This is a genomic window from Moorella naiadis (nom. illeg.) (genome assembly GCF_051020825.1).
Taxonomy (GTDB): domain Bacteria; phylum Bacillota; class DSM-521; order Neomoorellales; family Neomoorellaceae; genus Neomoorella; species Neomoorella naiadis.
The window spans coordinates 57,672-114,104 of sequence record NZ_JAXGFQ010000002.1; the positions used below are offsets into that span (position 1 = coordinate 57,672).

Consider the following 56,433-nt stretch of genomic DNA (forward strand, 5'->3'; position numbering starts at 1 on the left):
CCGGAGTGATTAATTCGGCGGAGCCATGTTCTCCCACCCACTGATTTAGTAGCAAACCTAAGAGCTCTCGGGCTTTAGAGTGGATTGAAGACCTGGAACGGAAAAGGCAAGCAGAAAAAGAAAAAGCATAAACAAAACCAAAAAATAACTGGCAGCAATGTTATTTTCCCTGCTGCCAGTTATATCTTGTCCGGTTTTTTCTCTGGATTTTACCTTCTGAAGGGCACACTACGCCTATATAGGGTTTTTCACATTTCCCGATGGGCACACGTCACCTTTATCTATCATTATACCAATCACTCATAGCATGTCAACAACTAATTTCGGGCGATATTTCCTGTATATGCTTTTTTATGATCCGGATCTTCAAAAACCTCGCGTCATTGACCCTATATGCGTTAAGCAGGCGTATAACTTTCAATTGCGCCAGTTCCCCACTGTCATTGTAAAGTACTCTGGCAGCATCAACCAAGGGTATGCTTCCAATTCTAGCAAGCATATCTAAGATCATAGCCTTTTTGGTTTGTTTTCGCATAATAATTATTCCTCCTCGCGGTTAACCTTCCTCAACGAACATTATTTCCACCAAGCCGGCTGATACCTCTGCACCATTACCTGAATTTCCGCCAGGACCTCTTCCGGCCAGTCTTTAAACGCCCGCTCCATAAGCCGGACATCATTGGGAAACTCATAGCTGGCATCTACGATTACCGGCTCCCGGCCTGGTATCATAGCAATGATCATGGTCGCCTCTTCCCCGCAGGTCATGACCACAGCCAGCCCGCCGCCGGCCAACTTCCGCGCCTCGCCACCAGCATTGGCAAACAAAGTCTCATCATACAAGCAGTAAAATTGCTCCATTCTTTTTACCTCCCATAAAAATATTCAACTGGCTTTAACCTGGTAAATGCAAAACTCTCCTTTCGCACCGTAACGCCTCAACGTTTTTTGCCTTCCTGCCGGGCATACCCAAATAGTTTTTTTATTCCCGAAGCTCCGTACCTTAGAGGCAATTTGCGTTGGGGTATAGTTTCCCGTATCCGTTTCCACAAACACCTCCGTCCCATCAGCAGCGATATAGGCCGCGTCCGGTGCTTCAACACCAGTACTGCCCCGGTAACTCCCCCCTTCTAGTTCAATAACGTCCCCTACCCGCCAGGTGGCCCTTTCCGCCTCTGAAAGGCGGAAATAGATCGCATTGGTCCTTACCTGGTGGATAACCTCATCCACCTTGCCAGGGTTGACAAAAACCACGGCAGGATCTAAAAAAGGCCCTTCCGGGCCGGTGGCCCATCTTTTCCCCATCCTCTCCAAAAAGTAAACCTCCAAAAACGTGTCCGGTTTTTCCCCGGGAACAGTATAGGCCTTTACATAACCCGCCCTTGCCAGCTGCTCCAGACGCTCCCGGCAGGTGCGCTCTTTAGCTTGAGGCCAGTAAGCCTGCTTAATTTGTTCCAAAGATAAAACCCGGCACCTGGCCAGGTCGGCAAGGATGACTTTATCCCGCTCGGTAAGCTGTTTGGCCACCGCCGCCTTTTTGCGTGGCATGATCATCACTCCCTTCGGCAATAAGGTTGCAGGCATACAAATTAACAGGAGCCAATTTGTCCAACTGTTGGAGAAATTGGCTCCTATTGAGGTTATCGTCCTGTTTGTCGCACCGTGTGACAAATAAGTTCGGCGTTACCATCCCCGGTTTCCAACTGCTGGACAAACAGGCGGGCAAGTTTCTCAAATGCCCTCCAGAGTCCAGATTCGCCGCACAAGGAGCAGTTAAGAACCCCCGCCGGGACAAGCCCGGCGGCTTCCAAGGCCGTTTACGGCCCTCTGAAGGGGGTCCGGGGGCCTGGCCCCCGGCGGGGAAGGGCATCAAAGGGGAGGGGGCGGCGCCCCCTCCCCTTTGGCGGCCCGGAGCGTAGCCCTAATTGGCAGGTTGCCGCCAGGCAAGCTGCCAATAGGGCGAAGCGCAGGGACGCGTGGAGCAGCCAGGGTGAGGCGCAGCCGAACCCCGGAGGCCCCGGCCGGCCGGGTGGAGCGCAGCGACACCCTTGCCCCCAAAGGGGGCGGCCGGCCAGGGGCCGGAGCCACGCTTACTGTTCCTTTACGAGCGCAAGCGAGTTTAGGAACAGTTAGCGGGGTGGCTGCTCCTACTCCCCATAACGTTACCGCGGGGCGGTAACGTTATGGGGAGAAAAGGGCGGTCCGGCGCGACTGGACGGCACGTAAACCCCGTGATAGGATGGCGGGAAACGGGGCCGGGCCGGGTAACGGACCCGTGTCACGGGGTAGTTGCCCGGGGCGGTTTGGCATATTATGCCGATAAGACGCGCGTAAACCGTCATAGTTTTATCTCTTCGACTTCAATAAGCCGGGCCGCATCAGGCCTGGCCGGCGCTGGTTTGCTTGCCTTGCTCTGGATGAGGTCAGCTTTCAATTCCTCCACAAAATCACTCACAGTCTTGGTTGACGGCGAGTGAAGATCGGGAGGCGTGGGCCAGGGTTCCTGCTCCAACATCTTCTTTTCAGCAAGAGTTAGCAGGTGGGCATGGTTGGTTAAAGTGGCCACCTGGCCGCGCCGGAAAATTACCGATTTGCCGAAGGGTAGTTTTAAAAAGACGTTGGGGTGGATATGGTAGGTTTCAACTTGCGAATGGCTCTCGCCCTGGGTCAAGTGCTTCCCGTTCCAGACGTTCAACCAGGCTGCCTGGCTTCGGCTGGTGCTTTCGCTGCTGACTTCCAGGAGGACATGGCCGCTGCGCCGGGCAAAATACTCAGCGTCAGCCGGGTCCTCAACATTGAAAACGATCTTGGTGGCAGTATTGGTGGTGATGACGTTAGCGAAATCCCGGGACACCGCCGCCAGGTCCCCCAGGGCCTGGTTGGCCAGGACCAGGCCATAACCGGCGCTACGTACCTTAGCCACAATATTGCGGAAGGCGTCACAGGCCATATTCTGGAACTCGTCAATAGCTATTACGGTTATAGGGTCGCCTTCATTACGGTAAACAGCTTGGGCTTGGAGGTCCATAGCGATCATCTTCCCCAGGGCGCTGCTAACAGTAGGGGTAATGGCGCTGCGAAGGTCAAAATAGCAAACCTCTCCCCGCTGCATCACCTCACCCAGGTCAATATCCGGGCTGGGGTTGTTAATCTGCTTCCATTCCCCATAGGGCGTTAAAGCAGCCGTTAACCCCTTCAATTGGTTCTCGTTAACCTCCTTTCCGGTTAAGGTTTCAAGCAGGCGCGGGCTTTCCAGCAGCTGCTGAATATCCTTGAGGGTATAAGCGACTTTTTCATCTTCCAGCCGCTGGAGCAGCGGGATGAAAAATGATTGCTGGACATAGGAGTAAAACTTAGCCTCGCCCTCAAAAATAAGCTCCAGGGCGATCATTACCCTTTCCACCTTGGAGATGACAGAGCCGCTGGCCAGGGGGTTGTAAGTGCTGGTGGCCAGCCGGGGGTGCAGGGTAAAAAAGTGAAATTTTTTACCTGCCGCCCGGGCCTCCCTGGCCAGGAGCTTAACCGCCTGCTCGTCCCCCTTAAAGTCAATGCAAATAACCGGCAAGCCCTGGCGGATAGCCTGGATGCAGATCGGCAGCACAGCCAGGCTGGTCTTGCCGGTCCCGCTGCCTCCAAGGATATGGATGTGTTCTTTCAACTTCACCATAGGAATGGTCACCGGCCGCCGGCGGTCGTCCAGGCCCAGGAAAATTTCTTTGCGCCGGCTGCGGTCAAGATGTTTTTTGAGGCTAAACTTTAAGGGGTTCATATGCAGGCTGATAATATCCCGGTTCTCGCTTCTTTTCTTCCCACTGTTGAATTTCAAGGCGCTCAATAGCCCCTCAAAATACTGGGCTAATGATAACTTCCGGACCAACCGCGAAAGGAGTACGGTTGCCGCTATTAACCCATTAAGTCCGATCCACCAAGAACGTACTTCGGGCTGGGAGAGGTGGCCGCCCAGCCAGGCTCTGGCGGCTGCCAGCGGGTGATGGAAGTACCACCAGGCCGAAGCGTAATTGGGGTGCCCGTGCAGCCCCCCGGCAAGCCATTTGTAGGCGGCGGCGAAGATGGCCGCCACGGGGCCGAGCAGCCATACATCGGCAAGAATAATGGCCACCCCTATAACAGTTATGATTAAAATTTGGGATGCTTTTTTCATGGCAATTTCCCTCTCAAAAAATTATTTGGCCTTTCTTACAAAATGTGGTATTATGGCTTAGAGGTGTTAATCATGATACCGGAAGTCCAGGAATGGCTGGCTCAGGCTGAATATGATTTTTCCGCTGCTGAAGCCATGTTTAATCACCTCAAATTTCTGGGAATATTGGATGCCATAGGGCCGCATGCCCGTTACCCCAAAGACCTGCAGGCAGCCCTCAAGGCATATTTAAGGAAAGTTGCTAAGGACTATCTTGCCAGGACCAGGGAGGTGCTAGAATGCCTCAAAAACGACCCGATATTGAAGCCATAATCCAGAACTTCGCCGATGCCCTTAAACAACAAGGCCTTAAGGTGGATAAGATAATTCTCTTCGGCTCCCAGGCCAGGGGTGATGCCCGGGAGGATAGCGATATAGACCTGCTGGTCGTCTCCCCCGACTTTGCGAAAATGCCTTTCCACCGGCGTTTTGAAGTCCTGGGTGCGGCTATTGCCAGGGTAAGGGAACCCATTGAACCTTTAGCCTGCATACCAGAGGAAATGCAGGTGGAAAAATTAAGCAAAGCCAGTTTCCTTTATGACATTCTCGCCCGGCAGAAAACCGTTGAATACCAGCTGTAAACAAAAGCAGCAGGCGCACTATAGCGTTCCTGCTGCGATTTTATACAAGCCGGTATAATTCCCGGTACTTGTCATATCCGCTGCTATGCAGTGGAGGCCCTGGAGATGGCCTTTTCTTTTTAGGCTTCACCGGCCCCGGCAGGTGCCGATAGTCTTCCCGGCAGGCCTCCAGCAGCCAGCCTACCGCATTCCGCTTTTCCTTTCCCTGATCGAGCAAGGCTATTTTAGCCGACACATAATCCAAGGGATACCTGGCCAACTCGCTTGCTGCCTCCGCCGGCAGAGGATGGCCTGTTGTTGCAGCAAAATCTGTCTGAATTTTGCCGCTGATTTCCCCTACAACAACATTAGTAGTCTCTGTATAGTAATCTCTGTAGAGACCGGAAACCCTTGGAGCGCAAGGTTTTGAGGGCTCTGCCGCGAACAAAATGACCTGATCGTTCGGGTCATTTTGACCCGAACGGGTGGTGGCATCATCGATCAGGTCGTTTTGGCCTAATCGGGATGCGCTGCCGATTGGGTCAGTTTGACCTGTTCGTAAAGCAGGGCTTAGTATGTCTGCGTTATTCCCTTGATTGCCCCCGTCACCATGGCCGCCTTTATCGCCGTTTATTTGGCATTTATCATCAGCCGGAACTTCATATAGTTTCCCGTAGTTAATCGTATACCACTTGGTGTGATCCATGCTGCTTTTGTTCATTTGCCTCGTCTCTATTACCCCCATATTCTCCAGCCTTTTGATGATGCGTTTCACTTTGGTTTCAGACATAAAGGGCATTTGTTCCCGCCACTTAGGAACCGAGTTGTAAACCCAGTACTTGCCGTCAACTAAATTATCCGACCTTTGCAGCCAGTAGTGCAGCTGCTGCAAGAAAACAGCTTCTTCTAAACCATATTTGACCGCCAGCGATGGCAGGACCACCAGCGGTGGTTCGTCAAGTAATAACTGGGTATACCTTGGTTGCTGGGCCACCTTTATCCCTCCCGCGTAAAAGAAAAACACCGGCGTTATCACGCCGATGCTCTGTTTCAATCCTCGCCCGGCATGGGAGCCGGGCGCAATTTGCTTCTGAGTTACCATGCTACTCTTTGTAATCGAGTTGTCATTCTCGATGCACCGAGCAGCATAGGTGGCCAGTTTGGTACCCTTCGCTTTATTATAAGTATTAATCGCTTTTATGAGACCAACAGTCCCAATGGATATCAAATCCTCAGTATCCTCACCGGTGTGTTCGAACTTCTTGGTTATGTGGGCCACCAGGCGCAGGTTATGCTCGATTAAAACATTACGGGCCTGCTGATCACCCCGCTGCCAGAGTTCCAGGTATTTTTGCTCTTCTTCCTCAGATAAGGGTTGGGGAAAGGCGTTATTGGTGATGTAGGACAGAAGGAGACTAAGGCCCTTCAAAACCGAAATGGCTACCAGGGCGAGAAAACCGGCTTCCACATTATTACCCCCCGGGAAGGATGGCTTTACCTTTTATATATATGGAAGCCCGGTGCGAATGGTGCTTGCCAAAAATAAATATTTCTCCTGGATCTGCTTCATTCCTAGCCAGGCCGATTTTGAAGGCCGGTCCCACAAAAAATTCCCCTTGCATAGGCAGAACCTTTCTGCTATACTGTTAATAAGGCCGGATGCAGGTGATTGCCGGTGTTACCACCATAATATTTGCGTACTCGGAAAATGAGGGACGCTTTTTATTTGCAACCCTACATCCGGCCATCTAGAAGCGCCATTGCGTTAAGGCGGAGCTTACCCGGCTCCGCCTTATTTTTGCTGCTGCAGCATTAGGTTTGGGCCAGCCAGGGGGATCGCTCCTCAGTAACGTTGGCCGGATATCCAGAATAAACTACAGTATAACTAACAAGATAGGGGGAAGCTAGATGGCCGAGGAGAAAAACTTTTTCGCCCCGAAAAAAGCCAGCCAGGAGAGCGGGATGGGGTTTACGTTCCCCGGTGGTAATTTCGCCTTTATCCTCTTCCTGATCTTGATCCTCCTTTTCATGGGCGATAATTAGCAGCAGCATTTGCACCAGTAACCTTTTAACGGGCGGAAGTATATATTAATTGCTGGAAGTAATTTCCAATAGAGAAACCAAGAGAAGGGTTATCATGGGCGGTTTTGGTTTTGGACCCGGTTTCTTTGGCAACTGGGGTTTCATCCTGTTCTTAATCCTCATCCTGTTGTTTTTGGGTAACTAGTAACAGGGAGCCCTGGAGGGCTGTCGTTGGTAGAACGGCAGCCCTTTTTCTATATATGATGTTGTAAAAATGCTAACAGCTGCCAATATTTACGCGGATAAAGGGCACGCTACCTACCTCCAGGGCATATACTAATTTGCAAGCCATTTGCGAGGAGGTTACTTTTATGCGTTTTGGCCTCGCCCTGGGAGGTGGGGGACTCAAAGGGGCTGCCCATCTGGGGGTCCTGCGCGTCCTGGAAGAGAACAGCCTGAAACCCGACCTCATCGTCGGCACCAGCGCTGGTTCCATCGCTGCCGCCATTTATGGCGCCGGCCTCCTGCCGGCTGTCAATTCCATGACCCACCTGCCCTTTTTTAACGCCTTCAGCCTAGAAAACTACCGGTTAACCGGCTTACCCCTGGGGTTACTTAACGGTGGTACCATCGAAGGAATGCTCAAACGGACCATTGGCAACCGTCATCTCTCCGAAATGCAGCCTTTAACAGCAGCCGTTACCTGCGACCTGGTAACTGGGGAAACAGTTATTTACACCAGCGCCCGGCCTGTCCAGCCCCTACCACCGGACTTCGCCATCGGCGGCGACGTGCCCGCCTGGCAGGCCGTCCGGGCGAGCATCTCCATCCCGGCCCTTTTTGCCCCTTACAAAATAGGTTCCCGTTTCCTGGTGGATGGTGGCCTGACGGATAATGTGCCGGCCGATATTGCCCGTTACCTGGGCGCCGATACTGTCATCGCCGTTGACCTGGGCTGTGGCATCCCTAACCGCAACTTCCATCACGCCGGTGAAGTCCTCCTCCAGAGTCTGGATATCATCAGCCAGCGTAACACCTCCCTGACCCTGCGCCTCTATGCCGATCTAGTCCTGAAACCCATTAAAAAACCTATCGGCTCCTGGGATGTCAGCCAGTTCAGCAACCTGGTGACCGCCGGGGATGAGGAAGCCAGGCAACGGCTACCAGAAATTCGCCGCTTGCTGGGACGTTAAAAAAGCCGGCTCCCGCTAAAGGAGCCGGCTTTTCGCCAGGGAACAGCTCATATCCTGAGTTGACAGCATGTCTTACTATTTAGTTCAGCCATAAGATCCCCCGCCTTGCCTTCCGGTACAATGATTGTCAGGTGGTCACCGTCCAGAAGACGCGTGTTACCCCGGGGAATTATTTCCCTGGAACCCCTGTTGACAGCCACCAGGAGGCAATCCTGGGGCAATGCCAGGTCCTTTACCTGGCAACCGCAGGCACGGGAACCGCTTTCCACCACCGTCTCTGCTACCAGCATTTTATCTTCATTGATAGGTATGATATTATCTTCCCGCTTGCCTTTAGTTAAATCACGCTCCAGAAGCACTTCATAAACCGGCAGGCTACCCAGGGCCTCGGCCATGAGATAGGCAACCAGGCAGGCTATGAGCAGGGGCAACATATGCTGGTAATTACCAGTCAACTCGATTATGAGGATAATCCCGGTAAGGGGCGAGCGGACAATGGCGACAAAATACGCCGCCATCCCGGCGACAGCAAAGGAAGGAACTGCCATCCGAAGGACGGGAAAAAACAAGCTTCCCACCTGCCCCACCAGGGAGCCCAGCAAGGCGCCCAGGACGAGGAGGGGTAAAAATATGCCGCCCGGGACGCCGGCACTATAACTTACCATAGTTAAGCCAAACTTGGTGGCAAAGATGAGGGGAATAAGGATCAGGACTACCCGCCCAGCCAGAACATCCTGAGCCAGCATGTGGCCGCCGCCTAAAACAGTGGGTAAAAAATACCCTACCAGGCCGGCCAAAAACGCAACCACCATCACGCGCATCCAGCGGGGGTAGCGGGCGAAGCGGTCAGCGAAATCCAGGCTTACCAGCAGGCCCTGATTAAATGCCGCCCCCAGGACACCGGCCAGGGCACCCAAAACAACGAACAGGGGTAAAGCTGCCAGGGGTAAAGCCGTTAATGAATCGGTAACCCTGAAAGTAGGCAGCGGCCCTAGTATCCTCTGGGTGATCAAGTCAGCGATAATACTGGCTACTAGGGTTCCGATCAAGACGTAAGGAGAAAAATTACGCCGCAACTCTTCCACAACAAAAACAACCCCCGCCAGGGGGGCATTGAAGGCCGCTGCCAGCCCTGCTCCGGCCCCGCAGGCGATTAACTGCAGCTCTTCAGTTTTGGACCTCAGCAGGCTCTTGCTCACCGCCTGGCCGGCGGCAGCTCCCATTTGCACCGTCGGGCCTTCCCGGCCCAGGGACAACCCAGCACCAATGGCCAGGGCGCCAGCGATAAACTTCACCGGGATCACCCGCCACCACATCAACCGGCGTTGCCTGCTCAGGACAGCCTCGACATGGGGAATACCGCTCCCGGCCGTTTCCGGGGCGAAGCCAGTCAGCCAGCCAGCAAAAGCTCCGGCCAAACCACCCAGTCCGGGTAGTACCAGCCATCCCCAGGCGGGTAGCGATCGGGCCCACATTAGAAGGTTATAGCGCCATGCTTCTCCTTCCGTCAGAGCCAGGCGAAAGGCAACCCCCATTACCCCGGCCACAATTCCTACCAGAGCGCTGCGAAGAAAAAAGCCGATTAAATAATCATGACGTTTAACTAGTAAACGATTAGATATCGATCCTTCGCTAGATAAAATTGCCGCATCTCTCACTGTTCTCTTTACGCCTACCTTAAAAATTGTAGTACGATGTAGGATGTTGACGGTGGGAAGCTGGTATAAACTAGCTCCAACAGTTCTGGAAGGGCAGCCAGCCGCGCTGCCATTCCCCTCTTCTAGCGGTGCTACTGGGTGGCAGGTAAGTCTACCTTGAATGTAACCGCCATCACCTATGATTATAGCATAACTTTTCCTTTTATTGAACAATCCGGTGTGATCCGACCCCAACCAGTTCATTCTTTCTTTTCCCCCGCCCGGATTTTATTAACACATTTCGCCAGGGCTTTTAAAAAGCCGCCCGGCCCCTCTCCTTATCCGCTAGTTCTAGTGTACAGCTTTTCAGGTGCACCCTGCGAACCTGCACCAAGTTTACAGTTAAATCAAAACCCTTATCATGCGGTCGCGTCTTCAGAGGCCACTAACCAGGTAGAGGCCAACCTCACCGGCTCCACAGGTTACCCGAATCCGCACGCATATCATCCATCTTTAGTTTGAAGCAGGGGTAGGACATACCCCTGCTTCAAAAATTCTTCTAACATTTATTACGCTGGTTAATTCACGCCCCGGTGGTAAAGCTACTATCACCAGTCGTAATTCCCGGCGGCACAGGTTTGGGCAGGCTCCGCAGCAAAAGGGCGCCTAGACCGGCCAGCAGGGACATTAGAGCACCAGTTAAAAATACCGGTGACCAGCCGCTCATCTGGGCCACCAAGGCGGCCACAAAACCGCCGACGATGCCGCTGACTCCCTTGGCGCTATAAATAAAACCGTAGTTGGTAGCAGCATAGGTAGTGCCGAAGATATCGGCATTGACGGCCGGGAAAAGAGCAAAAAGCTCCCCCCAGGTAAACATGATCAGGGCAAACAAGAAAACAAACATAAAAGCATTATGACCAATTAGCGGGACCAGGGCCATGGCCACAGCATTGATGGTAAAAGCGACGAACATGGTGTTATAACGTCCCAATTTGTCAGAGATCATGCCCCAGATGATCCGGCCGGCGCCATTGGCAATGGTATTGATGGTAGCCGCGACGACAATAATGTTGGCGGCAATACCGGCTTCTTTGCCAAAGGGCTTGGTCTGGGCGGTAACAATCATGCCGCCAGTACAGATAAACAGAAACATCAGGTAAATCAACCAGAAGTGGGCTGTCTTAAACATTTCTACCGTAGTAAAATCCCGGCGCCCGGCAGTTGCCTGCGCTCCAGCCTTGGGGGCATTATTTTGGGAAGCCTTCGGCGGGAACCGCATCATCTGGGCGGCAATCAAGGCAATAATACCCTGAATAATTCCCGTAGTTACGAAGGCGGAATTATAACCCTGCTTTTTTAATATTATCGCGATAAAGGGTATAAACAGCGCCGCGCCGGAACCAAAGGCAGCCGCCACCAGGCCGGAAGCCATCCCTCGTTTGGAGGCTTCAAACCACCGTACGCCGGCCGCGATGGAACCGCTGTAAATAAAAGCCGCCCCAATTCCGGCCAGGGCATAAAGGACGTATAGAGCCGTCAGGGATTGGGCCAGCCCCATTCCGCCCCAGCCAATACCAATCATCAAGGCCGCGATGGTCAAGAGCACTCGTGGGCTATACCGGTCGATAAAATAGCCGGCAACCGGCTGCCCCCAGCTTTCAAAGGCGATAAAGAGGGAGAAACCAAGCTGCACTGCCGCTTTTGTCGCGTTAAATCCCTTCATTACTTGTGGTACAAAGAGGGTCCAGGCGTATTGCAGGTTGGCAATCATAATCATGCCAATAATGGCCAGCACCAGTTGCGTCCATTTGTTACCAATAAAAGGGCCATATGTTTCCTTGGGGTCAAGGATATTTTTCGACGGCTCGAGAGCCATGATACCAAACCTCCCAAAAAATTTTGTTTTAATTCATGGGTTTGTCTTTCTCTACTATTGCGTCATATTTCGTTATAAATAATTAAGTATATTTGGGAGGTGGAATGATTATTAGATTTCCTCTGCTACAATTAAGTGAGCAACAATTTCGACACAATCTGCTATTCTTCTCAGTCACTACAACGAAAAACATCATGCCCTAACCTAAAATATGAACTAAAGAAATACTAGCAAATGATAAAGCACAAGCAACATCATGAAATATTCCTACCCCCAGAGCGCCAATAACCCCGGGGGTAGGCAGGTATTTAAGCGCTGGTAGCTACCACCGGCACGGTGATGCCGACCTCGGCACAGCGGGCGTCGACGAAGGCCTGCATCTTGGCGATATGCTCGGGTTTCAAGTGACTGAAGCGGCCCTGGAGTTTCAGGTACTCGCTCACAGGCTTGCGCTTGTCGACTTTAACCGACAGCTTGTATTCACCGTTTTCGTATTCGTAAAGCTGGTACATCCCCGTTTGGACGGCCAGTTTAGCCATTTCGATGGTCTTGTCGGCCGGGAACTGCCAACCCTTAGGACAGGGAGCATGGATGTGGAGATACGCCGGACCCTCCTGGTTGAGACCCTTACGGACCTTGTTCATCAGGTCCACCGGCCAGCCGATGGAGGCTGTAGCCACATACTTCAGGGCCGGATGACCGTGGGCGATAAGCTTGGGGTTATCCTTGGGAAAGAGTTTCTTGCCTTCGGGCACCACCGGACCTGAAGGGGTAAAGGTCGTCACCGCACCATAGGGGGTCGTCGGTGAGGTCTGGATACCCGTATTGGCGTAGGACTCGTTATCGTAACAGATAAAGAGGACGTCATGCCCCCGGTAGAGCATGGCTGACAGGGCCTGGAGGCCGATGTCCACAGCGCCGCCGTCACCGGCCATGACGATAATGTTCGGGAACTCGGCGTCGGTCTTCTTCTTGCGAATCAAGGCCTTGAAAGCGGCCTCGATACCCGAACCTACAGCACCGCCGTTGGTAATCTGAGCATGGATCCAGGGTACCCGCCAAGGACCGCAGCCGTAACTGGTGTTAGCCACGTACATACAACCTGTGGGACCGATGAAGATGGTGTTGGGGCCGGCGGCCTTGGCTACCAGGCGGTAGTTGAGGGCCGGGCCGCAACCGGCACAGGTGCGGTGTCCGGGGACATAGTATTCCTCGTCAGGGGCCTTTTTAATCGATGCAATCCGATCCAGCATTATTACTTTCCCTCCTTCCAGGCAGACTATTATAATTCAAAGGGGATCCAGTAAGCGGTCTGTTCCACTTTACCGGTCTTGGCAATCTCCTGCAACTTCTGGAACATGCGGTAGAACTCGTCGTGGGTGACGACCTCGCCGCCCAGCCCGGCGACAAAGCCCACGGTTTTTACCTTATCACCATAGTCATAGAGGGCCGTCCGCAGTTCGGAGAGGAGGACACCACTATTGCCGGCGATGCCGAAGTTGGCGGAGACATCCAGGACGCCGATGGCCTTAAATTTCGCCAGGCGCTCTTTTAGCTGTTCCGTCGGGAAGGGCCGGAAGGTCCGCAACCTGGCGACGCCGACCTTTTCGCCCAAGTTGCGCAGGCGATTGGCTACGGCTTTGGCTGTCTCCAGGTGGGCACCCTGGCCGAAGATTACCACCTCAGCGTCGTCAGTTAAATATTCGTCCAGATAAGGATCATACTTGCGGCCGAAGATGCGGCCGAATTCATCGCAGACCTCCTCCAGCACCTTATGCACACCCCTGATGGCCTGGTAGCGCTGGTACTGCAGGGGCGGTCCCATGGCCGGCTCAATTTGGGCGCCGATAATCTGCGGTTTCCTGGGATCCAGAACATGATGGTTCTTATAGGGGGGCAGGAACTCCTTCACCTGGGCCTCGTCGGGAATTTCCACCCGGCCCAGGATATGGCTGACAAAGTAGCCGTCCAGGCAGGCATACTGGGGTAACAGAACCCGCGGGTCTTCCCCTACTCGGTAGTAGATGAGGGTGTTATCCAGGGCTTCCTGGGGGGTAGAGGCCCAGCCCTGGATCCAGCCCTGGTCCCGGCAGCACTCGGCGTCAGTATGTTCTTCCCCGAAGTCACCCGGGGGATCCAGGGTGCGGTCGGCGATGGCCATTTGCACCGGCAACCGTTCACCGGAGATGGGTGAATAAACTTCCATAGCATACATGACGCCGACGCCAGAACTACCGGTGAAGACCCGCGCTCCAGAAGCCGAAGCGCCATAGACAACACTCAGTTGGGCGTGCTCACCTTCACCATGAACAAACTCGGCATCCAGTTCGCCATCGGCCACCATCCGCGAGAGTTCCGACATAATGCCCGTATAAGGGCGGATGGGATAGGAACAAATCACGTCAACATCAGCCAGGCGTACACCCTGGGCTACAGCCACACAACCGGAGATATTCTTTACTTTACCCATGCTATTCACCTCCTGGCTAAGTTAATCTTTAAAGTCTAATTCCGGCACGTTGGTCAGGGCATTGCTGGGGCAGACCGCCGTGCAGAGGCCACAGCCCTTGCAATACTTCAGGTTAAAGACCGGCCCGTCATCAGTCCTGGTGATGCAGGAATCCGGGCACGAAATCCAGCAGGTATAACACTCGGTGCAGACCTCCCGGTCAATAACCGGCCGCTGGAGGCGCCAATTGCCGGTTATCATGCCCTCATTTTCGGAGACCGGTGATGGGACCGTCCCGGCAAAGGGCATCTGGCGCAGTAACTCCGTGGCCGATACAGCCACTTCTTCTACTGCCGCGTGGGGTGGTAGCTGGCGCACCTGGGCTTCGGCAAAACCGCGCCGCATAGCGGCCGGGTTTTTGACCACACTGGCCAGGTTCTCAATATCCACAATCCCGGTGGCCTTCACTACCGCGCCGGCTATGGGGGCCGCGATACCGGCGCCAATGCCGGTGGCATCGGTGGCACCCTCAGCCCCGGAAAGGGTCATAACAGCACTGGCCATGCTGTTGGCATCGACCGTTACAATCTGGGCCAGGTTCCCGGTATCCCCCAGGAAATCCAGGATGGTATCGCTGGAGCGTTTGGTATTGACCACCAGGGTGCTGCCGGGACGGATACCCTTCAGGACGGGTACCCCCTTAATCAATGCTTCTTCTACGACCACAACGATATCCGGGGTCTCGTTTTCATAGACGTACTTGCTCTCAATGGGATCGCTGCTGATACGGGCATAGGCCCGAACCGGGACATAGATCCTGTCGGGAAGGTCAACATAGTTCTCCCAGGCCTGGACATACTTGCCTTCTTTGGCGGCCGCTTCGGTCAGAGCGACAACGATATCACGGGCGTCCTTATTCATGACCACGCCCCGGGCCCAAACAGTAATCTGTTTGAGATTGGGTTCGGCAAAGAGATCTTTCGTGGACAACTTAACCTTCCTCCTTTCTGGCCAATCAGTGTTTTCCTCCGTCCGGCTCCCGGATATTCCGGCAGCCCCCAGGTAAGAGTAATTGCCCTCCCCGGGCCTATTCCAGGGACCACATCAGCTCCTGTTGGGAAGTTCCCTTTGGTTTCTTGTTTTCCTCACCTCCCGACCCGGACCATTACCCCGGCATTAGGATTATTCCAGACGGGGCGCAGGGTTGGATTATCCGCCCCGGTCCGTGCTTGATGCTTTTCGGCCTGGATCTCGGCCAGAGCCTGCTCCAGGTGCCTAGTTTTGATCCAGCCTTTTTGACCACTACCGGTCGTCAGGATCTCAGTAATAGCCAGTAATGCTGCTCGCTTACACAGGGCTTCTATCTCCGACCCTACCAGACCCTCGGCCGCCAGGGCAAGGGCGTCCAGATTAAGGTCCGGCTCCACCGGGCGGTTGCGGAGATAGACATGGAAAATCTCCTTCCGGGCCTCCTGATCTGGATAGGGGAAGACCAGGATTTGATCGAACCGGCCCGGCCGAAGCACCGCCGGATCAATCATATCGCTTCGGTTGGTGGCACCCAGGACTATGACCTCCCGCAGGTCTTCCAACCCATCTAACTCTATTAAGAACTGGGAGACCAGGCGACTGCCGACACTGCTACCCTCGCCGCCCTTCCGGGCCGGAACCAGGGCGTCGAGTTCATCGAAAAAGAGAAGGCAGGGAGAGGCCTGGCGGGCTTTGCGAAAAACTTCATGGAGGGTCTTTTCCGCCTCCCCCCACCAATGGGAAAAGAGGAGGGAACTATTGACCGGTATAAAATTGATCCCACTTTCCCTGGCCAGGGCGCGGGCAACCAGGGTCTTACCCGTTCCCGGGGGTCCGGAAAGGAGAATGCCGCGGGGGCATTGCAGTGCAAACTGCCGGAAAATCTCGGGGTATTGCAAGGGCCACTCAACCAAGGCCCGCAGGCGCTCCTTAATCTCGTCCAGGCCACCGATGTCCTGCCAGGTAGCGTCAGGGATCTCTATGGCGAATTCCCTGGTAGCCGAGGGCTCGACTTCCGCCAGGGCGTCGAGGAAATCCCGCATACTCACCTGGAGTTCCAGGTCATCCAGATGGTCATTACCCAGCTGAAAGTTGGCCAGACCCCGGCGCAGGGCGTACATGCCGGCTTCACGGCAGAGGGCGGCCAGGTCGGCGCCGATAAACCCGTGGGTGATGGCTGCCAGCCGGTCCAGGGAGACATCATCCGCCAGGGACATGCCCCGGGTGTGGATCTGCAGGATCTCCCGGCGGCCCCTTTGATCAGGTACGTTAATGGCTATTTCCCGGTCAAAACGCCCTGGTCGCCGTAGGGCCGGGTCGACCAGGTCGGGTATATTTGTGGCGGCAATCACAATTACATGACCGCGGGACTCCAACCCGTCCATTAAGGCCAGCAGCTGGGCAACCACCCGTTTTTCCACATCGCCGTGGACATCGGCTCGGCGGGGAGCCAGGGCATCGATTTCATCCAGGAAGATAATACTGGGCGCCTTCTTCCGGGCTTCATCAAAGACCTGGCGCAGGCGGGCTTCGCTCTCGCCGTAGTATTTATGCATGATCTCCGGCCCATTGACGTGAATAAAGTGGGCCTCTGTCTCTGAAGCTACGGCCCGGGCAATCAGGGTTTTACCTGTACCGGGAGCGCCGTGCATCAGGATGCCCTTGGGGGCCTCGAACCCCAGGCGCTGGAAGAGTTGCGGGTATTTTAATGGTAGTTCGATAATTTCCCGTACCCGGCGGACTTCCTTGGCCAGGCCGCCAATATCCTCGTAGGTTACCTTGGGGCCTTGACCTTCGGTTGTTTCTCCGCCCTTAAAGCGTACCGCCGTATCCCGGGTAATAATTACCGCCCCCCGGGGTGCCGCTCCCTCAACGGTAAAGGCTTCATCGTTACCGCTGAACTGGGGAATGGTCACCTGATCCCCCGGGACTACGGCCCGGCCTATCAGGTGCTTTTTCAAGTAAACAATCTCGTGGTCGCCGCCCAGAGTCCAGCCGGGCAGGACCGGAGCCAGGACCACAGTCCGGGCCGCCTGCCAATCCGTGGGGGTAAGGGTCACGCCTTCACCGATGCTGACCCCGGCGTTTTGTCGCTGGAGGCCGTCCATCTGGATGTTCCCCGGCGGGCAACCATCCTGAAAGGCGGGCATCACCCGAGCGACGGTCTGGCGCTTACCGGTAATGGCGACGACATCATGGGGCTGCAAACCCAATTCTTCCATTACCTGACTCAACACCCGCACTATCCCTTTGCGGGCGTCTTCTATCATGCCCTCACAGACACGAAGTTTAACGGCCTGCTCTTCCGGCATAAAGCACAGCTCCTTCATCAAGGCCTTGCGGTATACGGTATACCTTATCTTGACATAAAAATTATATTTTACTCACCGTAGATCTATCTGCTCTATCGCCAAGCCCTTTCAGGCAAACATAAGATTTATTGTTTTGGAGTTATCTTTCGTTCCCCTGGTTATCCTTCGATTTTTGGTATACCTTGTTTGCTTGTTAAAAATTATTCGACGTCTCTTCTAGGATTCCTGCTGGTTCCCAGCAACTTTTTCGTTAAATAATGGTATTTTTTTGATCCCTTAAAGCCACCTGGACAAAATAGGCATGGCGGGAGTTTTCAATATGCTGCCGGGCCAGGCGCTCGGCTTTCTCGCCATCACCTCTACTGAGGGCCTCCAGGAGTTCCCGGTGCTCCCTGGTGGCGGCCCGCACCCGGCCGGGGACACAGTATCCCAATTTAGTAAAGCCGACAATATAATCGACCAGGTTATTAATCATCTGGTGCAGGCGCGGGCTCTCGGCGGCGTTCCAGATAATCTCATTGAATTCCAGATGCAATTCCTGAAGACCTTCCTGGTCGTCGTTTTCGCAGGCCCTTTCCATGGCGCCGACAATATCGTTTAATTTCCTCAATTGGACCGGGTTGATATGTTCCGCCGCCAGCCGGGCCGCCAACCCCTCCAGGACGGCGCGGATGCTGTAGACCTCAAAGGCTTCCCGGGATGACATGCGCGCCACCACTACTCCCCGGCGGGGCTGATGCTCAACCAAGCCCTCCAACTCAAGTTTACGGATGGCTTCCCGAACCGGGGTCCGGCTGACCCCCAATTGCCGGGCTATTTTACGTTCCACCAAGCGCGTCCCCGGTTCCAGGCGCCCGGTAAGGATTGCTTCCCGTAAAGCCTGGTAGGCTTCCTGGCGCACTTGCTGGTAATTGTCCAGGTTGATGGGTTCAAGCAAGCTTTCCATAGGTGTGACCTCCCTGAGTTTATTGCTGTAGAGAATGCCGCCAGCCCTTTAACGAAGGTAAGTAAAGAGACTGTTGTTGGGATACCTTAACATAAAATTAGCACATTTATATCTTGATTGCAAGGGTGAAATAAACCGCAACACCACTTTACTATAGGCATACAAACTACTCCACTGTATTTCCTGTTTCGATATTGGTTCGATATTGGAATGAAGGTAAATGGCTAATCACAAATGGCCAGGACCGTAATAAGTTTTACGGGCCCCAACGGCACTCCTAACTCTGTTTGACAGGGATCCTGCCAGTTGTTAAAATAAAGCCGTGCAGTAAGGTTAAAGACAGGAATTAAGGAAAGGAATAGATAGCAATGCCAGTTTATGAGTTTCGCTGCTTGGAATGCGGCCAGCTCCTGGAAAAAAGGTTCACCAGCTTTAACGAGAAGATTGAACTTTGCTGTCCCCACTGTCAATCCTCTTCCCTGGAACGGGTTATCAGTAAGGTTAACTTTATCACGCGTTCCGGTAGCAGCCGCTCTCAACCGGCGCTAACGACCAAATCCTGCCAACCGGGGAGCAACTGTATGACCCTGGATATCCCCGGTGCTGATGAATAATGGCGCCGCTGGCAGGACAAGAGCCTGTCCGGGAGCCCACCTGTCCCTTCTGCGGCCTGCCCGTTGAACGCCCGCGGCAACTGGCGACCCATCGCCCCGGCGAGATGCCCGTCGGGGCCTGCACCTGCGGCGCCGTGTACGCCTGCGACGTTACCGGGCATAACCAGGGAGCCGCTTTTAGCGAAGCCTTGGTCTTCGGCTGCAACCAGGACTGGGACCTGGCCTGGGAACTGTTGCCGGACGAGGATTACCTGGTAAAAACAGTAGAAAATTATGATTACGCGACCCATCTCATTATCCCGGGCCGTTCCCAGGCCGGCCGCCGGATTACCGGCATCCTTTATTTCATTCGCTTACAACCGGATATCCGGGAGGTAACAGCGCCCGGGGTGCAGGAGAAATTAAAGCAAGCTGCCACCCTTCCCCATCAGGAAGAGAAGAATCAGGGGCATTCCCCTGGTGACAGGAAGTATACCAAAAGGGAAATTGCCGGTTTGGTCAGGGACTACCGCGTAGCCACCTTGCTTAATATTGCCCGGCAGGACCGGCGGGTTATTAACGATCTCCAGCGGCTTCTCTATGCAACTGAAGAACTACTGCGCCTGCGGGCGGCCGATATTTTGGGCCAGGTCGCGGCCATTATAGCGGTCAGGGACCCGCAGATTATTGCCAACCTCCTCCAGCGGCTCCTGGCCTCAGTCAGCGATCCCGGGGCCGCCGGCTGGGGAGCCGTTGACGCCCTGGGGGAGATTATTGCCAATACGCCAACCGTCTATGCCGGTTATATCCCCCAGTTATATGCCTTCCTGGAGGATCCTCTCCTTCGTTCCCGGGCATTGCGGGCCCTGAGCCTGATTGCCCGGGTTAAACCGGAACTCCTGCAGGGAGCTGCCCTGCATTTTTTAGCCTACCTGCAGGATAAGGACCCGGAGGCCAGGGGCTATGCTGCCGTGCTCCTGGGCTGTCTGGGCACGGAAGCAGCCCGGGAGGATCTAAAATGCCTGGTCAATGATGACCAGGCAATAGACGTCTATCAAGAGGGTATTATCAGGAAAAAAACTGTCGGCGAACTGGCCGCTGCAGCCCTGGCCGGGATGGGGGGTTAATTTTGGCGGTAGAGTTGGAGTTGGCGCAAAAACTCGGGGTGGACTTTAAAACCCAGTTCTTGCGCCCGGTCGACATGCTGGATGGCCCGGTCGTAGTCGCCGTTGAGATAATAGGCATAGGCCAGGTTATTATGGCCCAGGGCGAAATCCGGGGCAATTTCCAGGAGCTTCCGGCCGTTAGCGATGGCTTTTTCCAGTTCGCCTTTCTGGAGGTAGGCGTTGACCAGGTTGTTCCAGGCCTGCACGACCCGCGGGTTTAAGGCCAGGGCCTTCTCCAGGGCGGCGATGGCTGCATCTGTCTTCCCCATCTGGGCGTAGGCGAAACCCAGGTTGGCGTAACCCCGGGCATAGCGGGGTTCAATGGCAATGGCCTGCTGGTTAGCCTCGACTACCTTCGCCAGTTCTCCCAGCTGAAAGTAAATATAACCCAGGTTCACATAAGCTTCAAACATTCGGCCGCTATTGGCAATGGCCTCCTCAAAGGCGGCAATAGCCTCCGAATATCTCCCTTGCTCCATGTAGGAAACTCCCAGGTTATACTGGGCACTGGCGCAACCAGGGTTCTCCGTCAGCCGCGCCTTTTGCTCCCCGATAAAATCCTCAAAATCCTGGGGACCCTGCATAACAACCACCCTTCTTTTGGCGGGTTAAAGCTAAAGAGAGGCCGCCCGGTACTAAGAGGCTGCCTCTCTTTCTCATATTCGTTAGCGGCGAACCGCCACCACGGGCGGCTCCCCTTTACTCGTCCTCGGTAATACCCCGGCCCTTTAAGCCGTACATGGTGGTACTTCCGGTGGAGAAGTAGATTAGTTTCTCTTCGTTGACCAGTTCGGTAGCGGCCTTCTTAATCTCCCGGGCTTTAGCTTCCGGGAATTTCTCCTGAACGGCGCGCTCCAGGTCTTTAAAGTAGAACTTGCTCTTCTTGCTAGCGGCGGCAAACTCCAGAATCGCTGCCTTGAGCTCTTCCATCATGGTTATTACCCCTTTCCCTCAGGGAGGTCTAGTCGTCAATACCCCCCGCTGCCCGGGATACTTCCCAGGCTTTACCGGTAAACTTGAACTGGGTGCTGGTCCGGTAGGTGTCGTAGGCCAGGCGGTAGTCATCGATAAGGTGTTCAGTAAAGGGCAGATCGCATTTCTCGAAGAACTTCTCCCAGCCGATCCGCTCAGCCCAATCACCAATACGTTCGTACTTGCGGGCGTCGCTGGCGTAGGCCACAATTATCTTCTTGACGGCATCCACCACTTCGGGGAACCGCGGGAAGTTGTTGGGCAACCAGGGTACGACGACCTTGGAGAACTTGGGTTCGCTGATGCGGTTGGAGATCTTGCCGCCGGCCAGGATAGTTACGCCGTCGCCTTCTTTATCAGCCAAGGGCAAGGCCGGGCACATGGTGTAACAGTTGCCGCAGAACATGCACCGTTCTTCTTTAATTTTAACTGATTTGCGGCCGTCCTCCGTCTTGGCCGGCGAGATGGCACCCACCGGGCAGGCAGCAATGGCCAAGGGGATTTCGCAGATAGAATCAATATTATCATCAACAATAGGCGGTTTGCGGTGAATGCCCAGGAGGGCTATATCCGAGCAGTGGACGGCACCGCACATATTCAGGCAGCAGGCCATGGAAATACGCACATGGGCCGGCAGGGTCATGCCGGTGAAATAGTCCATCAGCTCATCCATAACCGCCTTGACCATAGAGGAAGCATCGGTGGCCGGGGTATGGCAGTGGATATACCCCTGGGTGTGGACGATGTTGGTCACCCCGGCCCCTGTGCCGCCGATGGGGAATTTGTAACTCCCGGAGATATACTTCCGGCTTAAAAGGTCCTGTTTCAGCTCCTGGACCTTCTCATAACTTGTTACCATAAATTCGATATTATTCCGGGTGGTAAAGCGGACATAGCCGTCGCAATACTTGTCGGCGATATCGCAGATTTCCCGGATATGCTCGGCCGACATCAACCGGGAACCGCCACAGCGGACGGTAAAAACCTTATCTCCGGTCGCGGAGACGTGCACCAGGATCCCCGGTTCTAGGATGTCGTGATAGGCCCACTTACCATAGTTCTGCTGGATAACCGGAGGAAAATTACTCCAGAAGTGCCGGGGTCCGATATCGGTAATCCTGTTTTCCGTTGGTTTCTCCGGGTTGTACTTGCCCAAGCGTCCTTGTGATAGTGCCATGAATATAACCCCCTATCTCTTATGCCGCTGCCGGTAATCTTTGATATCGCGTTTCCAGCCGCCGGGTACGTCTTCTTCCTTCCAGAAGATGTAGGGGTTGGTACGCGGGTGGCGCACCATCTGCGGGGCGGCCGGTACACCGATTACTTCCAGGAATTGCGGCAGGCCCTTACGCTGGATGAGTTCGCCCAGGCGCTCGCGGTTCTTGCCTTCTTCCATCCACCAATCCCAGACCTTCTCAATTAGTTCCTTCAGATTATCATAGGGCGGCTCGACCTTCATGAAGGGTATCGTTAATGTTGCCAACTGGGCACCCTCCAGAATCGGTGCCTTGGCCCCAAAAAGAACGCTGACGCCGGTGTCGGCACCCGGCCGCAGGGCCCGGGGCATAACATTGATACAGTGCATGCAACGGTTGCATTCGCTGTTATTGATCTTCAATTGGCCGTCTTCCAGGGCCATACAGCCGGTCGGGCAGAGGTCGATGACCTCTTTTAGAATATCAAATTTACCCCAGTCGCGGCCGCTATGGGCACCGCCATTGGGTTGAATATCCCCGGCCATATAGGCCCGGACGGCATCCTGATCGATGCGGATGTCGTCCCGCCAGGTACCGATCAGAGACATATCGGCGCGGGCGATGGAGGCCACGCAGCCGTTGGGGCAACCGTCAATCTTAAACTTAAACTTATAAGGGAAGGCCGGGCGATGTAATTCGTCCTGGTAATGGGTCGTTAATTCATAGCATAGATCCTGGGTATCAATACAGGCAAACTCGCACCTGGCCTTACCGAGGCAGCAGGAAGGCGTCCGCAAGTTAGAACCGGAACCGCCCAGGTCCTGATCCAATTCGTGGGTCAGGTCGTAGAAAAGCGGCTCTAATTGTTCAGTGGAAGTCCCCAGGAGGATGATGTCGCCGGTAGAACCATGCATATTGAACATGCCGCTGCCCCGATATTCCCACAAGTCAGCCATAGCCCGCAGAAAGTCGGTTTTATAAAACTTGCTGGCCGGCTGGTTGACCCGCAGGGTGTGGAACTGGGCTACGGCAGGGAATTTTTCCGGTACGTCGGAATAACGACCGATGACGCCGCCGCCGTAACCGAAAACGCCGACGATACCGCCATGTTTCCAGTGGGTTTCCCCGTCTTCAAAGGATAACTCCAGCTGGCCGAGCAAATCATCTACTACGTCCTTAGGAATCATTACCCGGTCGTCAGGCAATTTTTTGCGGTGCAGAGCCTCCTGTTTAGCATCGGCGACGAAACTGGGCCAGGGTCCCTTCTCTAACTCGTCCAATTTGGGAGTATCATGTTTGAGCTTCAGGTTTTTTAGTTCCTCGTCGGTGTAGTTATGGATTTCGGCATCAGAGTAGATACGGAGCTCGTCATACTTTAAATCTTTCTGGGGCCGCTTGGGCTTGAACTCCATTGACAATACCTCCTTGATTAGTGAATCGCCTGATCAGTGGCAAAGACAACCCATTACCTTTAGTTTTAAGCGCTTATCGCCTCCCTCCGAAAATAGCCTTCTGGTAAAAATAGCATCTTTGACAAAGGATACTCCGTACCGATCCCCATCCCGGTCACCGCCGCCGCGCCGCTGCTTCGCGTAAAGTCCTGCGCTTCGAATCAAGTCGCCTTCCGCCTGCATTCGCCAGCCCTTGCTTCAACCTACATTTTCGGCAGAAATAAACTTGTGAAAGCTCTTTTTAGAACGCTTACGCTAAACTTAGCACACACTGTATCAGGTGTCAAGTTGTTTTAAACAAAACGAAAATGAATCCATAAATTACGAATGATAGATCCCACCTGACAATCAGTATTAACCCCTCCGTTTACCCGCCGGGTAACTTACTCAACCAACCTGGACGCTAAAACTAATCGCGTACAGGACTATTCCTTCTCTAACGGTAAACCAGCAAGTTTCATTTTGTCCCTGAATTCTTCCTCGTACTCGGCATAGGTATGGACCGGTACCGGGTAATTCCACGGGTTGATATGCCGGTATGCCCGGCTGTTATTGGCCAGGTTGCGGGTCGGGCTGAGGAAGACCCCGCCCATGTGCATCAATTTGCTGAAGGGGAAGTAAGCCCCCAGGACGCCGACGCAAAACAGGTGGATATAAAAGAGCAGGCCGACCTCGCCCGGGGCCCTGGGGTGCAGGGTGACCAGCCCCATGGCCAATTCCTTTACCGCGGTAATATCCACCCGGTAAAAGTAACGCATCAACACCCCGGAAAAGGCCACGGTAAAGATGAGCATCAGGGGGAAATAGTCGGCCGGCAGAGAGATGTAGCGCACCTGGGGGAACATGACCCGCCGCAGGAAGAGATAAGTTACTGCCACCAGGATGCCGATATCCGTCAGGTAGAGGGCGCGTACCCCCACCCGTAAAAAGCCGTCCAGACCTTCCAGGAAGGGTATAAACCCGGGTACCGGTTCGGTGAAAAAGCGCAGGTGGCGTAGAAAAATAAGGAAAAAGGACCAGTGAAAGACCAGAGCCGCCAGCCAGAGCCACTTCTCCCAGTGATAAGTCAGCTTGGGACCCTCATGGAGCTCGAATTTCGTATTCCGGAACAGAGAACGGAAAAATAGAACCTCCAGGGCCATCCGTACGACCACCCCGGCCGGCATCGAGGGATTATCAAATTTACTGTCTTTAATCCATGGTAGAGACTTCTGCTGCCCGGCTGTCGTCGGGATATGAAAAGGTACGGGCGCCCGGGCCCACTTGATGATGCGATAAATGATACCCAGTAAGAAAGTAGCAAGCGCCAGATAAGGTATAACTACCCCAAAGAAGTAGTACAGGTGCAGGACTCCTGTACCCAGAATTACAATTAAAAGCAGCGCGGCCATTACCAGTAACGATAGGGTGATGCCCATCTACCGCTCCCCCATTTCGTGAAATGCTCCCCTAGTTACATCGCGTCTTCTTTGACTGCAATGGCGATTTTATAGAGAATGGTAAGAATTAAAGCGCCAATGGCCCAGATACCCAGGGTAATCAATATCTCCAGGGGGGTGGGCCAGTATTCCGTCACCTGGTCGAAGGCGTTAGGGATAAAACCGCCGATGACCAGGCCGATGCCCTTTTCCAGCCACATGGAGATAAAGACCGCCCCACAGGCCACCATCAAGGTCGTCTCCCGGGTCCGGGTGCGGGGATTAATTAGTAAGATCAGGGCGATAACGGCCAGGATGGCAAACAGCCACATCAAGGGCACCAGTTTGCTGTGACCGTCCAGACCAGCAAAGAGATAGATAAGGGTATTCATCCCATGAGCCGGCACCTGGCTATAAAAGGCAGTGAAGAACTCCAGGCCGATAAAGAAAACGCTGATAATCATAGCATAGGTGACGATGGCCGCCAGTTTGTTAATGGCCTCCCGGCCGGGATCAAACTGGCTGAAGCGCCGGATGACGAAACATAGGAGGATGAGTAGAGCCGGCCCGGAGGCAAAGGCCGAGGCCAGGAATCGAGCGGCCATAATGGCTGTCAGCCAGTAATGACGACCCGGCAGGCCGGCGTAAAGGAAGGCCGTCACCGTATGAATACTCACGGCCCAGGGAATAGAGATGTAGATTAAAACCTTAACCCATGATGGCGGCGCTACCGTTTTGTACTCCGCCTCCAGCATGGTCCAGCCGATGACGATGTTGAGCAGGAGGTAACCACTCAGGACCACCATGTCCCAGAAGAGAATGGAGTTAGGTGTCGGGTAAAGGATCATATTCAGCAGGCGCATCGGTTTCCCCAGGTCAACGAAGACGAATAATAAGCACATGATGATTGCGGCTACGGCCAGGAACTCGCCCAAGATGGTAATGCGGCCGAAGGCTTTGACATTATGCAGGTAGTACGGCAGCACCAGCATGACCGCTGAGGCGGCCACGCCCACCAGGAAGGTCAGCTGGCCGATATAGAGCCCCCAGGAGACGTCCCGGCTCATCCCCGTGATAGTCAGACCCAAGTTGAATTGGACCAGGTAGCAGGCGAAACCGGTGGCGGCGAGGACCAGCAGGAGGGTGATCCAGCTCCAGTACCTGCGGCCGCCGCTAAAGGCCTTGGCGATCATCTAGCTCTCGCTCCTCCGTACTTGGATGTGAGAAGTGGGAGGTGAGAGGTGGGATGCTTGTAGAAACTGGCTATGCCAGTTTCAGATTAAAGCTGTCCTGCTTCTCATTTCTCCCGCTCGTGATGGCGGTTTGTCCTATGATTGACGCCTCTAAACAATATAGTAAATACTGGGATGGGTGCCTAGTTCGGGTTTGCGCTGAATGGTATACCGGTCTTTCAGGAGCTGCCGGACCGGCGAGGCAGGGTCAGCCAGGTCGCCAAAGGTTATAGCTCCGGCCGGGCAGGCTGCAACACATGCCGGCGGCAGGCCGGTATCAATCCGCTCGACGCAAAGGGTGCACTTCTCGACGACGCCCTTTTCGCGGGTCGGATAGGCGGGATTAATTTCTTTAATATAAGGCCGCGGATCGCGGAAATTGAAACTCCGGGCTCCAAAGGGGCAGGCGGCCATGCAGTAACGGCAGCCAATACAGCGGTGGTAGTCGATCATGACGATGCCGTCTCGACGTTTGAAGGTAGCCTTGGTAGGACAGACCCGGACGCAGGGCGGGTTGTCACAATGGTTGCAGAGGACGATAAAGGGATTATCTTTAACGTCGGCAGCCATGAATTCGTGACCCTGTTCAGGGAAGGCATTGGCAAAGGGCTCCGGCCAGATCCATTTTATCTCCTCCTTGGGATTGTCGATGATGGGTATGTTATGTTCCCGCCGGCAGGCGTCAAAACAGCGACGGCAGCCCTCCCCGTAGCGGGGCCAGCACTTTTGCATGTCGATGACCAGTCCCCACCGTTTACCCTGCAGGGCCTTGGGGCTGGCCAGGTATTCCGGACTACCACTGCCGGTCGCGAACCCCTTAACGGCTGGCAGCAGGGCCAGCCCCAGGGCACAGGCACCGCCCAGTTTTAAAAAGTCCCTCCTGCTCGTTTCCATTACTGATTCTCCTTTGGCTCAACATGGCAGGACCAGCAGTCCGGCTCCACTCCAGCGTAGTTATGACATTGATCGCAAAACTCGGCCTTGTTGGTATGACACTGGAAGCAGGTGTTTTCCAGGCTCATGGCGTACTGTTTACCATCACTGGCGACGTAGATCTCCTGGCCGTCCCTGACTACCCGGGTCCGCCAATCGTTCAGCAGCTGCATGTGGTTATCACGCATATACTGGGTGGCCTCAATGCATTGCTTGCTGGGTAGCTGGCGGATGGCCGGTGTATCCAGGCTGGGATTCGCCACCGGAGCAGCCCGGCCAGCGTTGGACCAGAAAGGGAAAGTCAGCAGGCCGACGAAGATTGCCAGGCCGGTCAGGATATAACGGGCATCACGATACATGATCATCTATCGCCCCTTCTTTGCCGGGTAAGGGTTCTCCCCGCAGGTTGGTGGTTCTCTCGCCCTCGCCCTGCATTAACAGGGCATTGCCCACCAGTTCGTGGACGCCGGTCACCCCGACCCCCGGCACCCAGTAGTCCATCAAAGCCGGGAAGACGGCGCGATCGACGGCGCAGATGCAGGCCAGCATATTGACGCCGTACTTATCGTGGACGTATTTCACCGCATTGGCCCGGGGCAGGCCGCCCCGCATGCGCATCTCCATGTACTCGTCAGCGTTCAAACCGGCACCGCTGCCACAGCAGAAGGTCTGCTCCCGGATGGTGTTCTCCGGCATCTCAAAGAAATTATTGCAGACATGCTTGATGATATAACGCGGCTCCTCAAAAAGTCCCATGGCGCGCGCCGGGTTGCAGGAGTCATGGAAGGTGACCCGCAGGTTATCGTTACGGCTGGGATCCAGCTTTAATTTGTTGTGCCGGATTAGGTCGGCAGTAAACTCGACGATATGAACCATCTTCGTGGACCGGGCGTTCTCAAACCTGGTGCCGGTGATGGGCGAAACGGGTACTTCCAGGAAATCTGCCGGGCCGTTCATTGTATCCATATACTGGTTAATAACGCGCCACATGTGGCCGCACTCGCCACCCAGGATCCACTTTACTCCCAGGCGCCGGGCCTCGGCATACATCTTGGCATTGAGGCGCTTCATCATTTCATGGGAAGTGAACAGGCCGAAATTGCCGCCCTCGGAGGCGTAGGTGCTCCAGGTGTAGTCCAGGCCGAGCTCGTGGAAGAGCATCAAATAGCCCATGAGGGTGTAGGTACCGGGGTCGGCGAAGACGTCCCCCGACGGGGCGATAAAAAGGATCTCCGCTCCCTTGCGATTAAAGGTGGGTTCCACCCGGATACCGGTTATGTTCTCGATCTCATCGACACAGAACTCCACCATATCCTTAAAGGCGTGGGGTTCAATGCCGACATGGTTCCCGGTGCGGTAGCAGTTAGCCACCGGGGAAGCGATCCAGTCGATATTGCAACCCACCAGGTTGAGTAGTTCCCGGCCAATCATGGTAATTTCCGCCGTATCAATGCCGTAGGGACAGAAGAGGGAGCAGCGGCGGCACTCGGTACACTGGAAAAAATAATAGAACCATTCCTTCAAAACATCCACCGTCAGATCCCGGGCACCGACGAGTTTGCCCATCAGCTTGCCGGCGGTGGTAAAGTCGCGGCGGTAGACTGAACGCAGGAGTTCCGCCCGCAGGACGGGCATGTTCTTGGGATCACCGCTGCCAATAAAGAAATGGCACTTATCGGCGCAGGCGCCGCAGCGGACGCAGATATCCATGAAGATCTGCAGGGAACGGAAGCGGCCCAGGCGTTCCCGCAAACCCTCCAGAATAATCTCCTGCCAGTTCTCCGGTAGTTTCCAATCCTCGTCTTCCGGCGACCATTCCCGGGGGTTGGGCAGGCCTACTACTTCCAGGCTTTTGGGCTTGGCCGCGTATAAGTAGTTACCGCGCCGGAAGTGGACCGGCGTATCCATCCACCCCGTCCGGGGCGGCCGGTGATCGATCTTTAAAAGTTCTTCTGGTTTGGGTACAGCTGCCATTTTCACACCTTCTCCAGGAGATTGGCTTTTTGCAGTAATCTGGCGGTCCTGTTTTTTACTTCATTCACCCGGATCTCATAAAGCTTCTCCCGGCAGGCCAGATAGATATCGAAAGCCTGCAGGGCCAGCCTGTCGACCCGCCCGGCAAAGACGCGTATCTCCTCCGGCGAGATGTGGGCGGCCTGGATCTCCCCCGCCAGTTCGTCCTCCACAATTTTCTTGAGGTACAAGATACCGCCGACAGCCTGGGAGGGAAGGAAATCCTGGATGGCTTTAATACGTAAAAAGTCGTCCAGGCAGGTGGCAGTTTTAGCGGTCTCTTCTTTATCGCTAAGGAGCGCTTCGAATAGCCCGGTTATGGCCTGGAAAATGGTATGCCCCACCGGATTGACAAAACGGTCTTTTTCCCGCTGCAAAAATCTGGCCGTCTCAGGTGGGTACTCCGCCGTCAGTAACTGGAACCATCTATTAATGACCGCAATCTTTCTCTCTGCTAGAAAAACATCTAATTTCATGTCAATCACGCCTTTAGCGAGTAACCGTCTGCTGACAGGTTAACAACCGCCAGTAAAGTCGAATTAAATCCCCGGATGAGCCAAACCCCCTTTTTCACAAAGGGGCTACCTCCTTTTTTGTCACCGAAGGAACTACTTTTGGTATTTATAAATTTAATTCGCTATTTCTCCTCAAAATCCTGCTGCCAGCAGAATTTTTTCTTAAACTAAAGCCTCAAATTGGCCGGCTGTCGCCAGGACGCGTTGAATATAGGACCGGGTTTCCTTATAGGGAGGCACGCCATGATAACGCTCCACAGCCCCGGGCCCGGCGTTATAGGCCGCCAGGGCCAGGCGGGTATCGCCCTGGAAACGATCCAGGAGTTGCCGCAGGTACCGGGCACCACCATCCAGGTTGGCTGCGGGATCAAAGGGGTCATTTACCCCCAGGGCCCTGGCCGTAGCCGGCATGAGCTGCATCAATCCTATGGCTCCCGCGGGGGACACGGCCCGGGGATCAAAGCCGGACTCAGCCGTCACTATCCCCCGGAGGAGTTCCGGGGAGAGGTTATACCGGGCTGCTATGGGGCCAATGAGGTCCTGCATGTTAGCGCCGGAAGGCAGGGAGGTGGCCGTCCGATTCATGGTGTTTTCCCAGGCGACTCCCCGGGCTCCTCCGTGCCGGTTAAAGGCCGGGGAGGCCACCGGTGTCCCGTCCCCGCCCTTATCGTTATCCATTAAAAGGGCCAGGAGCAGCAGGGTGTTAAAGTTTTCTTTATCCCCTGCAGCAGTTCCGTCAGCTGTGGCCTGCATCTTCGCCCAGGCTGCTATTACCGGTGCCAGGGTATCGATGTTCACAATGGCATCCTTCCTTTATTTGCCTTGTCAACTATTACCTTAACCTGAACTTTCCTGTTGTCCATTATATCATAATCGTCACCTTTATAGTTGTTTGAACTAGTTGTCCCTCAATAAAAAAAACAGGCTCTATGCCTGTTAAAAACCATGTCACCTGGGAACAATTTAGCGAACTTTTCGCTGGCGAAATTTGCTCCGCCGGAGGGGGCTCCCTCCTACCCGGTTGCAGCACTGGTAAGGATATTGGTCAGCTCAGCCTTGTTGGGTACCCGGCTGGCTAGCAGCACCTTGCCGTTAACTACCAGGGCCGGGGTGCTCATGACGCCGTAACCCATAATCTGCTTGATAGCAGTAACCAGTTCAATACCGGCCGCCAACCCCAGTTCGTTTACTACCTGCCGGCTTAACTGCTCCAGTTTGTGACAGTTAACACAGCCACCCCCAGGACCTTGATCTCCATCTGCCCGTGCATCTCCATAGCTTTTTGCTAATATTATTATATATCCGGACGGCCCTGAGTCAAGACAATTACCTTTCCGGAGCCGGCCTCTACCCGGCCGATAACCCTGGCCGCCTTCACCCCGCGGGCGAGCAGGTCGTCCAGTAGAGCCTTTACCCTGTCCTTACCGACAGCAATGAGCAATCCCCCTGAAGTCTGGGGATCATAAAGGACGTCTCGCAGGGCCTCCGGCACACCGGCGTCGATGCTGACACTGTTTTCCACGTAGTGGCGGTTGTTATAAGCGCCCCCGGGTACCAGGCCCATGGCCGCCAGTTCTCGAGCCTGGGGGAGGACCGGAATGTCCCCGGCGTTCAAGACCAGATCGACACCACTACCCCGGGCCATCTCCAGCCCGTGGCCCAGGAGGCCGAAGCCGGTGATATCGGTACAGGCATGGACACCGGCGGCTACCATGGCCAGGGCTGCTTCCCGGTTCAGGGTGGCCATCCAGCGGCTAACCTCCGCCTCCAGGCCCGGCGGGGCCATCTCGGCTTTGATCGCCGTGGTGATAATCCCCGTGCCTAGGGGTTTAGTCAGGACCAGCTGATCACCGGGACGAGCAGCGCAGTTGGTAATTATCTGGTCGGGATGGACGACGCCGGTAACGGCCAGGCCATACTTGGGTTCATCGTCGTCAATGCTGTGGCCGCCGACCAGGACCGCCCCGGCTTCCAGGATCTTATCGGCGCCCCCCCGCAGGATCTCGCCCAGGACGGTAATATCAACTTTCTTGCTGGGGAAGGCCACCAGATTCAAAGCCGTTATTGGCCGCCCGCCCATGGCATAGACGTCACTCAAAGCGTTGGCGGCGGCAATCTGGCCATAAAGGTAAGGATCATCGACGATGGGGGTAAAAAAGTCGACGGTTTGGATAATAGCCAGGTCGTCGGTCAAGCGGTAGACACCGGCATCATCAACACTATTCATGCCTACCAGCAGGTTAGGGTCAGCCATGGCCGGCAGGTATTGTAGTACCTGGTTAAGGGTCCCCGGACCCATCTTCCCCGCTCACCCGGAGCTGCAGGAAAGCGAGGTCAGCCGAGGCTTTCCCGGTAAGGGGTTGAAGCCGCAGGTATCTTTTGCTGCCATTTGTCGACCTCCCTTCTTATCTGGCCTCTTGTTTTACCGTGCCCCCCATATTTATTTGTCGCAGGGGGGTATAAGCCCCCTGGAGGCCTCTTTTTATTCTACCAGTTTTTCTCCCACCCATGTATGACAAATTGGCATAAGAAAAAGGCCCGCCGGGAAGCCCTTGAATGTTAAAAATGCCGTAGCTGCGGGTAAGGGGTTTTCCCTGCTTCCCGCAGGGGGAAGTATTACTCCTTTTTTTTGATTAAAAAGGAGTAATAATCCTCCCGCGGTTCCACGGCTACCAGGGTATGCCCGGCCTCCTGGCACCAGGCCGGGAGGTCGAACTCGGCCGCCAGGTCATCGGTCCATACCTCCAGGAGCTGTCCGGGTCGCAACCGCTTCATCCTTTTTACTGTAGCCATTAAGGGTCCCGAACAGGTCATCCCCCGGCAATCAAGAATCTTGGCGGCCACTAAACCCCTGCCTCCCGGTAGTGCTTGTTCAACAACCCGAGCAGGTTGCGGACCAGATTCTTTTCCTCTTCTCTGCTGCGTTGGACAAACTCCTTTAGCTCCCGGTACTCCTCCTCGGCCTCAGCCTCCAGGGGGCGACGGTTTTCATTCATTATCCCCAGGAAATCAAGGAGACCCTTGATCTCCCGGTCACTCCATCCCGCCAAGTCGCGGACGACCTGCTGCAGGGTAGGCCGGCGCAGGGCTTCCCGGATATCGGCAGCCAGGCGATAATCCAGGTAGAGCTCTTCTTCCTCATCCTCCATCAGGAAATAGCAGGTAGAAACCCCCAGGGCTTCCGCCAGGCTGCTCAGGGTAGCCAGGGAGGGCTGGATGCGGTCGGTTTCAATCTGGCCGATAAGGCTGTGGGAAATTCCCATCTGCCGGGCCAGTTCCTTCTGGGTCAGGCCGATCTTCTCCCGCAGGCGTTTCAGCCTGTTACCCAGGGTATCCTCCTGGCTGGAACGCAGGAGGGAACTGGTGCTGACTTCCAGGACGCCAGCCAGCTTCTCCAGGGTCTTCAGGGAAGCGGTAGAACGGGAACGCTCAATCTCGCTGATGTGGGCCAGGGACACCCCGGAGCGGCGGCTCAACTCACTCAAGGTAATCCCCTTTTGCTCCCGTAGACGCCGCAGCCGGGCGCCAACGTTGTTCTCGTTCTTATTACCATTTTCTTCTTGAAAGTAACTGGCATCTACCCCCAGAATGGTAGCGACTTCTGCCAAGGTGGCCACTGACAGCCTCCTGGTCCCCTCCTCGACCTCGATCATGCAGTCAGGGGCTATATCCAGGCGATCAGCCAGTTCCTCCAATGGCATACCCTTCTCTTCCCTGAGCTTTTTTAATTTCTCGCCGATGGTCATTCCCGGCCCTCCTTCCTTCCAGGCACTATTTCGTCCTGTAAATTTTCCTTACCTGCCGCCAGGGCCACCAGCCGGGGCGCCCATCCAGGGCTGGCCGGGGCATATAAATGGTTGTAGCCGGCCAGGGTTCTCCGGTAGAGAATACCGTCCACCTGACCGTCAAGGCCAAAACCGCGGCGTACCCGGTAAAGGAAAGCCAGCTCATGACGGTCCAGGTTAATTACCCGCGAGTGATGAAATTCGTGGCCCCGGATCAGGCTACCCCGGGGTAGGAAGGGGCTATCGCCGGCGACCTCCAGGGCCGTATAACCGTGCCCCTGGGGACAGGAGGACATGGTTATGTCATAGGGCAGGGCGCCGCTCATTTCGTACCAGCGCCCCTGGTAATTGAGCCTGCGGGCCAGGTACATTAAACCGCCACACTCGGCATAGACCGGCAGGCCGGCAGCCACTGCCTCTTTCACCCCGCGGCGCAGGGACCGGTTGGCTTCCAACCGGGCGGCGAAAACCTCGGGAAACCCCCCCCCCAGATAGAGCCCTTGAATATCCGGCAACTCCTCATCCTCCAGGCTATTGATCTTTACCAGTTCGGCGCCGGCGGCTACCAGGGCCTCCAGGTTCTCCGGGTAATAGAAGCTAAAGGCGCGATCTTGAAAGACACCCAGGCGTACCCGCGGTGGGATGCTTCCGGTTTCTACTACCGGGACCGGTATTGGCGAAACCCGGCTGGCAATGGCCAGGAGGGCCTCCAGGTCGACGGCCGTTGCTATGGCCTTGCCGGTGGCTTCCAGGATTACGTGGAGGCGTTCGTTTTCCACTGCCGGGATCAGGCCCAGGTGGCGGTCCGGTATACCGAAGTCTTTATTCTTGGGCAGGGCCCCCAGGACCGGCAGGCCGGTATAATGCTCAATGGAGCGCCGCAGGATGTCCTCATGGCGGGCGCGGGCCACCCGGTTCAGAATTACCCCGGCAATCCGGACCCCGGGGTCAAAGTTGCAGAAACCCTGCACCAGCGCGGCGGCGCTCCGGGTCATGCGGGTGGCATCGATCACCAGGATTACCGGGGCCGCCAGGGTGCGCGCCACGGCAGCCGTGCTATCACTGCCCTCCAGGTCCAGGCCGTCAAAGAGGCCCATGGCCCCTTCCACCAGTCCCAGGTCGGCGCCCTGGCAGGTAACAGCAAAGTGTTCCCGGAGTTTCTCCGGCGGTAAAAAATAAAGATCCAGGTTGCGGCAGGGGCGGCCTGCCACCAGGGTTAACCAGCTGGGATCGATAAAGTCCGGGCCTTTTTTGAAGGGCTGCACAATAAGACCCTTTTGCCGCAGGGCGGCTATTAAGCCCAGGGTGATAGTTGTTTTGCCGGAACGGCCGTGGGGTGCTGCAATTACTAAACGCACCGGTCCGTTTCCCCCTTCAATACCTCAGGTGCAGGTCCTGACGCAGGCTGGTTACCGGAAAGTGGTTATCAACTATATCAGCTGCCGGGCTGGCCTCGATGGTTTGCAAAAAGACCGGCCAGCCTAACCGTTCCACAAAGGTATGCAGCCTTTCGCCTGGTTTTCCCCGGGACCGCCAGGCGGCAATAATGCGCTGCACCCTGGCAATGATTGCCCCATAGCCGACTGCTGCCGCCGGTACCCGGGTGAAAACTACCGCCCCCATCTCCGGTCCCCGCCGGCTATTACCGCCGTGCCCCCCGACGGCAATAGATACATAGCGTTCCGGTCCAGGTTTAATCCCTTCTGGAGCCACCTGGATGCACGAGGTACAACGAATACAGCGGTTGGCATTTATCACCACCGTTGTACCCCCTGCTACCTGGCGGGGCCGGATGGCCCCTACCGGGCAACCGGATAGCAAGTGCCCGAAATCAATATTGGCCGCCATGAGGGCAGTATCGTCAACCTGAGGAACGGTGGCCAAGTACCCGGAGATGCCGATGTCGGCCTCGACGCCGCCGCCGCACTGGTTAGGGCAACCGGTTACGGATATCTTTAAAGGTGCCGGCAATTCCTGGCAGGAAAACTCCCGGTATAAACTGTCGGCCAGGGCCTTGGCAATACTGGGCGCGTCGACAGCGGCATTCTGGCAGTGGACAAAGGAGGTACAGCATTTTATCTGGTGCAGGCTGTTGCCGGTCCCCCCAGCCGAAAAACCGGCGGCGGCCAGTTCGGCTAGGAAGGTATCCAGGAGCTCCGGCCGGACGCCTACAAACTCGAAGCCCTGGCGGCTGGTACGCCGGCCTGTCCGGGCATAAGTGCGAATCCAGCGGGCTAGCTGCCGCAGGGTAGCCGCGCTTAACAGGCCGTTAGGTGGCAGGATGATCCTGACCGTCAGGATGGCGGTACCGGCGGCGGCCAGGTGCCGGATGACCCCCGGGCGGACCTGTTCGTGGCTGACCAGATCGCCCCGACAGGCCATTAGTTCCGGTGGTATCTGGCGGCGGTAATCGGGCATCAGCCCTGCCGGCAGGTCGTCGTTGGCCACCCTTGACTTCTCCTTCACAAATAGGCTTCTACGTTGTTAATATACGTTGCGCTTAGGGCTCAAGAGGATTTGGGGTTCGACCTCCAGGCCCAGTTCCTGCAGGATCTTTACGGGACCCACCCGGGCGATAAAGTCTCCCACCCGCTCCTTTTTCCGGGCATTATCAGCCCAGAATTCCAGGAAGGCGCCGTAGATATCACCGATGGCGGTAAAATCGTCGTCTTTTACCGGGATAAAGGGTACCAGGACATAACCTACCATGGGACCCTGGGGACCCCGGTGGCCGTACTTGCCCCCGGCCACCCAGGCCACCCCCCGCTCGCGGCCAGGGCGGATAGCCGGGCAGTAATTGATGCAGGCCATACAACGCCAGCATCGTCCCCGGTCCAGCTGCAGGGTATCCCCGGCCCAGGCCAGGGCACCAGCCGGGCAGGCGGCCAAGAGCATGGCCGGGTCGCCCCCCTTCCGAAGCCAGCCGGCCAGTAGGTCGGCGTCGATTTGCGGCCAGTCCCGGTAGACGCCGACAAAGGAGTGATCCTTTTGCATCATGGCCCGGACGCAGTCGTTGGGACAGCCGGCAACGGCGCTTTTTACCTTCTGGGGATAACCGGGATACTGCTGGTCGTCGATAAACCGCTGGCCCAGGTAGGTGGCCAGAGCCGGGGCATCCACCAGGGCCATTTCACAACGTACCGGGCCGCAGCAGGCCGTAAGACAGCGCAGGTCATCCCCCGTGGAGCCTACATCAAGGCCACCAGCATTTAACTCTTTTACCAGAGGAAGCATCTGCCGGCGGTCGGTGTAGATCTCTATCGTGCCGCCGCTGGTAAAGTGAACTAGCCCCCGGCCGTACTTTTCGGCGCACTCGGCCAGTCTTTCCAGGGTGGCAGCTGCCAGCCAGCCCCCGGGCGGTGAGAGGATGCGGATATAAGAGGATTCCTGGATAATATCCGGCCGGCGGCTGTTACGGACAGCCACCCCGGCCGGGAGCTCCGGGATACTGATATAGCCGCCGTGACCGTAGGCCGATTCCCCTGCTGCCAGCCCGCTTTCATACATGGCCAGGGGATAACTGCTGTTAACCATCTCCCGGATATGGCTCGGGGATAACCCGGCCATTAGCTGCCGGCATAGGGGGAAATCCCGGGTAATTTCCGGCAAATTTCAACACTCCTTGGGCATGGGCAGGCCGGTAATCTGGCTGATCTCGCCAATCGGGTTACCGGGGAAGAGTTTGTAGATCCTTTTTTTCTCCAGGCCGCTCAGCTTAATCAAGTTGCGTAGAGTGCAGATGGTCTGGTGCTGCCGGTAATAATCAAAACTTATCTCGATCAGGTGCCAGTGCTCTCCAGTCAGGATCAGCCCCCGCTCTGCAGCCTTGACTCTAATGACCTCACGCTTTTCTTCCGGCGGCAACACTTTTAAGACCTCCCTATGGATCTAGAGGCCAGCAAGCGCTGGCCTCCCTGCCCGATCCCTTCTTTACACGCAGCCGGTGGGTTTTGGTAGACCGGCAACCTTACAGGCCCCTTTAGCCGGGCCACTGGGGAAGAGGTCGTAGATCTGCTTCAGGCTGAAGCCGGTTTCTTTACAGACCTTACGAATCATCGGAGCAATACCGAACTGGAGGTAGTACTGGCGCAGGTAATTGACCAGCTTCCAGTGGTCCTCCGTCATTTCCGTTACCCCCTCGGCTGTGGCCAGGGCCTGAGCTACGGCCTCGTTCCACTTGCTGGGGTCGGCCATGAACCCATCTTCATCAACTTCCAGTTCGATACCGGCAAGATTAACTGTCGGCATGTACAACACCTCCTGCTAGATTTTATTATACCTGTTCCTTGGTATTTAGGCTACAGGTAAAAACCTCTTATCCCCACTTTCTCGGCCCTTACTTGTTCAGTAAGCAGGGATAATTCAGGTCCATCTCCTTTCATTAACTGCGGACCAGGGCATTGGCGACCAGCTCGCTAACACCCATAAATTGCACCGGCAGCTTATAATAATTGATAATCTCCCGGAACTGGCCCTTGCAGTTAGAGCAGGCCAGGGCTACAATACTAGCGCCGGTGGCCTTAAGTTGCTCGGCCTTTAGTTTGCCGTAGGTTTCCATACGGAACTTAAGGAAATTACCCTTCTCCATTATAGCAAAGCCGCTGCCACCACCGCAGCAAATACTCATTTCCCGGTTGGGGGTCATCTCCCGGAAATCAGTACAGCAGGCCTGGATGATGCGCCGCGGTTCATCATAAAGCCCCCCCAGGCGGCCCAGCTTACAGGAATCGTGGTAGGTCACCGGTTCGGTGTTCTGCTGGGGGTCAACCTTGATCCGCCCCTCCCGGATCCACTGATCCTCCAGTTCGAGGATGCTCTTGATCTCAAAGGGCCTGTCTTCCGCCGGAATGAGGCGCTGGATCAAATACTTCAGGGCCTCAAAGGCATGACCGCACTCGCCGACGACAAAGGTCTTAATCCCTAACTTCTTCGCCGTTTCGATGTGGGCCCGGGCGACATTGGCAAACTCGCTGTCACTATAAAACACCCCGTAGTTGACAGCGTCGTTGAGGCCCGTTTCCGGCGAGTTGAGGGTCCAGTCGACCCCGGCGGCGTTCATAACCTCGGCCGCGCCCATCACCGTTTCGGCGAAGGCCAGGTAATCGCCGGCATTATGCATCAGGAGATACTCGGCCCCCTGTTTATCAACAGGTATTTTCAGCTTGTACCCCCGGCTGTCCTCAATCTCTTCCTCCAGGAATTCGATCATATCGAAAAAGGCCGGCGCCGGCATGCCGGTGGCGTTACCCATCTGGACCTGCTTCTGGGTGCCGTTTTTCTTTAACTCGTCGGGGGCAATATCAATGGCGTCAAAGATTTTGCGCGTTTCCCGGGCGATCAGGCCGTTATCAATGGCCACCGGGCAGGCATAGGCGCAGCGGCGGCAGATGGTGCAGCGGTAAATATTTTCGGCCATGGCGTTGAGTTTGTCTTCCGTCAAAACCTCGGCTCCGACCAGGCCCGGGAAAAGACGGCCGGCCAGGGTAAAGTACCGCTTATAGACCTTCCGCAGCATATCGGAACGATAAACCGGGTGGTAGATATCCTTACGACCGCTGGCCAGGTAAACCGGGCAGACTTCAGCACAGGTGCCGCACTTCATGCAGGTATCCAGGGAGAGGGTGTAGGGTAACCAGAAGGTCCAGTTATCACGCTGCTGCAGGGATTTACGCATGGCCTGCAGGAATTTTTCCACTCGCGGTTCGTCTGGTTTCAGAGTTTCATCCGCAAGGACCCGGTACTCATCGAAGACTTTACGCATTATTCCATTTCACCCCATTTGACCTTGTGGTAGGTAAAATATTTGACGGCAAAATGGGCCATCCGGGTAAAGGGTAGGTAAACCAGAAAAAATTGGAATACCAGGAGAAAGATCAGGTAGCTGCCCGGCAACGGCAAGCGGGGTTGCAGGGTGAATAAACTGATTAAGTAAGTCCTGAAGGCCCAGTCGCTTACCACCCCGCCGGTCAAAGCAGTAAAGGCCACCAGGAAAACAAGCAACAGGTTGAAATACTCCACCGGCGTGGATATCTGGCGCAGTTCCGGGGTCCAGGCCCGCAGTAAAAAGATGGCTCCGGAACCGATTACAGCCAGGCATCCTCCAGCCAGGCCCAGATAAAGGGCGAAGGGCGCGCCCAGCAGCAAGAAAACGAACCAGAAGAACACCAGGTAGATGCCATAGTGCATGGTCAGAGAAGGCAACCATAATTTACGGTTATAGTTATAAAGGCTTCGCAGGGTAAAAACCTCGGTCAAGAGTTCACCCAGTTGTCTCCCCAGGGTGCGCGGGTAGGGAAAGAGTTCCCAGTGGAGGTTGACGGGAGCCTGGAACAAAAGAATAATTTTCGTTGCCAGCCCCACCACCAAAACCGCCAGGGATACATACGGCAGGATGCCGCCGATAAATGACTGCCAGATAGCCATAAGCCGGCCTCCTCTATCGTTCGCACAAGTGCGACTATGATATTTATAAAATTAATCTCGTGAACAAGATAAGTATTTCGCTGTTCAGGCCTATTTTCCTGCTGCCCGGCGAAATTTTTTTGGTATAACTAAAACACAGCGGCCCCGGTAAAAACCGGGGCCGCTGTTAGTAGCGGTACTTCCGTTGTGGTAAACTTTAATGCCTCTACTCTAGTGCAAAGGTGCGGCAATGATCCCGCCGAAGAAGAGGTTGGCCACGATAAACCCAACAATGACATTAACCAGGACCACTGTCGTGAAGGCGATGATGGGTTTCCGGCCCATGGCCCGGATATCCTGGATCTTGGTGTTCAGACCGATGCACAGGAAGGCCAGGACGAAAAGCCAGGTCCGCATGGTATTAAGGTTGGCCGAGATATGAGCATCAACAGCGGGTTTGCCCAGGGAAACGACCCAGGAAGTTGTTATAAACGAAGCTACCAAAAAGGCCAGAACGAACTTGGGAAAACGTTCCCAGATAACCATGGCGCTAGGGCGTTCGCCGCTGGCTGCTGCCTCCCAGCGGGTTACAGCCATGGTGGCGAAAATAAAGGAGAGGACGCCGATCATCACGTCACGATTGAGCTTCACCAGGGTGAAGGCTTTGACGGCATTATCCGATACCATGGCTGCCGACGCCAACCCGGCGGCGTCGGCCAGTTCGGATCCACCAATCCAGGCCCCGGTGACATACTCATTGAGGCCAAAGAGCCGCCCCAGAACCGGCAGGAGGAAAATGAGAACTAGCGCATAGAGGACCACCAGAGAAATTACGTAGCCGACATGTTTTTCCTCGGCTTTAACGGAGCTACCGACGGCAATGGCGGCCGAAACACCACAGACGGAACCGCCGGCACCCAGGACGGCGGCGAAACGAGGGTCATAACCCAGCCGGCGGGCGATGGTGAAGGCTACGATAAAGCCAACGGCAACAATACAGATGGCTTCCAGAAAACCCCAGACACCACCGGAAACGATAACTGTAAAGGGGAGGCCGGCACCCAAGAGGACAATACCGGTTTTAATAAAGAATTCCGTCCGTTTGGCGCCTTCCTGAAACCATTCGGGTAGTGTAGTGAAGTTACCGATAATCAGGCCAATGACCAGGGACCAGAAGGGGTACTCAAGACCATAGTGTTTGATGGTGTGCTGGCTACCAATAATCAGGATTATAAGGGAAGCGATGAATAAAACCGTAAAGGAGGCAATATAATGGCCCACCTTGCCACCCATTACGGAGACGGCAATGGTGGTTAGAACCAGCAGAACCAGGTACATGGCTATATAGGAACCGAGATTAGCGGCGAAGTGGGCTCCCAGGCTCTTAGTCGGCCACTCCACCGGCATGGCGGCCTTCAAAAAGTCCAAGGATGAACCTGCTTTGAAGGCGAAGTAGGTCAATAGCACTAAGAAGAGGCCTAGATAAACTGACCACCAGTCTTCACTGGCTAGAAAGGGACTACGCTTGTTACCGTTCGGCATTTTGTCTCCCCCCAGATTATGTTTTTTTCGAGCGGTCATTTGGTTTGAGTTATCTTATTTTTCTTTCCGCTCCTATCCCCCTTTCCTGTTAACTCCCACATCACCCCCCCTCCGGCATGCAGCCACTTTCACAAAGAGAACTACGATATTTATAATATGTCGTTTGATATTATAAATCTTTTCTCCTTTTTATTTCTTTATTTCGCTATCAGCCGTAAAATTCCTGCTTTGACAAGATATTTTTTTGCTATAATTAAAGCTCGAGCCCCCGCGTCCTGGGCTTTGAATTTAAAGTATTAATCTAATAATGGTATAAATGTTTTTTATTTTAATCCCCGACGCACAACACGCTGCAATGCATTCTTTCTAGTCATTTTGTGGTTGCTTTCCCATTGCTATTATTAATTTTATTTCGCCGTCAATAACAATTTTCCTGCCGGGGGTTATAAATTTTTTTCCAAAAAAGGAAAAGCAGCCATTCTGGGAAGGCTGCCGATAAATACCGAAACATATGAGTTTATCAATCTTCGTCCCCGGTTAAACTGCCATCATTACTGATATAATAAGCCAGTCTTTGAAGGTCCAGGTTATAATCGGCGTTATAAACCATCACCCCTGGCGGTACACTCAGGGTTATGGGAGCATAACTCAAAATCCCCCTGATGCCGTACTTGACCATCTCCAGGACCACCCGCTGGGCTTCTTCCGCCGGTACAGCCAGCAAAGCCAGCTTGACGTCGTGTTCCTTGATAAACTCCGGCATGGCCTCCATGGGACTGACCTCCTGCCCCCCCACCAGGCGGCCGACTTTATCGGGATCCCGGTCGAAAATGCCGGCTATATGAAAATGCTGGCCGTACTTGCGGTTGTGTTCAGCCAGGGCGGAGCCCAGTTTGCCAGCGCCCACCAGGATCAGGGGCCAGTCTTTATCCAGGCCCAGGATGCGCGCAATGGCGTCTTTCAAATAACTGACATTATAGCCGACTCCCCTTTTACCAAGTTCACCGAACCAGGCCAGGTCCTTGCGGATTACTGAGGGATCGACACCCACCCGCACCCCCAGGACCTGGGAGTTGATCTCCTCGATGCCGTGGTCTTCGATTAAATTCAGGCAGCGATAATAAAGGGGTAGGCGCTCAATGGTCGAGCGGGGTATTTTAATCCGGAAAGGCATTTTGGTCCTCCTCACTTATACCAGTATGGGTTTAATTATAGCAAAAATCCGGTAAAAAAGTCTACGTTAAAGATCGTTACAGCCGAAGTACCAGGGCTGGCGGTATAGGCTCCAGGCTCCGCCGAACCCCTAGCTGCCCCTACCCGTTTCGTAACGGGCAGTAGCCTGGTTATGCTCGGCCAGGGTGCGACTGAAGTAGTGGGAGCCATCCGGTTTGGCTACAAAGTAAAGGTAATCCGTCTTTGCCGGTTTTAAAACCGCCAGTAGAGAGGCCCGGCCGGGTGCAGCAATGGGTGTTGGTGGCAGGCCTGCCACCCGGTAGGTATTATAAGGGGAATCTATCTGCAAGTCCTGGTAGGTAAGGATCGCCTTGGGCGCCGGCAGTAGGTATTCTACTGTCGCGCAGGATTCCAGCCGCATCCCCCGCCGCAGGCGGTTGATAAAAACCCCGGCAATTAGGGGCCGCTCACTATCTAGTTTTGCCTCCCGCTCGACAATAGATGCCAAGGTAACAACCTGGCGAGTGTTGAATTCCAGGCTTGGATCTTTTTGCGAAGCGATCTCCTGGTAGACCTGGGTAAACCGGTTTAGCATCATCAAGACGATCTCCCGGGCCGGGGTCCCCGGTGCTACCCGGTAGGTATCGGGAAAGAGAAAACCCTGGACATGCTCCGGTCCCGGTGGGAGGCCCTGTAAAAAATCAAAGGGATAGTCCGCGGCTGCTGCCTTTAAAAAATCCTCCTCCCGGACCAGACCCTTTTGCTGCAAGAGGGCCGCGATCTGGCGAACTGTATATCCTTCCGGGACAGTAAACTCAACCTCCCTGGTTTTACCGCTGGCCAGCAGGCGGGTAATAGCCGGCAGGGGCCAGCCGGGAGAGATTAAATAACTACCTGATTTTAACTGCTTGTCCACGCCCTGGGCAAGGGCCACCAGCCGGAAGGCCAGGGGGCTCCGAATCAACCCCTTCGCCGCTAGGGTAGCGGCGATGGCAGCTGAATTTTCGCCCGGAGCAATGTTGACCTCTATCGATGGCGCTCCGGGGCGGCGGGGGGCCAGGAGGGTCGTAAAGTACCAACCCACTCCGGCTAGCAGGGTCACCAGGAGCAGCAACACTGTGACCCGGCGGCGCCAGGGCCTGGCTACCTCTAGAGCATAATTGGTATTTGTTTCGAGTTCTTCCCCCATCAACTTGTCCCCCGTCCAATTTTTTTCATTATATCAGAATCCGGGGGATAGCAGCAATAGTTCCCAGGAAACTGGCGCTATTCCGTTCACCGCCGCCACGCTGCGGCACAGCTCGAGTTTGCTGACGTCTCGAACCAAGTCGCCCGCCGCCTGTACCCTCACGCCCTCTGCTTTACATACCCTAATTACTTGGGCGTAGGGCCGGCAGGTCGACTCCCCCCGCGCTGAACGATCCGAGGTTGGGGTGGGTAGAGATCCCGGGAGACGATCTCCGGTGTCCCGGCCTGGTCGCCCTGGTAGACAACCCGTACCACCCGGGTGCGCCAGCCCGGTTTGCCCTCCTTTTTGACCTCCACCCTGTCCGGGGGCCAGGTGGGTACCCACTCGACTTCTTCCGGCGGCGGCAGGGTATCTGTTACCTGGCTGGTGACCTCGGCGCGGGGTGCTTCGTCGGCAGCATAAAAGGCCATGGTTAGTTTGCCAGTCTCCACCGTGGCCTTTAGCCAGTACCAGTAGGGAGTATCATTGCGCAGTTTTAGATCAATGAGACCGTAGGCTACGGTAGCATCGCGACCGGGAGGGACATAGCTAATGGGCAGGCCGTGGGGTTGGCGTTCCACAATGGTCAACCCGGCCAGGAGGGCGGCATTGTAAAGGGTTGAAGATACCTGGCAGACACCGCCCCCGGTGCCGAGAACAAAATTGCTCTCTTCGATAACCAAGGCGTCCCGATAGCCCCGTTCGACCGTCCGGGGACCGACCACCTGGTTAAAAGAGAAGGTCGCCCCCGGAGGCAGCCAGGAGCCATCCAGGGCGCCGGCGGCCAGGCAGATATTATGGCCGCGTTCTCCTTCGGCCGGGTTGAACAGGGTACTGAAACTGGCCACCTGGCGGGTAATCCGGCGAGCGGCTAGGGCCGCCGTAGTCAGGCCGGGCTCCAGGCGGTTTAAGGGAACATCAATGGTTTGTCCTGGCGCAGGCTTTTCCAGCAGGGTCGGCAAAACCCCGGTATCCACCTGCCACCCACTTTCCGCCGGCACCAGGCGGGGCCGGCTGCCGGCGTCGATTTCCAGCCGGGCATCCCGTGGCTCCTGGCGCCAGGTGCTGCCCAGGCGCTGCAGCACCTCCTGCAGGCGCTCCTGGTCCAGCCGGGTCACCGGCTTTACCCGGCGGTTCCGGGGTGCCAGCAGGGCCAGGCGTTCGGCCAGCCCGCCCCGGCGGCCAAGGGCATAAGCCGTATCCAGGGTGGCGGTAAGATCGATCTGCAGGCCCAGGGCGCCCGGAGTGGTAGCCAGCAGCTGCCCTCCCAGACGTAGATTGACCGGCCGGTTTTCCAGCTCCCGAGCCAGGTCTGCCACAACTTTTCTGGCCTCTTCCAAATCCATCCCGCCCACCGGGCGGCCGCTAATGGTTACCCCTGGTAAAATGCGGGTGGTAAAATAAAATCTTGCCAGGGTCAGACCTGCCAGCCCTAGCAAGAAAAAGAGCAGAACCCCTAGCTTCCACCTGGCCATGGGCTCACTTCCCGCCAAAACTCTCTAAATTATAATATGCCCTAGCCAGGCTGGAGATACAAAACAAATATAGGTAAAGCCCGCCAGTTACCCGGCGGGCTTTTACTTACTCTTCCTCTTCGGTTTCAGCGACGGCGTCTTCCCAGGCCTGGGCGACCCGCTGCCACTCGTCTTCATCCTCGATTTCAAAAAGGATCTCGTTTCCGTCCTCGTCCAGGCCAATCTTTAACACAATGGCCTCGCCTTCATTGTCGGCGCTTGCCGCCGGCAAGAGGATGGCATACTCGTCATCCTCTACATTCAGAATGTCGACAACGATAAACTCGTGTTCGTGGCCTTCATCATCCGTCAGGATAATAGTATTCTCCTCATCGGCCATGACCTCACCCCTTTTTCCAGGATGGGGTTATCATACCTCATTTTGCCCCAGCCGGTCAAGGTATCCCTGCAAAATGTATGTAGCTGCCACCTGATCAATCACCTGTCGCCGGCGCTTCCGGGAAAGGTCAGCTTCCAAAAGGAGGCGACCGGCGGCTACTGTCGTCAAGCGCTCGTCATAGAGGTGTACTGGTAACCCCAGTTCTGCGGCTAATCGACCGGCAAAGACGCGCACTGCCTCGGCCTGGGGACCCAGGCTGCCGTTCATATTCCGGGGTAGGCCTACTACCAGTTCTTCGACTCCATATCGCTCTACCAGTTCCTGCAGAGCCGCTAGGTCGGCGGCCAGGTTGCGCCGGCGAATGGTAGTCAGGCCCTGGGCCGTCCAGCCCAGGGGGTCGCTCAGGGCGATCCCGATGGTTTTACTGCCTACATCCAGGCCCATGATGCGCATTAGATCACCTTGATACAAAAGTCGCGGCAGACTCCGGCGCAATAGCCGCAGAGGATGCAGCGTTCCGGGTCGACCACTGAACGCCCGGCGACGAGTTTTAAAGCTCCCTGGGGGCAGCGCTGGACACAGCGGCCGCAACCCTGGCACCACTCTTCAATGAGCAGCCGCCGCGGCCGGTCCTGCAGCTGCTGCCGGAGGGCCTCCGGGGGCTCCCGGCCGCTGAACCAGGCAACATTGGCTGCCACCTCAGCCGTGGACTGCATGCCCACGGCTACGGCGTCAATAACCGGCGTCGCCAGGACAAAGTCCAGGGCCGCTCGGGCCTTGCCGGCCAGGTGGCCGCCCCCCAGGGCCTTCATGGCGTAGATCCCCTTGCCGTTGTTGTGGGCCAGGGTTATGGCCGCCAGCATCTCTTCCCGGCTGCCGTCAAGAATCCCCAGCCCGGCCTGATTATAGAGGGGGTGGATAACATCAATCTCCGGCATGGTGGCGGCTACCCGCACGGCCTCCACGGCGTGGGAAGAGATCCCCACCGCCCGGATCAGGCCCCGCTCCCGGGCCTCCAGGAGGTAGTCCAAGGCCGGCCGGTGCCCGGCCAGGGTCAGGGCCGTCTCCTGTTCATGGAGCAGGAAAATATCGATTACTTCCCGGTCCAGTTCCTGCCGGGCCTCTGCCAGGCTGCTCGCCATGCCCGCTGCTGTGTAGTCGTAGGATTTAGTCGCCAGCACCACTTCCCCGGGCCAGCCCTTAAGGGCGGCCCGGATATGGGGATAATTGTCATAGCACTGGGCCGTATCAATAAAGTTGACGCCCAGTTCCAGGGCCTGACGGATAAGTTCCGCTCCTTCAGCTACGCTGAGGCCCGCCTGGAGCGGGCCTATGGTCAGGGAACCGAAACAAAGGCGGGACACCCGGATCCCGCTGGCTCCCAGGGTGACATAACGCAATTAGCCTTCCTGCTTTCTAACCTCGGCCAGCTTTTTCTCCCAGTAGGCCAGCTTCTCCTCGGTCCGGTTCAGGATGCGCTGGTCCTGATCGGTAAAGAAGCCTCCTTCAGCTCGGGCCCGGGCCTCCTCCAGGTGGGAACGCATGGCTGCCAGGCTGCGCTGGTAGAGTTCCAGGGCATAACCGGCCCTTTCCCGTTCATGCCCCCAGCCCCCCTGCCAGTCTCTGATGGCAGCCTTGAGAAGGTCAAAGAACTTATCGCCTTCCGTGTAGAGGTTGACCGTCAGGTCCACATCCGATAGGGCCATGGGTACCGGCCTCCTTTTTAAGTTAAATAGCTTTTAAGTAACTCCGCCAGAATCTCGTCGCGTTCCACCCGGCGAATCAGGTTACGCGCTCCCCTATAGCTGGTGATGTACGCCGGGTCTCCAGATAGAAGATACCCTATCAGCTGGTTGATGGGGTCGTAGCCCTTCTCTTGCAAGGCCGCCTGGACATCGGCCAGGACGTCCCGCACCCTGACCTTCTCCTCTTTCTCTACTTTGAACATCATGGTTTCCTGCATGTCCCCTGGCATCTTCCTACCTCCTTGCGGCTTTTTAGCGTACCTGGGTGGCCACAACCTTCAAGCTGTGAGCCAGGGCCTGGTCCAGTTTACCGGGATCCCGGCCGCCAGCCTGGGCCATATCGGCCCGGCCGCCCCCACCTCCGGAGGCTATCCGGGCTACCTCGCGCAGTAGATTGCCGGCGTGAACCCCCCGCTGCACCAAGTCTTTGCTCACCATGGCCACAAAATTAACCCGGCCGTCGTGTTGCGACCCCAGGACGACCACCCCTGAACCGAGGCGGGCACGTAATGTTTCCGCCGTTTCCCGCAGGGCTTCGGGGTCAGTTATCTGGACCCGGGCCGGTAGCACCGGTACCCCCGCTACTTCCTGGACCCGGTCTAGTAACTCATCAACAGTACGGGCAGCCAGTTCCTTCCGCAGGTGAGCCAGTTCCCTTTCGTTTTCTTTATTTTGTTCGAGAAGATGCTGGACCCGCTGGGCCGCTTGGGCCGGAGGCACCTTCAACAGGCCGGCGATGGTCTCCAGCTCCCGGCGTTCTTCCAGGGCCTGGGTAAGGGCCGCTGCCCCGGTTACTGCTTCGATCCGGCGTACCCCGGCGCCGATACCGCCCTCACTCACCAGGCGGAAGGAGCCGACCTGGCTGGTGGAATGCAGGTGGGTGCCGCCGCAGAGTTCCATGCTGTAGGCATCGATCTTGACCACCCGGACGCGCTTGCCGTATTTTTCACCGAAGAGGGCCGTGGCCCCCATGGCTTTAGCCTCCTGGAGGGAGGTTTCCAGGGTGGTGACGGGGAGGTCGGCCAGGATCTGGCGGTTGACCTCGGCTTCCACTGTCTGGAGCTCTGCCTGGCTCAAGGGGGCAAAGTGGGTAAAGTCAAAACGCAGGCGTTCCGGCGTCACCAGGGAACCGGCCTGGTTGACGTGTTCCCCCAGGGCGTTCTTCAGGGCTCGATGCAAGAGATGAGTCGCCGTATGGTTGCTGGCGGTGGCCCGGCGCCGTTTCCCGTCCACTGTTACCTCTACTTCTTGGCCGGCAAGCAGGGTGCCCACCGTTACAGTTATCTGGTGGATGATTTTACCGTCGGGCAGGCGGCGGGTGTCTTCCACCCGAGCCCGGCCGCCGGGCCATTGTAATGCGCCTTGGTCCCCCACCTGGCCGCCGCCTTCCGGGTAGCAAGGGGTGCGATCCAGGACTGCGTACCCGCCAGCCTTAGCCTCCAGGGAGGTTACCCTCTCGCCCTCCCGGAACAGGGCCAAAACTGTGCCCCGGTCCTCCAGCCGGTCGTAGCCGGTAAAGGCAGTGCCACCGATATCCGCCAGGGCACCGGCAAAGGCCAGGGCAAAATCGTAGGCCTTAACGTCTTCCCGGGCGGCCCGGGCCCGCTCCCGCTGGGCGGCCATGGCCTGATCGAAGCCAGCCCGGTCAATCTTGAAACCGGCCTCGGCACCAATCTCTTCCGTTAAATCCAGGGGGAAACCATAAGTATCATAGAGGGTAAAGGCTTCCTGGCCGTTAATGACCGCCCGGCCTTCCTGCCGCGCCCGGGCCAGGATGCCGTTTAAAACCTTTAAACCGTCGTTCAAGGTTTCGTGGAAACGAACTTCTTCCTGTTCAATGATCCGGGTAATGTGCTCCTGCTGTTCCGCCACTTCGGGGTAGGCCCGGCCCATGATCGCCACCACCGTAGGCACCAGGCGGTAGAGGAAAGGCTCGTCAACGCCCAGGGCCTTACCGAAGCGGGCCGCCCGCCTTAAGATCCGGCGCAGGACGTAGCTGCGGCCTTCATTGCCGGGCAGGACGCCGTCGGCAATGAGGAAGGTGCAGGAGCGAGCGTGGTCGGCGATTACCCGGAAGGGGAAGCCGCCCGCCCCCGGATCGTAGGTCCGGCCGGTAATCTCTTCTACAGCTCTAATTAAAGGAGCAATCAGGTCAGTATCAAAATTGCTGTCGACGCCCTGCAGCACCGACGCCACCCGCTCCAGGCCCATGCCGGTATCGATACTTGGCCGCGGCAGGGGGGACAGGTTGCCGTCGCTGTCCCGCTCATACTGCATGAAAACCAGGTTCCAGATTTCCAGCCAGCGGTCGCAGTCGCAGGCCCCCAGGGCGCAGGGGTCGCCGCTGCAGGCGTGCTCCGGGCCGCGGTCGTAAATAATCTCGCTGCAGGGCCCGCAGGGGCCGGTATCCCCCATAGCCCAGAAGTTATCCTTCTCTCCCATGCGGACGATCTTGGCTGCCGGGAGGCCGGTGATCTCCTGCCAGAGGTGAAAGGCCTCGTCGTCGTCCTGGTAAATAGTGACCCACAGGCGCTCCGGTGGTAGTTCAATTACCCGGGTCAAGAATTCCCAGGCATAGGTAATGGCCTCGCGCTTAAAGTAGTCACCGAAGGAAAAGTTACCCATCATCTCAAAAAAGGTATGATGCCGGGCCGTCCGGCCGACGGTGTCCAGGTCGTTATGCTTGCCGCCGGCGCGGACGCACTTCTGCGCGGTGGTGGCCCGGGAAAAGGGTCGCCGGTCCAAGCCCAAGAAGACGTCTTTAAACTGCACCATCCCGGCGTTGGTAAAAAGCAAGGTCGGATCGTTGGCCGGAACCAGGGAGGAACTGCGTACGATGGTGTGACCCTTGCTGGCAAAGAAGTTTAGAAATCTCTCCCGGAGTTCGTCCCCCGTCAAAAAAGTTCAACTCCTCGTCAAAACTAAACCTCGCCCCCGCCTCGGGGCGGTGAACGAGGTTTCTCCCGCTAAATTTTTCTACATTATACCTGAAGCGGTGAAGCTTGTCAATGAAGGTTCACGCGCCAGGCAAGATAAGCTGCCGTCATTTCCCGGCGGGAGGGATAGCGGCCGTTGACGGTGTGGGCGCGGACATGGTCGCCGATCACCCGACGTACTTCCGGCGTCAAGTCCAGGTGAGGATAAAAGAAGATCTCCAGCTCTTCGATGGCCTGGTCCGGTTCCAGTTCCCTGGTGCTCACCTTGTGCTCCAGGTCCAGGGAGGGGTTGTAGCCCCAGGCGTAAAGGAGATGGAAGATGTAAAGGACGTCGGCCGGTATGGGAGGCATTTCCCCGCCAAGCAGCTCCTGCCAGAGTTCCCGGCGGCCGCTAATCTCCTGGCGCAGGTGGCCGGCCAAAAAGCAGGCCCCTCGAGAAGCTGCCATCATCTTCTGCAGGGTAGCAGCATCCTTGATCCCCGGGCTCATCAGAGCCAGGACCAGGTCAAAGGCCCCCCGCCAGCTCTGTTGCTCCAGGTCCACCTCCTCCCAGGCCATCTGGATCGGTTCGATGTTGTTCACTTCCTCGGCCACGGCCTTTTCCTTCAGGATGGCCAGCATCTCCGCCGCCGGGTCCAGGGCCACCACCCGCTTTGCCCGGCGGGCCAGGGGCAGGGCGTAGTTGCCGATGCCGCAGCCAATGTCCAGGACCTCCAGGTCCTTTTCCAGGCCCCCGTGGTGCCCCAGCCAGTGCAGGATCTCCGCCACCCGGTGTTTACCCTCCTCGCCGCCGGTCTGGCAGGCAAAGTGACCGGCACGCCGGTTCCAGTAACTGGTGCCATCCCGCTCCGGCAGGCGCCTACCATAAAGGGAGTTACGGTGCTCCTCCCGCCAGGCCTCCTCCCAAAAATCGGCCCGTTCAAATAAGGGTTTTTCTACCCCGCTCATAGCAATCACCTCTACTCCTATTTTACCCTTCTGGCGGCATTTTTCCAGATAGAAAAATAAAGCCCCTCGCTGTGAGGGGCCAGGGGTTCCCTTATTTCACCAGCATCTCCCGCAAAACCGTGGGGAAGAAGGCGTAAAACTCGGTGGAACGGACGACGTCTTCGATGGGCACCTGGTCGAGGACGCTGTGGGCGTAGACCTCGTCGCCGGGGCCGAAGCCGATGGCGGGAATGCCGGCTTTACCCATCCAGTAGGTGCCGTTGGTGCTGAAGACCCATTTGCCGACGCCGGTGGGCTGGCCAAAAACCCGCTGGTAGGTTTCCAGGCCGGTCTTGACCAGGAGGTGATCCTCGGGTAGGGCCCAGGCCGGGAAATACTTGTCGACTTGGAAGACAAAACCGGTATAGCTGGGTTCGTCGAACTTCAGGACCTCAACCTGGCCGCCGTGGGGTTCGGCCACCTTACGCACCTGCTCGACGGCCATCTCCTGGGTCTCGCCGAAGGTCAAACGCCGGTCCAGGTAGATAAAGCACTCGTCAGGCAAGGCGTTGATGGACGGCGTCTTGCAGTGGATGTCCGTGACGGCTATTGACCCCTTGCCCAGGAAGGGATCGTCGATGAATTCGTCGCCCATCTGGCTGATGCCTTTGATAATCTCCGCCATCTTGTAGACAGCGTTGACCCCGCGCTCCGGGGCGCTGGCGTGGCAGGTGCGACCCTTGGTGGTAACCTTGAGCTCCACCCGGCCGCGGTGACCGCGATAGATGTTCATCTTCGTCGGCTCACCGATAATAACGAAGTCCGGTTTGATCTTATCGGTGACCACCAGGGAATTGGGGGCCACGCCGTCGCAGATCTCCTCGATATTGCCGAAGTAGTAAAGGGTATAATCCGCGGCCAGGCCCAGGTCCTTGATAATCTTCAGGCCGTAGACCATGCCCGGGGTGGAATTCTTCTCGTCCCCGGCCCCCAGGCCGTAAAAAATCCCGTTCTCTTCCTTACCCTTGTAAGGATCCCACTGCCACTGGTCGGAAGCGGCGATATCTACGGTATCAATATGGCTGTCGTAGAGAAGCACCCTGGGGCCGTTGCCGATCCGGCCGACGATATTGCCCATGCTGTCCAGGAAGACATCGTCAAAACCCAGTTTCTGCATCTCCTGGCCGATACGCTCGGCTACGGCCTTGATATCGCCGTTGGGACTGGGGATGGCCACAATATCCTTCAGGAACTGGATTATGTCCCCCCGGTACCAGGCCACCTCGGCCTTAATCTGGGCAATGGCAGCATCACTCATTCGTATTTTCCCCCCATCTGGTTTCCTTGATTAAACTTACTTTGACTGTCAGCCGCCTTTTTAACCTATATTTAAATTCCACATCCCTGGCAAAATTCCTGCTAACCGCCCAAAAATTTAACTACTAACCAGACGCGCCCAGATAAACTTCACCACAATGCAGCCGATGGCCGTTAAGGGTATGGCCAGGATAAGACCGGCTACACCCCAGAGTTCCCCGCCGGCCAGGAGGGCGAAGATGATTACCAGGGGGTGGAGGCCGACGCTGGCTCCCAGGATGCGGGGGGCCAGGAAGCTGCCTTCAATCTGCTGGACGACCAGCATGACTACCAGGGCCAGGACAGCCGCCTTTTTCGAGGCCAGCAGGGAGAGGGCCAGAACGGGCACCGTACCAATTAAAGGTCCAAAGTAGGGGATCAAATCGGCCAGGCCGACGACTATTCCCAGGATGACGGCGTATTCCGAGCCAACCAGGGCCAGGCCCACCCCTGTCAAAAAGCCGACGATGAGGGATACCAGCAGGTGACCGCGGATAAAACCGGTCAGGACCTGGTCAATCTCGGCCCACAGGCCCAGGACGTCCTCCTTGAGCTGGAGGGGCAGCAGGTGAATGGCTGCGCGGCCGATTTCTTCACTATCCCGTAGCAGGTAATAGGCCAGGACCGGTGCCAGGAGAAAACTGGCCAGCCCGGTTAAAAGATCAACCAGGGCCTGGACGGCGTGGCGGGCCCCCTGCTGCAGGGCAGTGCTGACGTTAACTATGGTTTCATCAACCAGCTGGCGCAGGCCGGCCGGCAGAGCCGCCTGGTGGTAACGCTGGTAAAAGCCCTGGATCAGGCCCTCGATTTCGGCCGTGAAACCGGGCAGCTGGGTGATGAATTCATTTAACTCCCGCACCAGTTGCGGTAAGACAAAGAAGAATACCGGCAAGGACAGGGCGATGATGCAAAGGTAAAGGGTCAGGATAGCCCGGGGGCGTGACCAACCCCGTTTCTCCAGGGCCGCCACGGCCGGTTTCAACAGGTACGCCAGCAGAGCCGCCAGGATAAAGGGCGTCAATACCGGACGGACCCGGTAGAGAAAAAATAAAGCCCCGGCCAGGAAGAGGCCGGCCCCGGCCAGGCGCCAGATACGCAGGGTTCGTGCTGCCGTCATTGGTTAATCGCTTAAGGGTGACGGCGCCGGATTACGCCCCGGGGTCGGACCGGAACGCGCACCTCTGCCGGCGGGTTAACTACCGGTTGTTCCGCAGCTTCCATCCGGTAACGGTTAATACTGCCGACAATGGCCCCGACGACGCCGCCCGCCAGAAAACCGCGCCAAAAACCCAGGGCCATCCTAACTCCCCTGCCCTTCCAGGCTCAGCAGGCTGCCATCCTCAGCGACGTTGAAAACTTCCCGGCGATTATTGAACTCCACAAAACAATCCCAGCAGTAGTACTGGTCAGTGCCGATTTTACCAATGGCTTTACTCCCGCAGTGGGGGCAATTGAGCATGACCTTCGCTCCCTTCACAAAATTTGTTTACGCCATGATTACTGTATCTTCGCCCCAATTGACCGGACCGGTCAGGGGCAGCTCTTTGCGGCCGTCGAGGAGGTCGTTGACCAGGCCGGTGGAGACCTCCAAGGCCTTAACCTGGCCGGAGGGCAGCTCTATCACCAGGTCCTCGACCAGCCCCAGTTCCTGGCCGGCTGAATTGATCAGGCGCAGGCCTTTCAGTTCCTGCCAGCGCCTAGTCCCGGGGGGCGGTTCGTGCACAACCGTCCCGGCGTCGCTGACCATAAAGGCGTCAGTGCCCCGGGCCTCTAGCCGGCTGAAGTCAACTACCCGGGGCTGCCGCAGCCAGCCGCCGTCGGCCAGGAGGATAGCCTTCAGGTTACCACCGCTTTCGTCAAAATAAAGATCCTGGATGCGACCCAGTTCTTCCCCCCGGTCCCGGCTGATAACCGGCAGGCCTACCACTTCCCTCCCCTTAGGCATAACTAAACCTCCATAAAAAAGATAGCCTTCCCTAGTATAACCGTGGAAGGTTAAGGCCATGCGCGGACTCTCTTCAGGCACAACTATTTCCCCGGGGCCACATTTTCAATGGTTCCCCCGCCTACCACCAGGTCGTCCTGGTAATAAACTACAGCCTGGCCCGGGGTGATGGCTCGCTGGGGTTCATCAAATTCCAGCCTGGTCCGGCCATCTGGTAGTGGATAAAGGGTGGCTGCCGCCTCAGGAGCGCGGTAGCGAATTTTAGCCTGCACCCGGGCTTCTGCCGGCGGTTCGCTCCAGGGGATATAGTTATTGTTCCGGGCATAAAGAACACGCTGCTCAAGATCTTCTTTATCACCGACGATTACGGCATTGCGTTGGGGGTCCAGGGCGACGACAAAACAGGGTTTGCCCAAAGCCAGGCCCAGACCTTTACGCTGGCCGATGGTGTAGAAGGGTAAACCCCGGTGCCGGCCCAAAACTCGACCGGTAGTATCCAGGATGGGACCGGGCTTGATGGTTGAGCCGGTGCGTTGCTGCAGGTAGTCGCGGTAATCTCCCTGGGTGACGAAACAGATCTCCTGGGATTCGGCCTTCCGGGCCACCGGCAGGCCGTAGCGGGCGGCTATTTCCCGCACCTCGGTTTTTAAATAATCGCCCAGGGGCAGTAGGGTATGGGCGAGCTGCTCCTGGGTAAAGGTGTAAAGGGCATAGCTCTGGTCTTTACTGTCATCCCGGGCACGGGCTAGCAGGTAACGTCCCTTTTCCTGATCATACCAGCGCCGGGCGTAATGGCCGGTGGCAATATAGTCCATCCCCAGGGCCCGGGCCTTAGCCAGGAGGGCGCCGAATTTGATACGCCGGTTACAGGCGATACAGGGGTTGGGGGTTTCTCCCTCCAGATAGGAAGCGACAAAATAATCGATGACCTCGTGTTCAAAGAGGTCACGAAAGTTAAGGACATAATAGGGTATATTCAGGATGTTGGCCACCCGGCGGGCGTCGTCGACGGCCCGAAGGCTGCAACAGCCGCTTTCCCCCGGCGGGGGCGGGGCATCCTCAGGCCAAAGGGCCAGGGTGACGCCAATTACCTCGTAACCAGCTTCCTTTAGCAAGGCGGCGGCCGTGGAGCTATCCACGCCGCCGCTCATGGCCACCATTACCTTTTCCTTGCGAGACGCTGTGGTCACCCCCATAATATAGAAGTGAGAAGTGGGAGGTTGGAAGTTAGAGCTGGTAGAAACCGGCAGCTGCCGGTTTCTAATTGAAGTCTACCTCTTTATTTACTATTCTCGTGTGAGTACCGGGCATAAGTATCCTGGTATGGATCGTTACCAGGTAAGGCAGCCGGTAAGCAAGGCCCGGCTTAAGAAGCCTTTTGTTGCCTGGCCTGGTAATCTTTGATGGCTGCATGCAGGGCATCGGCGGCCAAGTTGGAACAGTGCATCTTCTGGGGCGGCAGGCCATCCAGAGCTTCGGCTACGGCAGCGTTGCTGATCTTCAGGGCTTCGTCCAGGGTCTTGCCCTTGACCAATTCCGTCACCATGCTGCTGGTGGCGATGGCAGCCCCGCAGCCGAAGGTTTTAAACTTGACGTCCTTGATGATCCCATCGTCGACTTTAATATAAAGGCGCATAATGTCGCCGCAGACCGGGTTGCCGACCTGGCCGACGCCGTCAGGATTTTCAATCTCGCCGACATTGCGGGGATTGGTGAAGTGGTCCATGACTTTTTCTGTATACACCTTGCTCACTCCTCCAAAAATAAGTTTCTGCCAATTGGTTAGCGGCTGCTGGCCTGGTTGTATAGAGGCGACATGGAAC

At 56.2% G+C, this 56,433-nt stretch carries 60 protein-coding genes and 1 pseudogene (2 of these 61 running past the window's edge); 8 read left to right on the forward strand and 53 right to left on the reverse strand.

The features are described from left to right. Positions 1–9, forward strand: the final stretch of a protein-coding gene (locus tag SDD30_RS01615) for a helix-turn-helix domain-containing protein (RefSeq protein ID WP_434073188.1). 441 nt of this gene lie to the left of the window's left edge; the window shows 9 of its 450 coding nt (coding positions 442–450); its start codon lies beyond the left edge, outside the window; the stop codon is at positions 7–9. A gap of 301 nt (positions 10–310) precedes the next feature. On the opposite strand, the gene SDD30_RS01620 is transcribed toward SDD30_RS01615, so the two are convergent. From SDD30_RS01620 to SDD30_RS01630, 3 genes are read right to left on the reverse strand one after another with little or no spacing between them, the layout of a single operon-like run. Further along, complete coding sequence (locus SDD30_RS01620; protein ID WP_434073189.1) at positions 311–535, reverse strand: hypothetical protein; 225 nt, start codon at positions 533–535, stop codon at positions 311–313. Positions 536–576: 41 nt separating this feature from the next. Further along, positions 577–861, reverse strand: coding sequence for a hypothetical protein (locus SDD30_RS01625; RefSeq protein ID WP_434073190.1), 285 nt, complete (start codon positions 859–861; stop codon positions 577–579). 24 nt (positions 862–885) lie between these two features. Beyond that, complete coding sequence (locus tag SDD30_RS01630) at positions 886–1,548, reverse strand: replication-relaxation family protein (protein ID WP_434073191.1); 663 nt, start codon at positions 1,546–1,548, stop codon at positions 886–888. 442 nt (positions 1,549–1,990) lie between these two features. On the opposite strand from SDD30_RS01630, the gene SDD30_RS01635 reads away from it, so the two are divergent. Continuing rightward, on the forward strand, positions 1,991–2,179 hold the full coding sequence (locus SDD30_RS01635; protein ID WP_434073192.1) for a hypothetical protein: 189 nt from the start codon (positions 1,991–1,993) through the stop codon (positions 2,177–2,179). Between the two features lie 159 nt (positions 2,180–2,338). Here SDD30_RS01635 and SDD30_RS01640 read toward each other — a convergent pair whose 3' ends face one another. Next, complete coding sequence (locus SDD30_RS01640) at positions 2,339–4,162, reverse strand: type IV secretory system conjugative DNA transfer family protein (RefSeq protein ID WP_434073193.1); 1,824 nt, start codon at positions 4,160–4,162, stop codon at positions 2,339–2,341. Between the two features lie 72 nt (positions 4,163–4,234). Between SDD30_RS01640 and SDD30_RS01645 the strand changes: the two genes are divergently transcribed. Next, complete coding sequence (locus tag SDD30_RS01645) at positions 4,235–4,474, forward strand: hypothetical protein (RefSeq protein WP_434073194.1); 240 nt, start codon at positions 4,235–4,237, stop codon at positions 4,472–4,474. Continuing rightward, positions 4,441–4,782, forward strand: coding sequence for a nucleotidyltransferase domain-containing protein (locus SDD30_RS01650; protein WP_434073195.1), 342 nt, complete (start codon positions 4,441–4,443; stop codon positions 4,780–4,782). Before SDD30_RS01645 ends, SDD30_RS01650 begins: the two co-directional genes overlap by 34 nt. A gap of 1,102 nt (positions 4,783–5,884) precedes the next feature. Here SDD30_RS01650 and SDD30_RS01655 read toward each other — a convergent pair. Continuing rightward, positions 5,885–6,229: pseudogene (locus SDD30_RS01655) on the reverse strand (sigma factor); the annotation flags it as partial. Positions 6,230–6,669: 440 nt separating this feature from the next. Between SDD30_RS01655 and SDD30_RS01660 the strand changes: the two are divergent. Beyond that, complete coding sequence (locus SDD30_RS01660; RefSeq protein ID WP_434073196.1) at positions 6,670–6,804, forward strand: hypothetical protein; 135 nt, start codon at positions 6,670–6,672, stop codon at positions 6,802–6,804. A 350-nt stretch (positions 6,805–7,154) separates the two neighbouring features. Next, positions 7,155–7,976 (forward strand): patatin-like phospholipase family protein, encoded by an 822-nt coding sequence (locus SDD30_RS01665; protein ID WP_434073197.1) that lies wholly within the window; start codon positions 7,155–7,157, stop codon positions 7,974–7,976. A 47-nt stretch (positions 7,977–8,023) separates the two neighbouring features. Here the strand turns inward: SDD30_RS01665 and clcA are convergent, their stop codons facing one another. The 7 genes from clcA to SDD30_RS01700 all read right to left on the reverse strand — a co-directional run bounded on the left by clcA (position 8,024) and on the right by SDD30_RS01700 (position 18,228). Continuing rightward, entirely contained in the window at positions 8,024–9,634 is a 1,611-nt protein-coding gene (clcA, locus tag SDD30_RS01670) for a H(+)/Cl(-) exchange transporter ClcA (protein WP_434073198.1), read from the reverse strand. Between the two features lie 562 nt (positions 9,635–10,196). Continuing rightward, the gene (oxlT, locus tag SDD30_RS01675) at positions 10,197–11,492 is read right to left on the reverse strand and encodes an oxalate/formate MFS antiporter (protein ID WP_434073199.1); all 1,296 of its coding nucleotides are present in this window, start codon (positions 11,490–11,492) and stop codon (positions 10,197–10,199) included. Positions 11,493–11,800: 308 nt separating this feature from the next. After that, positions 11,801–12,745, reverse strand: a complete 945-nt coding sequence (locus tag SDD30_RS01680; RefSeq protein ID WP_434073200.1) for an oxalate oxidoreductase subunit beta — start codon at positions 12,743–12,745, stop codon at positions 11,801–11,803. A 29-nt stretch (positions 12,746–12,774) separates the two neighbouring features. Then, positions 12,775–13,962, reverse strand: coding sequence for an oxalate oxidoreductase subunit alpha (locus SDD30_RS01685; protein WP_434073201.1), 1,188 nt, complete (start codon positions 13,960–13,962; stop codon positions 12,775–12,777). 21 nt (positions 13,963–13,983) lie between these two features. Next, positions 13,984–14,931, reverse strand: a complete 948-nt coding sequence (locus SDD30_RS01690; protein ID WP_434073202.1) for an oxalate oxidoreductase subunit delta — start codon at positions 14,929–14,931, stop codon at positions 13,984–13,986. A gap of 155 nt (positions 14,932–15,086) precedes the next feature. After that, complete coding sequence (locus SDD30_RS01695) at positions 15,087–17,282, reverse strand: CDC48 family AAA ATPase (RefSeq protein WP_434073203.1); 2,196 nt, start codon at positions 17,280–17,282, stop codon at positions 15,087–15,089. Positions 17,283–17,532: 250 nt separating this feature from the next. Continuing rightward, the gene (locus tag SDD30_RS01700) at positions 17,533–18,228 is read right to left on the reverse strand and encodes a GntR family transcriptional regulator (RefSeq protein ID WP_434073204.1); all 696 of its coding nucleotides are present in this window, start codon (positions 18,226–18,228) and stop codon (positions 17,533–17,535) included. Positions 18,229–18,596: 368 nt separating this feature from the next. On the opposite strand from SDD30_RS01700, the gene SDD30_RS01705 reads away from it, so the two are divergent. Together SDD30_RS01705 and SDD30_RS01710 are read left to right on the forward strand one after the other, a co-directional pair. Further along, positions 18,597–18,842: an FmdB family zinc ribbon protein gene (locus SDD30_RS01705; RefSeq protein WP_434073205.1), complete on the forward strand. Its 246-nt coding sequence runs from the start codon at positions 18,597–18,599 to the stop codon at positions 18,840–18,842. Beyond that, positions 18,842–19,948: a DVU0298 family protein gene (locus tag SDD30_RS01710; RefSeq protein WP_434073206.1), complete on the forward strand. Its 1,107-nt coding sequence runs from the start codon at positions 18,842–18,844 to the stop codon at positions 19,946–19,948. The genes SDD30_RS01705 and SDD30_RS01710 overlap by 1 nt, the downstream gene beginning before the upstream one ends. Here the strand turns inward: SDD30_RS01710 and SDD30_RS01715 are convergent. The 41 genes from SDD30_RS01715 to nifS all read right to left on the reverse strand — a co-directional run. Then, positions 19,945–20,571, reverse strand: coding sequence for a tetratricopeptide repeat protein (locus tag SDD30_RS01715; RefSeq protein WP_434073207.1), 627 nt, complete (start codon positions 20,569–20,571; stop codon positions 19,945–19,947). The genes SDD30_RS01710 and SDD30_RS01715 overlap by 4 nt on opposite strands. Positions 20,572–20,686: 115 nt before the next feature. After that, positions 20,687–20,917, reverse strand: a complete 231-nt coding sequence (locus tag SDD30_RS01720; protein WP_434073330.1) for a dissimilatory sulfite reductase D family protein — start codon at positions 20,915–20,917, stop codon at positions 20,687–20,689. Between the two features lie 31 nt (positions 20,918–20,948). After that, positions 20,949–22,136: a dissimilatory-type sulfite reductase subunit beta gene (gene dsrB / locus SDD30_RS01725; protein WP_434073208.1), complete on the reverse strand. Its 1,188-nt coding sequence runs from the start codon at positions 22,134–22,136 to the stop codon at positions 20,949–20,951. Positions 22,137–22,148: 12 nt separating this feature from the next. Then, positions 22,149–23,567, reverse strand: coding sequence for a dissimilatory-type sulfite reductase subunit alpha (gene dsrA / locus SDD30_RS01730; RefSeq protein ID WP_434073209.1), 1,419 nt, complete (start codon positions 23,565–23,567; stop codon positions 22,149–22,151). Between the two features lie 464 nt (positions 23,568–24,031). Continuing rightward, a complete protein-coding gene (gene dsrM, locus SDD30_RS01735) occupies positions 24,032–25,024 on the reverse strand; it encodes a sulfate reduction electron transfer complex DsrMKJOP subunit DsrM (protein WP_434073210.1) in 993 nt (330 codons plus the stop codon). 35 nt (positions 25,025–25,059) lie between these two features. Next, on the reverse strand, positions 25,060–26,217 hold the full coding sequence (dsrP, locus tag SDD30_RS01740) for a sulfate reduction electron transfer complex DsrMKJOP subunit DsrP (RefSeq protein ID WP_434073211.1): 1,158 nt from the start codon (positions 26,215–26,217) through the stop codon (positions 25,060–25,062). A 150-nt stretch (positions 26,218–26,367) separates the two neighbouring features. Continuing rightward, positions 26,368–27,150: a sulfate reduction electron transfer complex DsrMKJOP subunit DsrO gene (gene dsrO / locus SDD30_RS01745; protein ID WP_434073212.1), complete on the reverse strand. Its 783-nt coding sequence runs from the start codon at positions 27,148–27,150 to the stop codon at positions 26,368–26,370. Further along, the gene (gene dsrJ, locus SDD30_RS01750; protein WP_434073213.1) at positions 27,150–27,554 is read right to left on the reverse strand and encodes a sulfate reduction electron transfer complex DsrMKJOP subunit DsrJ; all 405 of its coding nucleotides are present in this window, start codon (positions 27,552–27,554) and stop codon (positions 27,150–27,152) included. Before dsrJ ends, dsrO begins: the two co-directional genes overlap by 1 nt. After that, complete coding sequence (dsrK, locus tag SDD30_RS01755; RefSeq protein ID WP_434073214.1) at positions 27,538–29,163, reverse strand: sulfate reduction electron transfer complex DsrMKJOP subunit DsrK; 1,626 nt, start codon at positions 29,161–29,163, stop codon at positions 27,538–27,540. Before dsrK ends, dsrJ begins: the two co-directional genes overlap by 17 nt. Before the next feature lie 2 nt (positions 29,164–29,165). Beyond that, positions 29,166–29,678, reverse strand: coding sequence for an RsbRD N-terminal domain-containing protein (locus tag SDD30_RS01760; RefSeq protein ID WP_434073215.1), 513 nt, complete (start codon positions 29,676–29,678; stop codon positions 29,166–29,168). 201 nt (positions 29,679–29,879) lie between these two features. After that, a complete protein-coding gene (locus SDD30_RS01765; protein ID WP_434073216.1) occupies positions 29,880–30,515 on the reverse strand; it encodes a lytic transglycosylase domain-containing protein in 636 nt (211 codons plus the stop codon). Between the two features lie 215 nt (positions 30,516–30,730). Continuing rightward, positions 30,731–31,015: a thioredoxin family protein gene (locus SDD30_RS01770; protein ID WP_434073331.1), complete on the reverse strand. Its 285-nt coding sequence runs from the start codon at positions 31,013–31,015 to the stop codon at positions 30,731–30,733. Next, a complete protein-coding gene (gene selD / locus SDD30_RS01775) occupies positions 31,012–32,106 on the reverse strand; it encodes a selenide, water dikinase SelD (protein ID WP_434073217.1) in 1,095 nt (364 codons plus the stop codon). Before selD ends, SDD30_RS01770 begins: the two co-directional genes overlap by 4 nt. A gap of 227 nt (positions 32,107–32,333) precedes the next feature. Beyond that, positions 32,334–32,561 (reverse strand): sulfurtransferase TusA family protein, encoded by a 228-nt coding sequence (locus SDD30_RS01780; protein ID WP_434073218.1) that lies wholly within the window; start codon positions 32,559–32,561, stop codon positions 32,334–32,336. Further along, positions 32,561–33,463, reverse strand: coding sequence for a helix-turn-helix domain-containing protein (locus SDD30_RS01785; protein ID WP_434073219.1), 903 nt, complete (start codon positions 33,461–33,463; stop codon positions 32,561–32,563). Before SDD30_RS01785 ends, SDD30_RS01780 begins: the two co-directional genes overlap by 1 nt. Continuing rightward, positions 33,460–34,860 (reverse strand): cobyrinic acid a,c-diamide synthase CobB, encoded by a 1,401-nt coding sequence (locus SDD30_RS01790; protein WP_434073220.1) that lies wholly within the window; start codon positions 34,858–34,860, stop codon positions 33,460–33,462. Before SDD30_RS01790 ends, SDD30_RS01785 begins: the two co-directional genes overlap by 4 nt. Positions 34,861–34,876: 16 nt before the next feature. After that, complete coding sequence (locus SDD30_RS01795; protein WP_434073221.1) at positions 34,877–35,950, reverse strand: ferredoxin-like domain-containing protein; 1,074 nt, start codon at positions 35,948–35,950, stop codon at positions 34,877–34,879. A gap of 36 nt (positions 35,951–35,986) precedes the next feature. Then, complete coding sequence (locus SDD30_RS01800) at positions 35,987–37,111, reverse strand: ferredoxin-like domain-containing protein (protein ID WP_434073222.1); 1,125 nt, start codon at positions 37,109–37,111, stop codon at positions 35,987–35,989. 3 nt (positions 37,112–37,114) lie between these two features. Next, positions 37,115–37,369 carry a TusE/DsrC/DsvC family sulfur relay protein gene (locus SDD30_RS01805; RefSeq protein WP_434073223.1) on the reverse strand — a complete coding sequence of 85 codons (255 nt, stop codon included), beginning with the start codon at positions 37,367–37,369 and terminating at the stop codon, positions 37,115–37,117. 63 nt (positions 37,370–37,432) lie between these two features. Next, positions 37,433–37,750 carry a TusE/DsrC/DsvC family sulfur relay protein gene (locus SDD30_RS01810; RefSeq protein ID WP_109205289.1) on the reverse strand — a complete coding sequence of 106 codons (318 nt, stop codon included), beginning with the start codon at positions 37,748–37,750 and terminating at the stop codon, positions 37,433–37,435. 133 nt (positions 37,751–37,883) lie between these two features. Beyond that, on the reverse strand, positions 37,884–39,263 hold the full coding sequence (locus SDD30_RS01815; RefSeq protein WP_434073224.1) for a (Fe-S)-binding protein: 1,380 nt from the start codon (positions 39,261–39,263) through the stop codon (positions 37,884–37,886). Beyond that, on the reverse strand, positions 39,263–39,925 hold the full coding sequence (locus SDD30_RS01820; RefSeq protein ID WP_434073225.1) for a respiratory nitrate reductase subunit gamma: 663 nt from the start codon (positions 39,923–39,925) through the stop codon (positions 39,263–39,265). Before SDD30_RS01820 ends, SDD30_RS01815 begins: the two co-directional genes overlap by 1 nt. 210 nt (positions 39,926–40,135) lie before the next feature. Continuing rightward, positions 40,136–41,446: a YeiH family protein gene (locus SDD30_RS01825; protein WP_434073226.1), complete on the reverse strand. Its 1,311-nt coding sequence runs from the start codon at positions 41,444–41,446 to the stop codon at positions 40,136–40,138. Between the two features lie 520 nt (positions 41,447–41,966). Further along, positions 41,967–42,620 (reverse strand): redox-sensing transcriptional repressor Rex, encoded by a 654-nt coding sequence (locus SDD30_RS01830; RefSeq protein ID WP_434073227.1) that lies wholly within the window; start codon positions 42,618–42,620, stop codon positions 41,967–41,969. Between the two features lie 129 nt (positions 42,621–42,749). Then, entirely contained in the window at positions 42,750–43,808 is a 1,059-nt protein-coding gene (mltG, locus tag SDD30_RS01835) for an endolytic transglycosylase MltG (protein WP_434073228.1), read from the reverse strand. A 185-nt stretch (positions 43,809–43,993) separates the two neighbouring features. Next, complete coding sequence (locus SDD30_RS01840) at positions 43,994–45,322, reverse strand: VanW family protein (protein WP_434073229.1); 1,329 nt, start codon at positions 45,320–45,322, stop codon at positions 43,994–43,996. A gap of 106 nt (positions 45,323–45,428) precedes the next feature. Then, the gene (locus SDD30_RS01845) at positions 45,429–45,701 is read right to left on the reverse strand and encodes a DUF1292 domain-containing protein (protein ID WP_434073230.1); all 273 of its coding nucleotides are present in this window, start codon (positions 45,699–45,701) and stop codon (positions 45,429–45,431) included. A 30-nt stretch (positions 45,702–45,731) separates the two neighbouring features. Further along, positions 45,732–46,154 carry a Holliday junction resolvase RuvX gene (ruvX, locus tag SDD30_RS01850; protein WP_434073332.1) on the reverse strand — a complete coding sequence of 141 codons (423 nt, stop codon included), beginning with the start codon at positions 46,152–46,154 and terminating at the stop codon, positions 45,732–45,734. Further along, entirely contained in the window at positions 46,154–47,101 is a 948-nt protein-coding gene (locus SDD30_RS01855; RefSeq protein WP_434073231.1) for an aldo/keto reductase, read from the reverse strand. The genes ruvX and SDD30_RS01855 overlap by 1 nt, the downstream gene beginning before the upstream one ends. Then, positions 47,102–47,407: a hypothetical protein gene (locus SDD30_RS01860; protein WP_109205300.1), complete on the reverse strand. Its 306-nt coding sequence runs from the start codon at positions 47,405–47,407 to the stop codon at positions 47,102–47,104. 17 nt (positions 47,408–47,424) lie between these two features. After that, positions 47,425–47,676, reverse strand: a complete 252-nt coding sequence (locus tag SDD30_RS01865) for an IreB family regulatory phosphoprotein (RefSeq protein ID WP_434073232.1) — start codon at positions 47,674–47,676, stop codon at positions 47,425–47,427. Positions 47,677–47,698: 22 nt separating this feature from the next. Next, the gene (gene alaS, locus SDD30_RS01870; protein ID WP_434073233.1) at positions 47,699–50,344 is read right to left on the reverse strand and encodes an alanine--tRNA ligase; all 2,646 of its coding nucleotides are present in this window, start codon (positions 50,342–50,344) and stop codon (positions 47,699–47,701) included. Between the two features lie 107 nt (positions 50,345–50,451). Then, a complete protein-coding gene (locus tag SDD30_RS01875; protein ID WP_434073234.1) occupies positions 50,452–51,330 on the reverse strand; it encodes a class I SAM-dependent methyltransferase in 879 nt (292 codons plus the stop codon). 91 nt (positions 51,331–51,421) lie between these two features. Further along, the gene (locus SDD30_RS01880; protein ID WP_434073235.1) at positions 51,422–52,627 is read right to left on the reverse strand and encodes a YgeY family selenium metabolism-linked hydrolase; all 1,206 of its coding nucleotides are present in this window, start codon (positions 52,625–52,627) and stop codon (positions 51,422–51,424) included. A 117-nt stretch (positions 52,628–52,744) separates the two neighbouring features. Beyond that, the gene (locus SDD30_RS01885) at positions 52,745–53,782 is read right to left on the reverse strand and encodes an AI-2E family transporter (RefSeq protein WP_434073236.1); all 1,038 of its coding nucleotides are present in this window, start codon (positions 53,780–53,782) and stop codon (positions 52,745–52,747) included. Positions 53,783–53,793: 11 nt separating this feature from the next. Continuing rightward, positions 53,794–53,964 carry a hypothetical protein gene (locus SDD30_RS01890; protein ID WP_434073237.1) on the reverse strand — a complete coding sequence of 57 codons (171 nt, stop codon included), beginning with the start codon at positions 53,962–53,964 and terminating at the stop codon, positions 53,794–53,796. A gap of 1 nt (position 53,965) precedes the next feature. Next, positions 53,966–54,124, reverse strand: coding sequence for a YrzR-like zinc ribbon domain (locus SDD30_RS01895; RefSeq protein ID WP_434073238.1), 159 nt, complete (start codon positions 54,122–54,124; stop codon positions 53,966–53,968). A gap of 27 nt (positions 54,125–54,151) precedes the next feature. Further along, entirely contained in the window at positions 54,152–54,610 is a 459-nt protein-coding gene (locus tag SDD30_RS01900; protein WP_434073239.1) for a PRC-barrel domain-containing protein, read from the reverse strand. Between the two features lie 83 nt (positions 54,611–54,693). Next, on the reverse strand, positions 54,694–55,770 hold the full coding sequence (gene mnmA, locus SDD30_RS01905; RefSeq protein ID WP_434073333.1) for a tRNA 2-thiouridine(34) synthase MnmA: 1,077 nt from the start codon (positions 55,768–55,770) through the stop codon (positions 54,694–54,696). 206 nt (positions 55,771–55,976) lie between these two features. Then, positions 55,977–56,354, reverse strand: a complete 378-nt coding sequence (nifU, locus tag SDD30_RS01910; RefSeq protein ID WP_434073240.1) for a Fe-S cluster assembly scaffold protein NifU — start codon at positions 56,352–56,354, stop codon at positions 55,977–55,979. Positions 56,355–56,392: 38 nt separating this feature from the next. After that, on the reverse strand, positions 56,393–56,433 hold the end of the coding sequence (gene nifS / locus SDD30_RS01915) for a cysteine desulfurase NifS (RefSeq protein ID WP_434073241.1). 1,135 nt of this gene lie beyond the right edge of the window; 41 of the gene's 1,176 nt are visible here — the last part of the coding sequence; its start codon lies beyond the right edge, outside the window; its stop codon occupies positions 56,393–56,395.

Bases quoted from the DNA above. Each gene is read 5' to 3' on its own strand.
- oxlT (WP_434073199.1), bottom strand. From the start codon at position 11,492: ATGGCTCTCGAGCCGTCGAAAAATATCCTTGACCCCAAGGAAACATAT.
- SDD30_RS01885 (WP_434073236.1), bottom strand. From the start codon at position 53,782: ATGACGGCAGCACGAACCCTGCGTATCTGGCGCCTGGCCGGGGCCGGC.
- SDD30_RS01760 (WP_434073215.1), bottom strand. From the start codon at position 29,678: ATGAAATTAGATGTTTTTCTAGCAGAGAGAAAGATTGCGGTCATTAAT.
- SDD30_RS01810 (WP_109205289.1), bottom strand. From the start codon at position 37,750: ATGCCGACAGTTAATCTTGCCGGTATCGAACTGGAAGTTGATGAAGAT.
- SDD30_RS01665 (WP_434073197.1), top strand. From the start codon at position 7,155: ATGCGTTTTGGCCTCGCCCTGGGAGGTGGGGGACTCAAAGGGGCTGCC.
- SDD30_RS01830 (WP_434073227.1), bottom strand. From the start codon at position 42,620: ATGCCTTTCCGGATTAAAATACCCCGCTCGACCATTGAGCGCCTACCC.
- SDD30_RS01645 (WP_434073194.1), top strand. From the start codon at position 4,235: ATGATACCGGAAGTCCAGGAATGGCTGGCTCAGGCTGAATATGATTTT.
- SDD30_RS01620 (WP_434073189.1), bottom strand. From the start codon at position 535: ATGCGAAAACAAACCAAAAAGGCTATGATCTTAGATATGCTTGCTAGA.
- SDD30_RS01685 (WP_434073201.1), bottom strand. From the start codon at position 13,962: ATGGGTAAAGTAAAGAATATCTCCGGTTGTGTGGCTGTAGCCCAGGGT.
- SDD30_RS01820 (WP_434073225.1), bottom strand. From the start codon at position 39,925: ATGGCTATCTGGCAGTCATTTATCGGCGGCATCCTGCCGTATGTATCC.
- SDD30_RS01695 (WP_434073203.1), bottom strand. From the start codon at position 17,282: ATGCCGGAAGAGCAGGCCGTTAAACTTCGTGTCTGTGAGGGCATGATA.
- SDD30_RS01715 (WP_434073207.1), bottom strand. From the start codon at position 20,571: ATGCAGGGTCCCCAGGATTTTGAGGATTTTATCGGGGAGCAAAAGGCG.
- SDD30_RS01660 (WP_434073196.1), top strand. From the start codon at position 6,670: ATGGCCGAGGAGAAAAACTTTTTCGCCCCGAAAAAAGCCAGCCAGGAG.
- SDD30_RS01650 (WP_434073195.1), top strand. From the start codon at position 4,441: ATGCCTCAAAAACGACCCGATATTGAAGCCATAATCCAGAACTTCGCC.
- ruvX (WP_434073332.1), bottom strand. From the start codon at position 46,154: ATGCGCATCATGGGCCTGGATGTAGGCAGTAAAACCATCGGGATCGCC.
- SDD30_RS01700 (WP_434073204.1), bottom strand. From the start codon at position 18,228: ATGGAAAGCTTGCTTGAACCCATCAACCTGGACAATTACCAGCAAGTG.
- SDD30_RS01625 (WP_434073190.1), bottom strand. From the start codon at position 861: ATGGAGCAATTTTACTGCTTGTATGATGAGACTTTGTTTGCCAATGCT.
- mnmA (WP_434073333.1), bottom strand. From the start codon at position 55,770: ATGGTGGCCATGAGCGGCGGCGTGGATAGCTCCACGGCCGCCGCCTTG.
- SDD30_RS01880 (WP_434073235.1), bottom strand. From the start codon at position 52,627: ATGAGTGATGCTGCCATTGCCCAGATTAAGGCCGAGGTGGCCTGGTAC.
- SDD30_RS01865 (WP_434073232.1), bottom strand. From the start codon at position 47,676: ATGCCAGGGGACATGCAGGAAACCATGATGTTCAAAGTAGAGAAAGAG.
- dsrK (WP_434073214.1), bottom strand. From the start codon at position 29,163: ATGGCAGCTGTACCCAAACCAGAAGAACTTTTAAAGATCGATCACCGG.
- SDD30_RS01640 (WP_434073193.1), bottom strand. From the start codon at position 4,162: ATGAAAAAAGCATCCCAAATTTTAATCATAACTGTTATAGGGGTGGCC.
- dsrA (WP_434073209.1), bottom strand. From the start codon at position 23,567: ATGGAGTTCAAGCCCAAGCGGCCCCAGAAAGATTTAAAGTATGACGAG.
- SDD30_RS01875 (WP_434073234.1), bottom strand. From the start codon at position 51,330: ATGAGCGGGGTAGAAAAACCCTTATTTGAACGGGCCGATTTTTGGGAG.
- SDD30_RS01825 (WP_434073226.1), bottom strand. From the start codon at position 41,446: ATGCCGAACGGTAACAAGCGTAGTCCCTTTCTAGCCAGTGAAGACTGG.
- SDD30_RS01890 (WP_434073237.1), bottom strand. From the start codon at position 53,964: ATGGCCCTGGGTTTTTGGCGCGGTTTTCTGGCGGGCGGCGTCGTCGGG.
- dsrO (WP_434073212.1), bottom strand. From the start codon at position 27,150: ATGGAAACGAGCAGGAGGGACTTTTTAAAACTGGGCGGTGCCTGTGCC.
- SDD30_RS01815 (WP_434073224.1), bottom strand. From the start codon at position 39,263: ATGCGTAAAGTCTTCGATGAGTACCGGGTCCTTGCGGATGAAACTCTG.
- SDD30_RS01900 (WP_434073239.1), bottom strand. From the start codon at position 54,610: ATGCCTAAGGGGAGGGAAGTGGTAGGCCTGCCGGTTATCAGCCGGGAC.
- SDD30_RS01680 (WP_434073200.1), bottom strand. From the start codon at position 12,745: ATGCTGGATCGGATTGCATCGATTAAAAAGGCCCCTGACGAGGAATAC.
- SDD30_RS01845 (WP_434073230.1), bottom strand. From the start codon at position 45,701: ATGGCCGATGAGGAGAATACTATTATCCTGACGGATGATGAAGGCCAC.
- SDD30_RS01840 (WP_434073229.1), bottom strand. From the start codon at position 45,322: ATGGCCAGGTGGAAGCTAGGGGTTCTGCTCTTTTTCTTGCTAGGGCTG.
- SDD30_RS01860 (WP_109205300.1), bottom strand. From the start codon at position 47,407: ATGGCCCTATCGGATGTGGACCTGACGGTCAACCTCTACACGGAAGGC.
- dsrM (WP_434073210.1), bottom strand. From the start codon at position 25,024: ATGGGCATCACCCTATCGTTACTGGTAATGGCCGCGCTGCTTTTAATT.
- SDD30_RS01630 (WP_434073191.1), bottom strand. From the start codon at position 1,548: ATGCCACGCAAAAAGGCGGCGGTGGCCAAACAGCTTACCGAGCGGGAT.
- dsrJ (WP_434073213.1), bottom strand. From the start codon at position 27,554: ATGATCATGTATCGTGATGCCCGTTATATCCTGACCGGCCTGGCAATC.
- SDD30_RS01710 (WP_434073206.1), top strand. From the start codon at position 18,842: ATGGCGCCGCTGGCAGGACAAGAGCCTGTCCGGGAGCCCACCTGTCCC.
- dsrP (WP_434073211.1), bottom strand. From the start codon at position 26,217: ATGATCGCCAAGGCCTTTAGCGGCGGCCGCAGGTACTGGAGCTGGATC.
- SDD30_RS01785 (WP_434073219.1), bottom strand. From the start codon at position 33,463: ATGACCATCGGCGAGAAATTAAAAAAGCTCAGGGAAGAGAAGGGTATG.
- dsrB (WP_434073208.1), bottom strand. From the start codon at position 22,136: ATGGCACTATCACAAGGACGCTTGGGCAAGTACAACCCGGAGAAACCA.
- SDD30_RS01895 (WP_434073238.1), bottom strand. From the start codon at position 54,124: ATGCTCAATTGCCCCCACTGCGGGAGTAAAGCCATTGGTAAAATCGGC.
- SDD30_RS01705 (WP_434073205.1), top strand. From the start codon at position 18,597: ATGCCAGTTTATGAGTTTCGCTGCTTGGAATGCGGCCAGCTCCTGGAA.
- SDD30_RS01720 (WP_434073330.1), bottom strand. From the start codon at position 20,917: ATGGAAGAGCTCAAGGCAGCGATTCTGGAGTTTGCCGCCGCTAGCAAG.
- mltG (WP_434073228.1), bottom strand. From the start codon at position 43,808: ATGGGGGAAGAACTCGAAACAAATACCAATTATGCTCTAGAGGTAGCC.